Origin of the sequence: Streptomyces sp. NPDC006012 (assembly GCF_042871185.1) — a bacterium.
Classification (GTDB): domain Bacteria; phylum Actinomycetota; class Actinomycetes; order Streptomycetales; family Streptomycetaceae; genus Streptomyces.
Map to the genome: position 1 here is coordinate 1 of NZ_JBIAIE010000024.1, position 57671 is coordinate 57671.

At 70.1% G+C, this 57671-nt stretch carries 51 protein-coding genes and 4 tRNA genes (1 of these 55 running past the window's edge); 30 read left to right on the top strand and 25 right to left on the bottom strand.

The features are described from left to right. Positions 1-285: 285 nt before the first annotated feature. Positions 286-921 carry a uracil phosphoribosyltransferase gene (upp, locus tag ACFYPJ_RS30420; protein ID WP_389024043.1) on the bottom strand — a complete coding sequence of 212 codons (636 nt, stop codon included), beginning with the start codon at positions 919-921 and terminating at the stop codon, positions 286-288. Positions 922-1016: 95 nt separating this feature from the next. On the opposite strand from upp, the gene ACFYPJ_RS30425 reads away from it, so the two are divergent. From ACFYPJ_RS30425 to ACFYPJ_RS30465, 9 genes are all read left to right on the top strand, one after another. Then, positions 1017-1295, top strand: a complete 279-nt coding sequence (locus tag ACFYPJ_RS30425) for a hypothetical protein (RefSeq protein WP_389024046.1) — start codon at positions 1017-1019, stop codon at positions 1293-1295. A 300-nt stretch (positions 1296-1595) separates the two neighbouring features. After that, positions 1596-2132 (top strand): hypothetical protein, encoded by a 537-nt coding sequence (locus tag ACFYPJ_RS30430; RefSeq protein ID WP_389024049.1) that lies wholly within the window; start codon positions 1596-1598, stop codon positions 2130-2132. 56 nt (positions 2133-2188) lie between these two features. Then, on the top strand, positions 2189-2620 hold the full coding sequence (gene tadA, locus ACFYPJ_RS30435) for a tRNA adenosine(34) deaminase TadA (RefSeq protein WP_389024051.1): 432 nt from the start codon (positions 2189-2191) through the stop codon (positions 2618-2620). A 46-nt stretch (positions 2621-2666) separates the two neighbouring features. Continuing rightward, positions 2667-2751 (top strand) — tRNA-Ser (locus ACFYPJ_RS30440). Positions 2752-2915: 164 nt separating this feature from the next. After that, positions 2916-3095, top strand: coding sequence for a hypothetical protein (locus ACFYPJ_RS30445; protein WP_389024054.1), 180 nt, complete (start codon positions 2916-2918; stop codon positions 3093-3095). A gap of 10 nt (positions 3096-3105) precedes the next feature. Continuing rightward, the gene (locus ACFYPJ_RS30450) at positions 3106-3399 is read left to right on the top strand and encodes a Dabb family protein (RefSeq protein ID WP_389024056.1); all 294 of its coding nucleotides are present in this window, start codon (positions 3106-3108) and stop codon (positions 3397-3399) included. 167 nt (positions 3400-3566) lie between these two features. Beyond that, positions 3567-4406 (top strand): RNA polymerase sigma factor SigF, encoded by an 840-nt coding sequence (locus tag ACFYPJ_RS30455; RefSeq protein ID WP_389024320.1) that lies wholly within the window; start codon positions 3567-3569, stop codon positions 4404-4406. 582 nt (positions 4407-4988) lie between these two features. Then, positions 4989-5891, top strand: coding sequence for an RNA polymerase sigma factor SigF (locus tag ACFYPJ_RS30460; protein WP_389024059.1), 903 nt, complete (start codon positions 4989-4991; stop codon positions 5889-5891). A 437-nt stretch (positions 5892-6328) separates the two neighbouring features. Beyond that, a complete protein-coding gene (locus ACFYPJ_RS30465) occupies positions 6329-6940 on the top strand; it encodes a hypothetical protein (protein WP_389024062.1) in 612 nt (203 codons plus the stop codon). Positions 6941-7012: 72 nt separating this feature from the next. Here ACFYPJ_RS30465 and ACFYPJ_RS30470 read toward each other — a convergent pair whose 3' ends face one another. Then, positions 7013-7207 carry a hypothetical protein gene (locus ACFYPJ_RS30470; protein ID WP_389024064.1) on the bottom strand — a complete coding sequence of 65 codons (195 nt, stop codon included), beginning with the start codon at positions 7205-7207 and terminating at the stop codon, positions 7013-7015. Positions 7208-7503: 296 nt separating this feature from the next. On the opposite strand from ACFYPJ_RS30470, the gene ACFYPJ_RS30475 reads away from it, so the two are divergent. The 4 genes from ACFYPJ_RS30475 (at position 7504) to ACFYPJ_RS30490 (ending at position 12141) form a co-directional block, all read left to right on the top strand. After that, entirely contained in the window at positions 7504-8046 is a 543-nt protein-coding gene (locus tag ACFYPJ_RS30475) for a MarR family winged helix-turn-helix transcriptional regulator (protein WP_389024067.1), read from the top strand. A gap of 51 nt (positions 8047-8097) precedes the next feature. Further along, on the top strand, positions 8098-10650 hold the full coding sequence (locus ACFYPJ_RS30480; RefSeq protein ID WP_389024070.1) for an MFS transporter: 2553 nt from the start codon (positions 8098-8100) through the stop codon (positions 10648-10650). Positions 10651-10790: 140 nt separating this feature from the next. Then, positions 10791-11612 carry a YceI family protein gene (locus ACFYPJ_RS30485; RefSeq protein WP_389024072.1) on the top strand — a complete coding sequence of 274 codons (822 nt, stop codon included), beginning with the start codon at positions 10791-10793 and terminating at the stop codon, positions 11610-11612. Between the two features lie 61 nt (positions 11613-11673). Continuing rightward, the gene (locus ACFYPJ_RS30490; RefSeq protein ID WP_389024075.1) at positions 11674-12141 is read left to right on the top strand and encodes a PPOX class F420-dependent oxidoreductase; all 468 of its coding nucleotides are present in this window, start codon (positions 11674-11676) and stop codon (positions 12139-12141) included. A gap of 146 nt (positions 12142-12287) precedes the next feature. Here the strand turns inward: ACFYPJ_RS30490 and ACFYPJ_RS30495 are convergent, their stop codons facing one another. The 5 genes from ACFYPJ_RS30495 to ACFYPJ_RS30515 all read right to left on the bottom strand — a co-directional run bounded on the left by ACFYPJ_RS30495 (position 12288) and on the right by ACFYPJ_RS30515 (position 17132). Continuing rightward, on the bottom strand, positions 12288-13058 hold the full coding sequence (locus tag ACFYPJ_RS30495) for a TetR/AcrR family transcriptional regulator (RefSeq protein ID WP_389024078.1): 771 nt from the start codon (positions 13056-13058) through the stop codon (positions 12288-12290). A gap of 452 nt (positions 13059-13510) precedes the next feature. Beyond that, the gene (locus ACFYPJ_RS30500) at positions 13511-14251 is read right to left on the bottom strand and encodes a response regulator transcription factor (protein ID WP_389024081.1); all 741 of its coding nucleotides are present in this window, start codon (positions 14249-14251) and stop codon (positions 13511-13513) included. 206 nt (positions 14252-14457) lie between these two features. Beyond that, entirely contained in the window at positions 14458-15288 is an 831-nt protein-coding gene (locus tag ACFYPJ_RS30505) for an amidohydrolase family protein (protein WP_389024083.1), read from the bottom strand. A 378-nt stretch (positions 15289-15666) separates the two neighbouring features. Further along, positions 15667-16557, bottom strand: a complete 891-nt coding sequence (locus ACFYPJ_RS30510) for a DUF2797 domain-containing protein (RefSeq protein WP_389024086.1) — start codon at positions 16555-16557, stop codon at positions 15667-15669. A 203-nt stretch (positions 16558-16760) separates the two neighbouring features. Next, positions 16761-17132: an HGxxPAAW family protein gene (locus tag ACFYPJ_RS30515; protein ID WP_389024089.1), complete on the bottom strand. Its 372-nt coding sequence runs from the start codon at positions 17130-17132 to the stop codon at positions 16761-16763. Between the two features lie 284 nt (positions 17133-17416). Between ACFYPJ_RS30515 and ACFYPJ_RS30520 the strand changes: the two genes are divergently transcribed. Next, a complete protein-coding gene (locus ACFYPJ_RS30520) occupies positions 17417-17929 on the top strand; it encodes a hypothetical protein (protein ID WP_389024092.1) in 513 nt (170 codons plus the stop codon). Between the two features lie 221 nt (positions 17930-18150). Here the strand turns inward: ACFYPJ_RS30520 and ACFYPJ_RS30525 are convergent, their stop codons facing one another. After that, complete coding sequence (locus tag ACFYPJ_RS30525) at positions 18151-18573, bottom strand: hypothetical protein (RefSeq protein WP_389024094.1); 423 nt, start codon at positions 18571-18573, stop codon at positions 18151-18153. A 237-nt stretch (positions 18574-18810) separates the two neighbouring features. Here ACFYPJ_RS30525 and fxsT point away from each other — a divergent pair, with 237 nt between their 5' ends. The 3 genes from fxsT (at position 18811) to ACFYPJ_RS30540 (ending at position 24592) form a co-directional block, all read left to right on the top strand. Further along, positions 18811-22830 (top strand): FxSxx-COOH system tetratricopeptide repeat protein, encoded by a 4020-nt coding sequence (gene fxsT / locus ACFYPJ_RS30530; protein ID WP_389024097.1) that lies wholly within the window; start codon positions 18811-18813, stop codon positions 22828-22830. A 333-nt stretch (positions 22831-23163) separates the two neighbouring features. After that, complete coding sequence (locus ACFYPJ_RS30535) at positions 23164-23526, top strand: hypothetical protein (RefSeq protein ID WP_389024100.1); 363 nt, start codon at positions 23164-23166, stop codon at positions 23524-23526. Between the two features lie 337 nt (positions 23527-23863). Then, a complete protein-coding gene (locus tag ACFYPJ_RS30540) occupies positions 23864-24592 on the top strand; it encodes an LPXTG cell wall anchor domain-containing protein (protein ID WP_389024103.1) in 729 nt (242 codons plus the stop codon). Positions 24593-25077: 485 nt separating this feature from the next. Here ACFYPJ_RS30540 and ACFYPJ_RS30545 read toward each other — a convergent pair whose 3' ends face one another. Beyond that, positions 25078-26604: an FAD-binding oxidoreductase gene (locus tag ACFYPJ_RS30545; protein WP_389024105.1), complete on the bottom strand. Its 1527-nt coding sequence runs from the start codon at positions 26602-26604 to the stop codon at positions 25078-25080. 221 nt (positions 26605-26825) lie between these two features. On the opposite strand from ACFYPJ_RS30545, the gene ACFYPJ_RS30550 reads away from it, so the two are divergent. The 3 genes from ACFYPJ_RS30550 to ACFYPJ_RS30560 all read left to right on the top strand — a co-directional run bounded on the left by ACFYPJ_RS30550 (position 26826) and on the right by ACFYPJ_RS30560 (position 28064). Then, a complete protein-coding gene (locus tag ACFYPJ_RS30550; RefSeq protein ID WP_389024323.1) occupies positions 26826-27086 on the top strand; it encodes a hypothetical protein in 261 nt (86 codons plus the stop codon). A gap of 2 nt (positions 27087-27088) precedes the next feature. Next, positions 27089-27259 carry a pRL2-8 gene (locus ACFYPJ_RS30555; protein WP_389024108.1) on the top strand — a complete coding sequence of 57 codons (171 nt, stop codon included), beginning with the start codon at positions 27089-27091 and terminating at the stop codon, positions 27257-27259. 133 nt (positions 27260-27392) lie between these two features. Next, the gene (locus ACFYPJ_RS30560; protein ID WP_389024110.1) at positions 27393-28064 is read left to right on the top strand and encodes a tyrosine-type recombinase/integrase; all 672 of its coding nucleotides are present in this window, start codon (positions 27393-27395) and stop codon (positions 28062-28064) included. 79 nt (positions 28065-28143) lie between these two features. Here the strand turns inward: ACFYPJ_RS30560 and ACFYPJ_RS30565 are convergent. The 3 genes from ACFYPJ_RS30565 to ACFYPJ_RS30575 all read right to left on the bottom strand — a co-directional run bounded on the left by ACFYPJ_RS30565 (position 28144) and on the right by ACFYPJ_RS30575 (position 29053). Next, a tRNA-Arg gene (locus ACFYPJ_RS30565) sits at positions 28144-28216 on the bottom strand. A gap of 237 nt (positions 28217-28453) precedes the next feature. Next, positions 28454-28606 carry a hypothetical protein gene (locus tag ACFYPJ_RS30570; RefSeq protein ID WP_389024113.1) on the bottom strand — a complete coding sequence of 51 codons (153 nt, stop codon included), beginning with the start codon at positions 28604-28606 and terminating at the stop codon, positions 28454-28456. A 356-nt stretch (positions 28607-28962) separates the two neighbouring features. After that, positions 28963-29053 (bottom strand) — tRNA-Ser (locus ACFYPJ_RS30575). Positions 29054-29224: 171 nt separating this feature from the next. On the opposite strand from ACFYPJ_RS30575, the gene ACFYPJ_RS30580 reads away from it, so the two are divergent. The 3 genes from ACFYPJ_RS30580 to ACFYPJ_RS30590 all read left to right on the top strand — a co-directional run bounded on the left by ACFYPJ_RS30580 (position 29225) and on the right by ACFYPJ_RS30590 (position 36518). Continuing rightward, positions 29225-29797 carry an SSI family serine proteinase inhibitor gene (locus ACFYPJ_RS30580; RefSeq protein ID WP_389024117.1) on the top strand — a complete coding sequence of 191 codons (573 nt, stop codon included), beginning with the start codon at positions 29225-29227 and terminating at the stop codon, positions 29795-29797. A 284-nt stretch (positions 29798-30081) separates the two neighbouring features. Beyond that, positions 30082-34545, top strand: coding sequence for a PAS domain-containing protein (locus ACFYPJ_RS30585; RefSeq protein WP_389024121.1), 4464 nt, complete (start codon positions 30082-30084; stop codon positions 34543-34545). Between the two features lie 542 nt (positions 34546-35087). After that, entirely contained in the window at positions 35088-36518 is a 1431-nt protein-coding gene (locus tag ACFYPJ_RS30590) for a recombinase family protein (RefSeq protein WP_389024124.1), read from the top strand. A 934-nt stretch (positions 36519-37452) separates the two neighbouring features. Here ACFYPJ_RS30590 and ACFYPJ_RS30595 read toward each other — a convergent pair. From ACFYPJ_RS30595 to ACFYPJ_RS30645, 11 genes are all read right to left on the bottom strand, one after another. Next, positions 37453-37656, bottom strand: a complete 204-nt coding sequence (locus tag ACFYPJ_RS30595) for a hypothetical protein (protein ID WP_389024127.1) — start codon at positions 37654-37656, stop codon at positions 37453-37455. Positions 37657-38016: 360 nt separating this feature from the next. Beyond that, entirely contained in the window at positions 38017-38862 is an 846-nt protein-coding gene (locus ACFYPJ_RS30600) for a helix-turn-helix domain-containing protein (protein ID WP_389024326.1), read from the bottom strand. After that, positions 38832-39341, bottom strand: coding sequence for a DUF6879 family protein (locus tag ACFYPJ_RS30605; RefSeq protein ID WP_389024129.1), 510 nt, complete (start codon positions 39339-39341; stop codon positions 38832-38834). The genes ACFYPJ_RS30600 and ACFYPJ_RS30605 overlap by 31 nt, the downstream gene beginning before the upstream one ends. A 454-nt stretch (positions 39342-39795) precedes the next feature. Further along, positions 39796-41472 carry a long-chain fatty acid--CoA ligase gene (locus ACFYPJ_RS30610; protein WP_389024131.1) on the bottom strand — a complete coding sequence of 559 codons (1677 nt, stop codon included), beginning with the start codon at positions 41470-41472 and terminating at the stop codon, positions 39796-39798. 466 nt (positions 41473-41938) lie between these two features. Further along, entirely contained in the window at positions 41939-42532 is a 594-nt protein-coding gene (locus ACFYPJ_RS30615; RefSeq protein WP_389024134.1) for a SigE family RNA polymerase sigma factor, read from the bottom strand. A 145-nt stretch (positions 42533-42677) separates the two neighbouring features. Next, on the bottom strand, positions 42678-43844 hold the full coding sequence (locus tag ACFYPJ_RS30620; protein ID WP_389024135.1) for a lipid-transfer protein: 1167 nt from the start codon (positions 43842-43844) through the stop codon (positions 42678-42680). Beyond that, on the bottom strand, positions 43844-44236 hold the full coding sequence (locus tag ACFYPJ_RS30625; protein WP_389024329.1) for a MaoC/PaaZ C-terminal domain-containing protein: 393 nt from the start codon (positions 44234-44236) through the stop codon (positions 43844-43846). The genes ACFYPJ_RS30620 and ACFYPJ_RS30625 overlap by 1 nt, the downstream gene beginning before the upstream one ends. 30 nt (positions 44237-44266) lie before the next feature. After that, entirely contained in the window at positions 44267-45343 is a 1077-nt protein-coding gene (locus ACFYPJ_RS30630) for an acyl-CoA dehydrogenase family protein (protein ID WP_389024137.1), read from the bottom strand. A gap of 1 nt (position 45344) precedes the next feature. Beyond that, positions 45345-46409, bottom strand: a complete 1065-nt coding sequence (locus tag ACFYPJ_RS30635) for a bifunctional MaoC family dehydratase N-terminal/OB-fold nucleic acid binding domain-containing protein (protein WP_389024332.1) — start codon at positions 46407-46409, stop codon at positions 45345-45347. A 119-nt stretch (positions 46410-46528) separates the two neighbouring features. Then, positions 46529-47692, bottom strand: coding sequence for an acyl-CoA dehydrogenase family protein (locus tag ACFYPJ_RS30640; RefSeq protein ID WP_389024140.1), 1164 nt, complete (start codon positions 47690-47692; stop codon positions 46529-46531). Positions 47693-48121: 429 nt separating this feature from the next. Continuing rightward, a complete protein-coding gene (locus ACFYPJ_RS30645) occupies positions 48122-48445 on the bottom strand; it encodes a hypothetical protein (protein ID WP_389024143.1) in 324 nt (107 codons plus the stop codon). 376 nt (positions 48446-48821) lie between these two features. Between ACFYPJ_RS30645 and ACFYPJ_RS30650 the strand changes: the two genes are divergently transcribed. From ACFYPJ_RS30650 to ACFYPJ_RS30670, 5 genes are all read left to right on the top strand, one after another. Beyond that, complete coding sequence (locus ACFYPJ_RS30650) at positions 48822-49757, top strand: bifunctional DNA primase/polymerase (RefSeq protein WP_389024146.1); 936 nt, start codon at positions 48822-48824, stop codon at positions 49755-49757. Between the two features lie 301 nt (positions 49758-50058). Beyond that, a complete protein-coding gene (locus ACFYPJ_RS30655; protein WP_389024149.1) occupies positions 50059-50652 on the top strand; it encodes a 1,4-alpha-glucan branching protein in 594 nt (197 codons plus the stop codon). A gap of 489 nt (positions 50653-51141) precedes the next feature. Next, on the top strand, positions 51142-51978 hold the full coding sequence (locus ACFYPJ_RS30660) for a tat (twin-arginine translocation) pathway signal sequence (RefSeq protein ID WP_389024152.1): 837 nt from the start codon (positions 51142-51144) through the stop codon (positions 51976-51978). A gap of 246 nt (positions 51979-52224) precedes the next feature. Then, positions 52225-53277 carry a MerR family transcriptional regulator gene (locus ACFYPJ_RS30665; protein ID WP_389024155.1) on the top strand — a complete coding sequence of 351 codons (1053 nt, stop codon included), beginning with the start codon at positions 52225-52227 and terminating at the stop codon, positions 53275-53277. Between the two features lie 24 nt (positions 53278-53301). Further along, entirely contained in the window at positions 53302-53811 is a 510-nt protein-coding gene (locus tag ACFYPJ_RS30670) for a hypothetical protein (protein ID WP_389024157.1), read from the top strand. 361 nt (positions 53812-54172) lie between these two features. On the opposite strand, the gene ACFYPJ_RS30675 is transcribed toward ACFYPJ_RS30670, so the two are convergent. Beyond that, positions 54173-54259: transfer RNA gene (locus ACFYPJ_RS30675), tRNA-Ser, on the bottom strand. Positions 54260-54317: 58 nt separating this feature from the next. Continuing rightward, positions 54318-55808: a S1C family serine protease gene (locus ACFYPJ_RS30680; protein ID WP_389024160.1), complete on the bottom strand. Its 1491-nt coding sequence runs from the start codon at positions 55806-55808 to the stop codon at positions 54318-54320. 289 nt (positions 55809-56097) lie between these two features. Between ACFYPJ_RS30680 and ACFYPJ_RS30685 the strand changes: the two genes are divergently transcribed. Together ACFYPJ_RS30685 and ACFYPJ_RS30690 are read left to right on the top strand one after the other, a co-directional pair. Continuing rightward, entirely contained in the window at positions 56098-56925 is an 828-nt protein-coding gene (locus ACFYPJ_RS30685; protein ID WP_389024163.1) for a glycerophosphodiester phosphodiesterase, read from the top strand. A gap of 188 nt (positions 56926-57113) precedes the next feature. Further along, positions 57114-57671, top strand: partial view of an ATP-binding protein gene (locus ACFYPJ_RS30690; RefSeq protein ID WP_389024166.1) — the 5' portion only. Its footprint extends 81 nt past the window's final position; 558 of the gene's 639 nt are visible here — the first part of the coding sequence; it begins with the start codon at positions 57114-57116; its stop codon lies off the right edge, out of view.

Consider the following 57671-nt stretch of genomic DNA (forward strand, 5'->3'; position numbering starts at 1 on the left):
TTGGGGTCGGGGGGGTGGGGGGCGCGCCCCCGGCGCCGGCCACCCGCCCCGGCCCCCACCCCGGCGGGCCCCCCCCCCCGGCGCCGGCCGCCCCCCCCCCCCCCCGCCCCCGACCCACCCACCAAGACCAGGGCGCTACGCAAGCCCCCACCGAACCCGCACAGGCGCCGCAGGCACCCACAGCCCCCACCGAACCCGCAAGGGCACCCCCCGCGCACCCGGCACAGACCCGGCAGACACCCGCACCCGCCACCGAACCCGCACAGGCGCCGCAGGCCCCCGGTGCTACTCGGCAGCGCCGTACAGCCGATCCCCCGCATCCCCCAGCCCGGGGACGATGTAGCCCTGCTCATTGAGGTGATCGTCGACCGCGGCCGTGACGACCGTGACCGGGGCACCCGCGAGTTCGCGCTCCATGAGCTCGACGCCCTCCGGGGCGGCGAGCAGCACCACGGCGGTCACGTCGTCGGCGCCGCGCCTGATCAGCTCCCGGATCGCCGCGACCAGCGTGCCGCCGGTGGCGAGCATCGGGTCCAGGACGTAGAGCTGCCGCCCGGAGAGGTCCTCCGGCATCCGGGTGGCGTACGTGGACGCCTGCAGCGTCTCCTCGTTTCGGATCATGCCGAGGAAACCCACCTCGGCGGTCGGCAGCAGCCGGACCATTCCGTCCAGCATGCCGAGCCCTGCGCGCAGGATCGGCACCACCAGCGGACGCGGGTGGGACAGTTTGACGCCGGTGGTCGTGGCCACCGGCGTGGTGATGTCGACCTGTTCGGTCCGCACGTCCCGGGTGGCTTCGTAGGCCAGCAGGGTGACCAGTTCGTCGGCGAGTCGCCGGAAGGTCGCGGAGTCGGTGCGCCGGTCGCGCAGCGTGGTGAGCTTGTGGGCGACCAGGGGGTGGTCGACGACGTGGAGACGCATGCTCATAACAGTAACCGCGCCCTTGCGCCGCTCGCGCTGGCGTCAAACCACCCGTTCGGGGGAAAGTGGGATGGACTGACCAGGGTGGTGAAACGATGCCTGAGCAGCCTGATCACCAGTCGGACGCGCCCGGCGACCCCGTCGCGCCCGACCGCACAGACGTGCCCGGCGCAACAGCCGGGACCGCGTCCGAACCCGGCCCCGACCCCAAACCCGGACCCGAAGCCGAGACCGACGCCGAGCGCCGTCGCCGCCGGGCCCGGTTCCTGCGTGAGCTGGCGGAGGCGCGCGAACTGCGCGACCGCGTCCAGCCACGCCGCGCCAAAGTGGCCAGACTCAGGCAGACGCTGCGCATGCGCACCTTCCGCTGGTAGGGAAGATCGGCGGTCCCCGGTGCGTTGCGGGTGAGGCCGTGCGTGAGCGCGCCCAAAAGCCGCGTACGATCCGCAGGTGGCGGCAACGAGTGCGCTGGTGATTCCTTGACCGACGTACGGATGCGACTTTGCATTCGCGCCATCAAAACTGCCAGACACAGGGAGCCGAAGACGTCCCCTGAGCGCTTTGTTTCTGCCACGATTCCGAGTGGGCGGGGCTCGGAGCACAGCTCTCTCCGCCCAGAACCTCCGCCGGGGGGACCCCCAACCGGCACGCCTAAGACCAGTGGGAGAGTCACGGTGTACTTCGCCGCACTGCTCGCGCGCACCGAAGACGGGTGGAAAGCGAGCGACACAGAGCTCGACGATGTGGAAACCCTGTCGGATCTGGCCGACCTGGCCCGGGAAGCCTCTCCCGAAGAGGACACGGTGCTCGTCCTGATCGAGCAGGAGGACGCGTGGTTCGGCGTCGTCCGCGTGGACGGCGAGGACGACCCGCGCATCTACGTCTCCGACGCCGTCGCCGCTGCCCGCAGCGCCTACGGAGAGCTCCTGCTCACCGACGAACTGCTCGGCCGCGAGCCCGGCTCGGACGGCCCCGACCTGGATGCCCTGGACCTCGACGGCACGGAGGACGGTGAGTCCGAGGCCGAGGACGAGGACGACGAGGACGGCCCGTCCGCCGACGCGGTGGGCCACGGCCCGGTGGGCGACAGCGAGATCCTCGACGACCTGGGCGTCAGCGAGAAGGAACTGCGCGCCCTGGACGCGGAGGACGCCCTGGGCTCGATCGCCGAGGCCCTGGGCGCCTCGGAGGTGCTGGAGACCGTCCGCTGACCGGATCACCCGCGCAACGGATCCCGGATCCGGTACGCGACCGCTGGCGGGCCGCGATGCGGCTCGCCCTGGAGGAGGCCGGGCAAGCCGTCCGGGGCGGGGACGTCCCGGTCGGCGCCGTCGTGCTGGCCCCGGACGGCACGACGGTCCTCGCGAGCGGCCACAACGAGCGCGAGGCCACCGGCGACCCCACGGCCCACGCGGAGGTTCTCGCGCTCCGGCGGGCCGCCGCCGAGCTGGGTGCCTGGCGGCTTCCGGGGTGCACCCTGGTGGTCACGCTGGAGCCCTGCACGATGTGCGCGGGCGCGCTCGTGCAGTCCCGCGTCGACCGCGTCGTCTACGGCGCCCGCGACGAGAAGGCGGGCGCGGCCGGCTCCCTGTGGGACCTGGTACGCGACCGGCGGCTCAACCATCGGCCCGAGGTCGTCGAGGGCGTCCTGGCCGACGACTGCGCCCGGCTGCTCACGGAGTTCTTCCGAGAGCGCTGAAATACCGATTTCGGCCCCTGGCCACCGGTGCTGTAGGGTCTCTCTCGGTAGCGTGTCCGAGCGGCCGAAGGAGCTCGCCTCGAAAGCGAGTGTGGCGCAAGTCACCGAGGGTTCAAATCCCTCCGCTACCGCTGTAGAAGGGCCTCGTCGAGCGACGGGGCCCTTTCGCGTGGGCGGTACGAACCCGGTAAAAGCCCTCGGACGGCGGGCCGTTGGCTCCCGTGGGGAGCGTGAAGGCTACACTCACCGCCGGCAGCAGGCGGCCCGACGACACATCAGTGACAGGGGAGGCGCGGTGGCGGTGAACGCCAAGAAGATCGCCGTATACGTGCTCGTGGTCTTCGTGCTGTACGTGATCATCACGGACCCGGCCAAGGCGGCGGACTACGTCCAGATAGGGTTCGAGGGGATATCGAACGCGGCCAAGGCCATCGGCGACTTCATGACCTGGGCCGTCAATGGAGGAGAGAGCTGAGGGAACGCCCATGATCCGTCACTTGGTCATGTTCAAGCTCAACGAGGGCGTCCAGCGCGAGGACCCGCGGGTCCAGGCGGGCGAGGCGGCGTTGCGACCCCTGGGCGACCACATCGAGGACCTGCGCTTCTGGGAGTGCGGCTGGAACATCTCCAACCGGCCCATCGCCTACGACTTCGCGATCAACTCGGCGGTCGACGACGCCGACGCCCTCAAGCGCTACCTGGAGCACCCGGCGCACCAGGCGGGCGTCGGACTGTGGCGGGAGTTCGCCACCTGGGTGATCGCCGACTACGAGGTCTGAGCCGTACGGTCGAAACCCCGCCCCCGCACCGGAATGGTGCGGGGATTTTTGCGTCTCATGCACCACTTCATCACTCAACACGTCGTTATGCGGTGCTTGAACACAGTGCACATGTCTTGTGATGCTATGACCGCTTTTGACGGAGGTGTCCGATAGAAGAGGTGGCGTTGACCTTGTCGGCCAGTACTGCGCCGCCCCAGGACGGGACTCCCGCTCCGGCCCCGGAACCGGTGCCCGAGAAGCGGCGCGGTGCCGACACCCGCGCCCTCACCCAGGTCCTCTTCGCCCAGCTGAAGGACCTGCAGCCGGGCACCTCCGAGCACAACCGGGTGCGCGGGGCGCTCATCGAGGCGAACCTCCCGCTCGTGCGCTACGCGGCCGCCCGCTTCCGCTCCCGCAACGAGCCCATGGAGGACGTGGTCCAGGTGGGCACCATCGGCCTCATCAACGCCATCGACCGCTTCGACCCGGACCGGGGCGTGCAGTTCCCGACCTTCGCGATGCCGACCGTCGTCGGCGAGATCAAACGGTACTTCCGGGACAACGTCCGCACCGTCCACGTACCGCGCCGGCTGCACGAACTGTGGGTGCAGGTCAACAGCGCGACCGAGGACCTGACGACGGCGTTCGGACGCTCCCCGTCCACCGCCGAGATCGCGGAGCGGCTGCGCATCAGCGAGGACGAGGTGCTGTCCTGCATCGAAGCGGGCCGCTCGTACCACGCAACCTCCCTGGAGGCCGCGCAGGAGGGCGACGGGCTGCCCGGGCTGCTGGACCGCATCGGCTACGAGGACCCGGCCCTGGACGGCGTCGAGCACCGCGATCTGGTCCGTCACCTGCTGGTCCAACTCCCGGAACGAGAGCAGAGAATCCTTTTGCTGCGCTACTACAGCAACCTCACCCAGTCGCAGATCAGCGCGGAACTCGGCGTCTCCCAGATGCACGTCTCCCGGCTGCTCGCGCGCAGCTTCCAGCGGCTGCGGTCGGCGAACCGGATCGACGCGTAGGCGCTCCGCCGGCCGGGTGGGCCGTACTGCGCCGTCGGGGTGCGAGTCGCCACGCAACCGCCGCCCAAGGCCACCACACAGCAGCCGCCGCAAGGCGCCCACAACGCCACGCCGCAGAGCAGCCGCCACAAAAGCCACCACGGAGCAGCCACCACAGCCACCACGGAGCTGCCACCACGAGGCCACCGCAGAGCCGCCGCAAAGCCCCCGGCGGGCCGCCGCCCCAATGGCACCGGAGAGCCCCGCCACACCGCGGCCGTCACAAGACCGTCGGCGGGGGCCGCCGCGAGACCGCCTCCGTACGCTCCGGCGCACAACCGAATGCGAGAACGATCGATCACCGGGCCGAGCGATTCGCCCACCGGGGAAGATTCCGACATCCGCGGGCCCGCGAGCCACCGGACCCCCTCCTGGCTGGGCTGATTCAGAACTTTCATGTCGACATGTCACTACAGCGTGTTGCCGACATGTGACATTCTGCGGAAAGCGCGTTTGCCGTGGCTCCCGCTCCGGTATTCAGGTGAAGGTTGCGTTCCTCTCAGGGGGCGCACCACGACCGTCCCGCGACCCAAAGGGGGTGGCATGTCCGCAGACCAGGGCAGCTCGAAGGTGCTTACGCCCACGAGCAGCGAGGCAGCGCCCAAGGAGCTCGACGCTCTCGACGTGCTCGACGACGTCACGGCCCTTGAGGCCACGCCCAAGGCCGGCTCGGCCGGCTCGGAGGCCATCGACACCCGCACCCTGTCCCGCTCCCTGTTCCTGCGGCTCGCCGCACTCGACGAGAACAGCCCCGAGCGTGCCTACGTCCGGGACACTCTCATCGAACTCAACCTCCCGCTCGTGCGGTACGCGGCGGCCCGCTTCCGCTCCCGCAACGAGCCGATGGAGGACATCGTCCAGGTCGGCACCATCGGTCTGATCAAGGCCATCGACCGCTTCGACTGCGAACGCGGGGTCGAGTTCCCGACGTTCGCGATGCCGACGGTCGTGGGCGAGATCAAGCGCTTCTTCCGCGACACCTCCTGGTCGGTGCGGGTCCCGCGGCGGCTCCAGGAGCTGCGGCTGGCGCTCACGAAGGCCAGCGACGAGCTGTCACAGAAGCTGGACCGTTCCCCGACCGTCCCCGAACTCGCCGCGGTCCTGGGCGTGTCGGAGGAGGACGTGGTCGACGGGCTGGCCGTGGGCAACGCCTACACGGCCTCGTCCCTGGACTCCCCGGCCCCCGAGGACGACGGCGGCGAGGGCTCCCTGGCCGACCGCCTCGGCTACGAGGACAGCGCCCTGGAGGGCGTCGAGTACCGGGAGTCCCTGAAGCCGCTGCTGGCCAAACTGCCGCCCCGCGAACGGCGGATCATCATGCTCCGTTTCTTCGCCAACATGACCCAGTCCCAGATCGGCGAGGAGGTCGGCATCTCCCAGATGCATGTCTCCCGCCTGCTGACCCGGACCCTGGCGCAGCTGCGCGAGGGCCTCATCTCCGACTGAGACCGGACCCGCCCCTTCTCCCGCCCGCCCCTTCTCCCGCCCGGCCCTTTTCCGCCCGCGCCCCTGTTTCCGCCCGCCCCTACTCCCTCCCGGCCCTTCCTTCCTGACGGTACGTCAGCCAAACTGTCCCGATGCGCGGCACTGGGACAGGAACGGGAGCCGGGACAGGGACCGGATCGGACACAGGGAACACACGGACCGGAACAGGGCCGGGAACAGAACCGGGAACAAGACCGGACGCGGAGCTCCGGACCGGAACGGTCCGCCGGCCCTGGACGGGCCTCACCCAGGGCCGCCGAGGCGCCGTCACAGCGGCGTCGGCGGCGGCCGTCTGCCTGGGCGCGGTGCTGGCCTCGTGCGGGGGCGGCGGCGGGAGCGACGGCTACGTGGCCGTCGGGGCGCCCGGGGGCTTCCCGCAGTCGACATCGGGTAAGCCGTTGAAGCCGAGCGCCCCGGTGACGCTCGTACCGCTCGACCAATCGCCCGGCGCGGACGGCACGTCGTCCACCACCGGGCCGGCTTCAAAGGCGCGGCCGGACCGCCCGGATCCCGACGGAAGCGGCAACGGCGACGGAACCGACAGCCGCAGCGGCAGCAGGACCGGTTCCGGCGACGGCGGCGAGGGATCCGTGGCCGGCGGCGGAACGGGAACCGGCGCACCGGCCGCTCCCGGAGGCACCGCGTCGACCGGTACGGGTACCGGGTCCCCGGCACCACCCGGTACCCCCGCCACACCACCCACCCCCGCCGCCCTCACCTGGGACGACCCGGCCCGCGAGAGCACCGACAAACGCTGGTGCGAGAAGGTGACGGTGACCTTCCACAACACCGGGGGAACAGCGGTCCGTTCGGGAACGGTGACCTTCGGGACGCATGTCATCGGCGCGCTCGGCATCGACTGGGCGACGGTGAAGTCCACGGTCGACCTCCCGGCACCGCTCGGCCCGAAGGCCGACAAGGACCACACCTGGACGGTGTGCGTCGACTCCTGGCGGGTACCGCTGGGGATGCACATCGAGACGCAGGACGTGTCCGTCACCTGGAAATGACCGGACCGCGCGGCCGGCGCTCACCGCGGGCCGCGCAGCCCCTCGACGAGCCGGCGCCGGTCAGGCCCGGCCCTACTTCAGCGCCAGCCAGGCCACCACCGCCACGATCACCACGGCCACGACGACGCCGACGATCACGCCGACCCGGGGGCCGGCCGGGGCGGCCGCCTGCTGCCGGGCCTGCGGGGCCTCGTCGACGAACGCGCGGAACATCTGGGTGCTGCCTGCGGGGTCCTGGTTGCCCTGGGGGCCCTGGGTGTTAGCCATGGGCCGAGACACTAGCGAAGAGGGGCGGGGCCGCCCAAGCGGGGGCGCCGAAGAAGACCGGCGGACCGGTCGTCCGAACCGCCGCGCGGGACCCGTGCCGCCCCCGGACCCGAGCACTCACCGCGCACTCACGGCGCACTCCGCGCTCGCCTCCGCCCGCCCTCCGGACCCAGCTGCATATTTACGCTTGTAATACTTGCCTTTGCCAAGTTTTTATACCCGGCGCCCCCCTTTTGTTTGCCTGTAGCAACCAAGCAAGCTTAATGTTGCCTGAAGCAACGAACACGGGAGGTGTGATGGCCGAGCAGACGCAGTTCGAGGAGCTGGGGCGCCAGTTCAGCGCCGTGGGGGCCGTGCACCGGGACCTGCGGCGGGTGCTCCCGCACGACTGCCCGAGCGGTTCCGCCGCCGTACTGACCCTGCTCGGGCGTTACGGAGACATGCGCATGAGCAAGCTCGCCGAGCTGCTCTCCGTGGACATGTCCGTCACCAGCCGGTCCGTCGCCCACGTCGTCGACCGGGGCTGGATCGAACGATCCCCGGACCCCGCCGACAAGCGCTCGCGCATCCTGCGCCTCACACCCGCCGGCCAGGCCATGGTGGACGACCTGGCGCGGCGCACCACCGACCTGCTCGCCGAGCGGCTCGGCGACTGGACCGACGACGAGGTCGCCCAGCTGATCCGGCTCATGGCTCGGCTCAAGGACAGTTTCGGCGACTGCCGGCCCCCGCACGCCAGGCCCCCTCACCCGTCGCAGTCCGCAACCGCGGCCGCAGCCGCGCCCGCGCCCACGTCCGCACCCGTCCTCGAAGCGACGGCCACCCGTACATCCGCATAAGCACGCGAACCGTAGAAACGTAGAAACGCAGAAACGTAGATAAGGAAGCCCATGGCAACGACCACACCAGCCGGTGTGCGGGCTCACGCCAAGCACGGGGGAGGCTCCGAACTCGCTCCCATGACGCACCGGCAGATCATGGAAGCGCTCTCCGGGCTGCTGCTCGGCATGTTCGTGGCGATCCTGTCGTCCACGATCGTCTCCAACGCCCTGCCCCGCATCATCGGCGACCTCGGCGGCGGCCAGTCCGCCTACACCTGGGTGGTCACGGCCGCCCTGCTGTCGATGACCGCGACGACTCCCCTGTGGGGCAAGCTCGCAGACTTGTACAGCAAGAAGGCCCTCGTCCAGATAGCCCTGGTCATATACGTCCTGGGCTCGGTCGTCGCCGGCCTCTCGCACAACCCCGGCATGCTGATCGCCTGCCGCGTCGTCCAGGGCATCGGCGTCGGCGGTCTGTCCGCCCTGGCGCAGATCGTCATGGCGGCGATGATCTCCCCGCGTGAGCGCGGCCGTTACTCCGGTTACCTCGGCGCCACCTTCGCCGTCGCCACCGTCGGCGGCCCGCTGCTCGGCGGTGTCATCACCGACACCTCGTGGCTCGGCTGGCGCTGGTGCTTCTACGTCGGCGTGCCCTTCGCGATCATCGCGCTGATCGTGCTCCAGCGGACCCTGAACCTGCCCGTGGTGAAGCGGGACGTGAAGGTCGACGGAGGCGGCGCGTTCTTCATAGCCGCCTCGGTCTCGGTGCTGCTGATCTGGGTGACCTTCGCGGGTACCAAGTACGCCTGGCTGTCGTGGCAGACGTACGCGCTGGTCGGCGGCGCGATCGTGCTCGGCGTGCTGTTCCTGGTCACCGAGGCCAGGGCGAGCGAGCCGATCATCCCGCTCAGGCTGTTCCGCAACCGCACCATCACGCTGGCGTCGCTCGCCTCGCTGTTCGTCGGTGTCGCGATGTTCACCGGCACGGTGTTCTTCAGCCAGTACTTCCAGCTGGCCCGCGGCGAGAGCCCGACGATGTCGGGTGTCCTCACCATCCCGTTGATCGGCGGCCTGTTCGTCTCCTCCACCGTCTCCGGCCAGTTCATCACCCGCACCGGCCGCTGGAAGGCCTGGCTGGTCGTCGGCGGCGTGCTGGTGACGGCGGGCCTCGGTCTGCTGAGCACCATCCGCTACGACACCGACTACTGGAAGACGGCCGTCTTCATGGCCATGCTGGGCCTCGGCATCGGCATGATGATGCAGAACCTGGTGCTGTGCACGCAGAACCAGGTGGATCCGTCCGACCTCGGTTCGGCCAGCTCCACGGTCACCTTCTTCCGTTCCCTCGGTGGTGCGGTCGGCGTCTCCGCGCTGGGCTCGGTGGTGGCCCACAAGATCACCGACTACGTCAAGGACGGCGTGGCCGACCTGGACCCGAGGTACGCCAAGGCCCTGGCCGGCTCGGACTCCTCGGGCTCCATCCCGGACGTGAAGACCCTGCCGGGCCCGGTGCGCACGCTCATCGAGAGCTCCTACGGCCACGCCATCGCCGATGTGTTCCTGATCGCCGCCTGCCTCGCGGCACTCGCTTTCCTGCTCACCCTGTTCATCAAGGAGGTTCCGTTGCGGACGAAGGGCGCGCTGGCGCAGAGCGCCGACGAGAACACGGCGCAGAACCCGCAGCAGGACGCGGTGGCCGCGGCGCCGGCCGTCGCCGCCCAGGCCGCCGCGCCCGCCACGGAGCACGTGCCCAGCTGGGCCTCCCCGGTGGTGGCGAAGACCGGGGATGGCCTCCAGCCGGCCGCCGAGCGGCAGCTGACCGCCGTCGCCACCCTGCCCGCGCCGGAGCAGTCCGGCTCCGGCGGCACACCGATCCACGGCTTCGTCCGCAGTGCCGACAGCGTCCCGGTGGGCCAGGCCGCGGTCACCCTGATCTCCCTCTCCGGCAGCCAGCTGGGCCGCGCGGTCTCCCAGGCCGACGGTTCCTACGCGCTGAACGCGCCGGGCGCGGGCTCGTACGTCCTGATCGCCTCCGCCGACGGCTTCCAGCCGCAGGCCAGCACGGTCTTGGTGCACGAGGACCCGGTGTCGTACGACGTCCTGCTCAGCGGCACCAGCGGTCTCAGCGGCGTCGTCCGGGCGGCGGGCAGCGCGCTGCCCGTCAAGGACGCGATGGTGATCGTCACCGATGTGCGCGGCGATCTGCTCGCCACCGGAACCACCGGCGACCAGGGGCAGTTCACCTTCGGTGAGCTGGTGCCCGGCGCGGTGACGCTCGCGGTGAACGCCTCCGGCTTCCGGCCGCAGGCCCTGCTGGTCGAGGTCGGTGGGGCCGGGGTCACCCGGGTCGAGGTGGATCTGGAGGCGGGGGCCCGGCTCCAGGGCGTCGTCCGGGCGCCGTCCGGTCCGCTGGGCGACGCCAGGGTGACGCTGGTGGACGCGGCCGGCAACGTGGTCAGCACGTCCACCACCGGGGCGGACGGGGCGTACGCCTTCACCGACCTGGACTCCGGTGACTACACCGTCATCGCGACCGGCTACCCGCCGGTGGCGACGGCCCTGACGGTGCAGGGCACCGGGGCCGACGGACACGACATCGAACTCGCGCACCCCGGCGAGTAGCGCACTACTCCGGCCCGTGGGGGGTACGCCCTGAGCGGCGGCCAGCCCCCCGCGGGCCGAACACTTTACGACCAATTTGTACAGATATTCGAAGCCACCATGGAAATGTTCGATCCATGGCTTCTGAGGGAGAAAACGGGATGGGACTGACCGCGAGGATCCGCACCCGGGACGGATGGGCCGTGTCGCACGCGGTCGTCACGGTGACCGACATGACAGGCACGCAGGTACTGCGGGCCGAGGCGGACGCGGAAGGCGCCGTGCGGGACACCACCCCGCTCGCGCCCGGGGCGTACACGGTGATCGTCACGGCCATCGGGTACGCGCCCGTCGCCTCCAGCGCGATCGTCACCGCGAGCGGACGGGCCGAAGCAGGTACCGTGACGCTGTCCCGGCAGGGCGACGTCGAACTGCCCCCGCCGGGACCGTGGACGATCGACCCGGCGCACACGTCCGTGGCCGCCGTCGCCCAGCACCTGGGCATCTCCAGCGTGCGCGGCCGGTTCACCGAATTCGCCGGTTCGATCGAGATCGCGCCCGACGACATCGGGAAGTCCCGCGTCCAGGCGGTGATCCGGGCATCCTCCATCGACACCGGCAACGGCATGCGCGACAACCACCTCAGGTCCGCCGACTTCCTGGACGCCGAGCAGCACCCCGAGATCACCTACCGCTCCACCGGGCTGTCACCGGCCGGCCCGGACCGCTGGACGGTCCACGGCGAGCTGGCCATGCGCGGTATCGTCCGCCCGGTCGACCTCGACCTGGCCTACCTCGGCACCGGCCCCGACTCGTGGGGCGGCATCCGGAGCGCCTTCCGCGCGTCGACGGAACTACAGCGCTCGGACTTCGCCATCACCTACAACCAGATCGTCCAGGCAGGCATCGTGGCCATCGGCACCACCCTGAAGATCGAACTGGACATCCAGGCGGTGCAGGGCGAGACGCTGCCGCAGATGTAGGCGTGTACGCAGGCACAGCAGGGTCACCCAGAGCGGGGGCACCGCCCCTTAGGCTTCCCCCATGGCACCGAACATCGCGACGAACACCGCCGTCTCCCTCGACGAACTGCTGGACTTCGTACGGCCTCGGCACCGCGCCATCCTGCTCACCCGGCGGGCCGACGGCGGCCCCCAGGCATCGCCGCTGACCTGCGGGGTCGACGACGCCGGCCGGATCGTGGTCTCCACGTACCCGGAGCGTGCCAAGACCCGCAACGCCAAGCGGGACACGCGGGTCAGCCTGATCGTGCTGAGCGACGACTGGAACGGGCCGTGGGTCCAGGTCGACGGGACGGCGGAGGTCATCGACAGCCCCGACTCCGTGGAACCGCTGGTCGAGTACTACCGGAACATCGCGGGTGAACACCCGAACTGGGACGAGTACCGGGAGGCGATGGTCAAGCAGGGCAAGTCGATCATCCGGGTCACGCCGACGCGGTGGGGGCCGGTTGCCACCGGCGGGTTCCCTGCGCGGTTGGTTGAGCAGTGATTGCGCAGTTCCCCGCGCCCCTGTGAGCGCCGTGGCCCGCGAAGGCCGTCGGTCCCGTGCGGGCACCTCAGGACCGGTCGCGCAGTTCCCCGCGCCCCTGAGGGGCGCGGGGGTGGCGGGGGTGGGTGTCTTGCGGAGTCGTGTGTCTAACCGGGCTTGGATTTTTGGACCATGGCTTCGATGCCTGCGATCAGGAGGTCCAGGGCGAAGGTGAAGTCGCGTTCCAGCATTTCTTCGACCGTCGCGCCGCCGCGGGCCGCCCTGATGTCCGTGGACTCACTGATGACCTCGGCGGTCTCCAGGGCCGCGGTGACCACGGTCATGGCCGCACGGTGGTACTCGTCCGGGGTCATGCCGGCGGCCTCGACCCGGGCGGCGAAGTGGCTCACGATCGTGCCGTAGCCGTACACGAACTGGAAGACGGCCGAGATGGCGCCGGTGATCCCGTGGGCGGGCAGCCCGGAACGGCGTACCACCTGCTGCACCCGGCCCGAGAAGGCCAGTGAGTTGGGGCCGATGTTGAGGTAGCGGCCGGCCAGCGGGGACAGCCATGGATGGCGCACCAGCAAGGCCCGGTACTCGCGGGCCAGCGAGCGCAGTTGGTCCCGCCAGTCCTCGCCGGTCTCCCTGGCCTCGGGCAGCCGCAGCTCGCCGAAGGCCGCGTCCAGGGCGAGTTCGAGCAGGTCGTCCTTGGTGTCGACGTACCAGTACACGGACATCGCGGTGACGTTCAGTTCGGCGGCCAGCCGCCGCATGGAGAACCTGGCCAGTCCCTCCGCGTCCAGCAGCCGTACCGTCGCCCCGGTGATCCGCGCCCGGTCCAGGCCGGACGGCTGCCCGCCGCCGCGCCCGCCCCGGGGCGCCTTCTGCTCCAGCCAGACGCTGGACCGCGGCGTCCGCTCCGCCTGCTGCGCCATCGCCGCACCTTCCTGGATCTCCGACCACTTCCAACGATGCTAGGCCCGTCATGGGTGTAAGGGGCACCGCCGGTCTCCCGTGCCGCCACAGTCGCAGCGCGGGTGTCGTACGTGGACCGGTGCACAAGAGGGCGTGGCCGAGGGCGAGTTGGAGGTCTTGAGCGAGCGGCAACAGCGCCTCGCCGCTGCCGAAGACGATCGCGAAGCCCAGCGCGTCGAACGCGCTCCGGATGCCGATCGCCCACCGTGGGCGGGGGGTGGTGATCGTGGTCGCCAACCCCCCGCCCGCTCCGCCGGCGAATCGGTCCTCAGCTCGGCTGCCGTTCGTCACAGTCGCTCGTCGGCTTCGTTCTCAGCTGCCGCTCGTCCTCTGCGTGAGGTCGTAGAAGGTGTCCGAGCCGACCTCTGCCGTAGCACTCGTCTCTGCTGCGGACGCGGCCGTCCGCGTCCGCTCACGACACGGCGGGCTTGATCAGGTAACCGGCGCCGCGCCGGGTGTGGATCATCGGTTCCCGGCCGGCGTCGATCTTCCGGCGCAGATAGGAGATGTACAGCTCGACGACGTTGGCCTGACCGCCGAAGTCGTAGGACCAGACGCGGTCGAGGATCTGCGCCTTGCTGAGCACACGGCGCGGATTGCGCATCAGGAAGCGCAGCAGCTCGAACTCGGTGGCGGTGAGGTGGATGTTCTCGCCGGACCGCGACACCTCGTGGCTGTCCTCGTCGAGGGTCAGGTCGCCGACGACGAGCACGGAGTCGGAGCGCCGGTCCGCGGCGCCGGAGCGCCGGATCAGCCCGCGCAGCCGGGCGACGACCTCCTCCAGGCTGAACGGCTTGGTGACGTAGTCGTCGCCACCGGCGGTCAGCCCGGCGATCCGGTCCTCCACCGCGTCCTTCGCGGTGAGGAAGAGGACCGGCACGTCCGGCAGGTCGCGGCGCAGCCGGCCCAGTACGGACAGCCCGTCCATGTCGGGCAGCATCATGTCCAGGACGACGGCATCGGGCCGGAACTCCCGGGCGGTCCGGACGGCGCCCTGGCCGTCGCCGGCGCTGCGGATCTGCCAGCCCTCGTAACGCAGAGCCATGCGCAGCAGTTCGGTGATCGACAGCTCGTCGTCCACCACAAGCACTCGGACGGGGCTCCCGTCCGGCCTCAGCAGTTCGGTGCGCCCCTGGGGCGAGGTCGTGGTCATGCCGGACACCTTTGCGACGGCCTCTGAGAGCACACTTTCACTTGTCTGTGAATTCTCTGAGAAACCACAGCGGGTCCTCAGCCGAACCCTGGGCGCCCCATGAGGCGCCCAGGGGCAAGCCGCGGGCGCCTCCTGGGCCCCCGTTCCGTCACCGTGCTGGGCTGGGCATCGGGACCACTGGACGGCCGGTCGCCGCCGCCGATGGCTCACAAACCGAACAACCGGGCCCCGTTGTCGTGGCAGACCGCCCGCAGCCAGGCGTCGCCGAGGCCGAGCCGTTCCAGAGCGTGCAACTGGTGAACGTACGAATAGGGGATGTTGGGGAAGTCGGAGCCGAGCAGGACGCGGTCCCCGAGGTCGGCGAGGCGAGGCAGGGCACCCCGCGGGAAGGGCGCGTGGTCCTCGATGAAGTCCGTGAACGCCATCGTCGTGTCGAGCCGCACCTCGGTGAACCGCTCGGCCAGCGCGAGGAAATCCTCGTACTCGGGCATCCCGAGGTGCGCGACGACCAGCCGCAGCCGCGGATGCCGGGCCAGCACCCGCCCGATCGGCCCCGGTCCGGTGTGCTTGCCGGGTGCGGGCCCGGAGCCGCAGTGGATCACCACCGGGACCCCGGCCTCGGCGAGCAGCCCCCAGACCGGGTCGAGCAGGTCGTCCGCCGGATCGTAGGCGCCCACCTGCACGTGCGCCTTGAACACCCGGGCCCCGTCATCGATCGCCTGCCGGACGTAGCCGGTGGCGCCCTCCTCCGCGAAGAGGGTCGCGGTGTGCAGGCAGCCCGGCGTACGGCCGGCGAAGTCGGCGGCCCAGCCGTTGAGCCAGCGGGCCATGCCGGGTTTGTGCGGATACAGCATCGCCGTGAAGGCCCGTACGCCGAACTCGCGCAGCAGCGCGGCCCGTTCGCCCTCACCCGTCCGATAGGCGATCGGCCACTCAAGGCCGCCGGTGAGCGGCCCGAGCGCGTCGAAGTAGGCCCACACCTTGTGCAGCACGCGCTCGGGCATGAAGTGCGTATGCACGTCCACAAGCCCCGGCACCCCGAGCCGAGCCCAGAACCGCCGGACCTCAGATACTTCGGCGGCTTCGGCGGCTTCGGAAGATTCGGGAGATTCGGGAGATTCGGGGGCTTCAGGGGACGCGACGGCACCGGCGACTCCGACGGCCTCGGGGGCTCCAAGGGATCCAGAGGTTTTGGGAGTGTCAGGGGTTCGGGGGATTTCAGGGGTTTCCGCTATATCTGCCCTGGCCGCCCCGGCCGCCGCGAAGGCCGTCCCGTCCACGTCGGCGGAGCCGCCCGTCGGGGCGGCGGACGACCTCCCCGTGCCGGTCACGCGCCCGCTCCACCAGGATGATCGCTCATTCCCCCACGATCGCCCACCGAACCCGTACTGTCCACGTCCGGCCGTCGCACCGGCTCAGAACAGCTCGTCCTGAATTCCCGCCTCCTCCTTGAACTTCCGTACCGGTACGGCGATACCGCCGCGCCCGTCGGCCCCGGGCAGGGCCGGGACCAGTTCCCATCCGGTCATCAGCCGGGTGTCCAGGACGACCGTCCCGCGCTCAGCGGCAAGGTGCAGATCGGGCCCCGCGACGGCGACCAGCTCACCGCTCACGCTCCCGCCCGCGATCAGCTCGGTCACCTCGCCGAACGCTGCCGCCGGGCCCGCCGCCAGCCCGAACACCTCCGCGTGGTCGACCGCCAGGAACGGCTCACGGACGAGCGCCTCGGGCCAGTTGTCGAGCGCCACGGCGCGCGCGTGCAGCGCCTCGATCTCCGCGGCCCGCTCCGCCGGCGACCCGGGCAGCGCCGCCCGCACCGCCCGCTTCACGCCGTACGGGATCCGGTCGGGCACCCGCAGCGCGGCCCGCAGCAGTTCCTCGATGCGCCGCGCGGCCATCAGCGGACCGACCGCGAGCCAGCTGAAGCAGACGGCACCCTGTTCGAGAAGCCTCGCGGCCCCCCGTTCTTCGGCGGTGATCCCGACCTTGACCAGTCCGGGCCCGAACCACGCCAGATACACGTGATATGGCCGCGGGTCGTCCGCGACGGTGTCCGCGGCCACGGAGTGCGCCCGGTCCAGCCGCGCGCACTCCTCGCACCGCGCGCCGGTGCTCCGCCCCGACACCACCGCCCGCACCGGGCAGGGATGCCCACGCGCCCCCACACATCTGCGCACACCCCCGTCCACGACCCCGAAGGCCACCCGTTTCCCCCGGGGCAGCGCGCTCCTGCGCCCCCCGTCCCACACCAGCAGGGGACCGCCCTCGGCCCACCGCAGCCCCGCGCATCTCCATGCCTGTGCCATCACCCCCGAGCGTAGGCGCCACCACTGACAACGCCCCCGCCCTTCGGATCGGGAACGGGGCGGTCGTTCGGGAACCCGCGGAGCCGTCGGCGACCGTCCTCACCGACCGTCCCCGCCGGCCTTCTCCGCCGGCGTTCCGCACCGACCGGCCCCACTGACCCGCCTCGACGACCCGCCCCACCGACCCGCCTCACTGACCGGCCTCACTGACCGGCCTCGGCCACCGCGGACCCCGCCTCCCCGTTGCCCGCCCCGGCCACCGCCACCGCCGTACGCCGCCCGCGCCCCGCCAGCCGGCATGCCACGCACCCCGCGTGTCCGTCCCGCGCTCCGGCGTCCCGGACCCGCATGCCCCACGTCTCCCGGGGCCGCGGCCCGGGCGGCTTGCCCCAGCCGACGAGGTGCAGCACCCAGGTGACCAGGACGGCGACGGCGCTGATCCCGGCCCCGCCGCCCACCACCGCGGCGGAGGCCATGACCACGCCCAGGCCCACCACCGTGGACCCGACGGTCGCGATGAGGGCACCGGTCCAACCGGCGACCGTGTGTCCTTCGTCGTGCAGATGTCCGCTCACGTTCCCGCCTCCGTTCGTCGGCAGGGCAAGTCAGCCCCCTTGGCGTGAGGGCCTGAACTCCCCCACCACGTAAGGAAATTACTCCCACATCCCGCACCGGCTGAGGTGTTTGAGGAGCATGGGCGTCAAGCCGGACACCGCCGCCACCCCGGCGCAGGCGCGGGTCGGCGACGGACCACCTGATCGCCACCGCGCCACAGTTCGGCCAGGACGGCCCCAGTACGGCCAAGCCCGCCCCGCAGTACAGCGGGGGCAGCCCCCGCGTTACGGCTAAGGTCACTTCCATGGGTGCCGCCACAGCCGCCATGGTCACTGCCGTCGTCGGAGTTCTCGGCACCCTGTTCGCGCCGCTGATCACCAGTTGGACGGCCAAGCGCCGACGGGCGGAGGACCACCGGGCCGAGGAGGCGAAACAGCGCTTCGAGGAGCGGCGTGCCGCCTACACCGCGATGAACCGGACCTCCCGCCACTTCCACACCATGCTCAAGGACGCCCTGCACCGTCTGCGGGACGGGGTCTACACCGACGACGACCGCACCCAGGTCGAAGAGGCCCGGCGGGACTACCGCGACCGCTACGCCGAGGCACAGATGATCGTCCCCGAGGCGGTGCTCAGTTCGTCCCGCGAGGTGAACACCGTCCTGGCCGCGGTCGACGCCACCGCCAAACGCATCGACCGGGGCCGCGCGCGCGAGGGAGAGAGCGCGGAGCAGGCACTCCAGACGCTGAAGACCGTGGAACCCAGGCTCACCGCCATGCGCCGCGTCATGCGCGAGGACCTGGGCCTGCCGGACTGACCCAGACGGCCCGCCCCCTCGGGCACGGAGCACGACGGCCGCCGTCGTCGACGGTCCTGCCTGCGCACCGCCGCCAACCACCGCGGCCCCGACGGCCCTCGTACGACCACCCTGGCCCGACCGCCCTCGTTACGGCCATCCCGGCCCGCCACCCGCCGCCATGAACCGTCCCGGCCCGCGCCCCGCCGTCCCCCGTTACCCGTACGGGGAATCCCCGCAGGTCAAGGTCGTTCCGTATGGACATCGCCGGTGATCGCGACCCCGATGTCGCCGCCCGCCGCCACCGACCGCTCCCCGGATGCCGTGACCGACACCCCGCCGCTGCCGACGGGCAGCAGAGCGGTCAGCTCACGCAGCAACTCCGCGTCGTCCCGCAGGGCCCGCTTGATCTGCTGGCGCAGGGCAGCCGCCGCGTCCGCGTCGTCCGGTTCCGCGGCCGCGTCCCCGACCGCGGCCTCCAGTTCGGTACGGCCCTGCGCGTCACGACACCGCCATACGGCCTGCAACAGGCGGCGGCCGGCATTCGCCGTCGCGTCCACCGCCGAACTCTCGGCACGGGTCAACACCCCTGCCCCATAGGCGCCCAGAGCGGCCGTCAGATACGGCCCGGCCTGCCCCAGAAACTGAACGATCTCCGCACTCACGCTCTACCCCTCATCTCTGATCGCTTGCCCCCGACCCACGACCCACGGCTCTCGGCCCCCGACATCAGGCATCAGGCATCAGCCCATACCCCCGAGCGTCCACGCAGCTCATGATCAAACCTTTCGGATCCAGGGGCAGATGCTGCAACTCTCGGCATCGTCGGCAGTGTTGCGCCAAGCTCTACGCGTTGCGGATGCTGTGGAACACGGCCGGAGCGCACCCGGAGGAGAAGCACTGTGGACGAGCGACCTCCCGGCGACGACCACGCGCTGTCCGGGGACCTGCTGCCCCCGGACGACACGGTGGGCGCCGTGTCCGTGAGCCTAGGCCTGCGGCCCGTCGCGGATGACGTGCTGGGAGAGCGCCGTGACCTGGCCCTGGCGCTCCGCAGGTGCTTCGAGGTGCTCGACATCTCCGTACGCAGGTACGCCGTCACGCACCGCTACCACCCGAGCAGCGTCAGCCGCTATCTCAGCGGGGACACGGTCGCGCCGGACAGCTTCATCGCCACGCTGATGGACGACGTCGGCAGGAAACTCGGCCGCCCGATGGCCCAGGAAGCACGGCTTCGCGTGACGGGGCTGCAACGCGCGGCCCTGAAGGCGACCAGCAGCCGTGCCTGGAAGGTGCAGTACCTGGAGGACCAGTTGGTCACCGCCCTCCACGAGAAGGACGTGGCCAGGACCCAGGCCGACGCGGTGGCCACGGCCCTGCAGCAGTCGCAGGAGCACGCGGCGAGACTGGAGGCGGAGCGGGAGGAACTCACCCGCAGGGCGTCGGACGTCCAGCTCATCGGCGTCGAGCTGGACCTGTTGCGCGCGGAGCAACACCGGGAGCGGACCGAGCGGGACGCGCTGCATCAGCGGGTGGCGGACCTGGAAAAGGCGCTCGAAGCGGCGGAACGACGTGTTGCGCGGGCCGAGCAACGCTGCGTCGATCTGGAGCACCAGTTGCTCGCCGCCGATGCCGCGGCAGCCGACGAGGAGCACCGGGACCGGCAGCGGGCCGAGGAGAACAGGGAGCGGGAGCAGGCCGAACTCGACGCGTTGCGCGAAGAGGTGGCGCGGCTGCGGGCAGCCACGCCGGGGACCAGGACTCCAGAAGGCACCACGACGCAGGAGGGAACGGCAACGACGACGGATCCGGCGACGGGGGTGATGGCAGGGACGGACCCGGCCCCGGAGCCGGCGGCCCGGCGCGCGCCGGCCCCCCGCGGGGATCTCGTGGCGACGGCGGCGGCCGGCTCGACCGGCTCTCCCCGCGCGGTCCGCCGGGACTTCATGGCCGCTCCGTCGAGCGTCACGATCGTCTTCTCCGGCGCCAACCGGCCCTGGGCGGCGTGGATCGCACAGTGCCTGGAGCGCCACGGCCACCGGATCACGCTCCAGCACTGGGATCCCGCGCACGACGTCGCCCTGGAGGATTCGCTGGACGACCTGCTCCGGTCCAGCGTGCGCGTGCTGCTCGTCCTCAACGACGTGTTCTTCGACATCGGCCGGCGGCCCGCGGGCGAGTGGGACGCGGTGCTGCGCGGTTTCGTCGCGGCCCACTCCGACCGCTTCGCGGCCGTCAACCTGACCAACCGGGTGCTGCCGCCGGCGACCGCGGTGCTGGAACCGGCCGGCCTGTGGGGGCTGAGCGAGGAGGAGGCCGAGGACCGCCTGCTGAGCAGGCTCGGTCTGGAACGCGCCCGCACCCAGCGGGCCCTGACCCGCTACCCGGAGACGAACTGCGAGGTCTGGGGCGAGGTCCCGCGCCGCAACCCGCGCTTCACCGGCCGCGACGACCTGCTGACCCACATCCACCAGCGGCTGGCCGACGCCGAGCGCGGCGCTGCCGCGTGCACGCTGCTCGGCATGTCCGGCGTCGGCAAGACGCAGCTCGCCGCCGAGTACGCGCACCGTTTCAACACCGTCTACGACCTGGTGTGGTGGGTCGACTCCGACGACCGCACCATCCTGCGCAGCCGCCTCGGCGAACTCGCCGTCAAGCTCGGGCTGCCCGTCGGCGGCGAAACCGGGGAGCGGGTCCGCGCCGTCCGGGACGCCCTGCGCCGCGGCCACCCGTACGCCAACTGGCTGGTGGTCTTCGACGGCTGGGACGACACCGAGGGCGTCGACACGCTGCTCCCGGAGGGATCCGGGCACATCCTCGTCACCTCACGGAACCGGACGTGGGGCGACCACATGGACGTCGTGGAAATCCCCGCGTTCCTGCGCGCGGAGTCCACCGCCTACCTGATGCGGCGGGCCCCGCACCTCACGCCGGTCGAGGCGGACGAGGTCGCCGCCGAGTTCGGCGACGTACCGCTGCCCCTGGTGCAGGCCGCCGCCTGGCTCGGCGAATCCGGCATGGACGCGTCCGGATACCTGCGGATGGTCCGCGAACGCAGGCTCTCCACCGTGGACGAGCCCGGCACCGGCGACGGCTTCCCGCAGTCCTCCATGACCTCCTGGTCGATCCTGCTCAAGCGGCTCCGCCACGACCGGCCCCAGGCCCTGGACGTCCTCGGCATGTGCACGGCGTTCGCGCCCGGACCCATTCCGCTCGGCCTCGTCCAGGCCTGCCCGGGGACCGACCTGTCCGAGGAACTGCGCTGGATGACCGACGACCTGCCCGCCTGGAACCACGCCCTGGACATCCTGGTCAACTACTCGGTGCTCACCCGCAGCCGCCCCGGCGATCCGGCCGGTGCCGAGACGGACCCGCCCGGGGAGACCGTGCACATGCACCGCCTCGTCCACGACATCGTCTCCAGGCTGATCCACGACGGCGCCGACGCCGACGGCCGCCCCGATTACCGCAGGGCCGTCCGCACCGTGCTCGCGGCGGCCGACCCCGGCGATCCGGAGGACAGCAGGTACTGGCCCAGGTACGCCGATCTGCTGCCGCACCTGGAGCCCTCCGGAGCGCTGGGCAGCGGCCGGGACCCGGTCCGGCGGACGGTCCTGAACTGCCTGCGCTACTCCCTCCTCAGCGGGAACCACCGGGCCGGGCTGGCCCTGGCCGGACGGGTCCGCACCCTCTGGTCCGCGGCCCTGGGCCCGCTGGCCGAGCCGATGCTCGACCTCACCGACCAGGAGAGCGCCCTGCTGCGGGCCGACGGCCGGTTCCGCGAGGCGTACGAACTGGCCCAAGGCGTCCTCGAACGGCTGGAGGCCGCCGGGCAGCGCAACCCGCTCGACGAGCTGACCGCCAGGAGCACCGTGGCCGGCGGCCTGTGCCACTTCGGGCGGTACCAGGAGGCGTACGAGTCGCAGCGCGAAGTCCTCCAGGACGCCCTCGGCCTGCTCGGCCCTGAGGACTCCACCACCCTGGCCGCCCAGCACGACCTCGGTGTCAGCCTGCGGCTCCTCGGCCGGTACGAGGAGGCGTGCGAACTCGCCATGGAGACCCTCGCACGGCGGGAACACACCCTCGGCCGCCGCCACATCAGCACGCTGGACTCGGGCAACGCCGTCAACCACGGCCTGCGGCTCCTGGGCCGCTACCAGGCCGCGTTCAACGGCCAGGAGCACGTCGTACGGCTGCACACGCAGATGCTCGGCGAGCAGCATCCGCAGACCCTTGAGGCACGGTTCCAACTGGCCCTGTGCCTCCGCCACGACGACGCCCGCGGCCGGGACGTCGCAGCCACGCTGGCCGAACTCCTGACACAGCTGGAACAGGCGTACGGCCGCGAACACCACCGCACGCTGTCCTGCCTCACCGCCTACGGCAACTTCCTGCGGGAGTCCGGCGAAACGAGCCAGGCGCGTGACCTGGTCGTGGAGGCGGAGTCCGGCTACCGCTCCCTGCTCGGCCCCGCCCACCCCGTCACCACCGGCATGCTCTCCAACACCGGACTTGTCATGCTCGCCATGGGCGAACGCGCCGAGGCACTGGCGCTGTTCGAGTCCGCACTGGCCGGTCTCACCACCTCCCTGGGCGCCGACCACCCCACCACCCTGGGCTGCGCCCTGAACACAGCGAACGCACGCAACGCCAACGACCGCCTGGCGCAGGCCCACCAGTTGAGCGCGGACACCCGCAACCGGGCGGCGAACGCCCTGGGCAGCGAGCACCCGCTCACGCTGCTGTGCCAGGTGGCCTTCGCCGCCGACCTGCGGGCCACGGGCGAGCGGAAGCACGCCGAAGATCTGGAGGAGCATGCCCTGACGGCCCTGACCCGCACCCTGGGCACCCAGCACCCGCACACCCTCGCAGCCCGCCGACGGACTCGTCCCTACTGGGACTACGAGGCGTACGCAGGCTGATCGCCGGCCGGTCGGAGCCCGCCCCTTCCTGGCCCAGCCGCCCCCCTGCCGGCCCGGCCGCCCCCTCCTGGCTCGGCCGGCTCGACCTGCTCGGCGCAAGGTGACGATTCCCCAAGGCAGGACTAAACTGTCTCGAAGCCGTGAAACAGGGACGCCCCGGTCCGTCGAAGTTCCGAGTCGATTCGAGGAACTCCGGCCGTTGTGTCGCCCACGTGTACCGCGTGGGCCGACCTGGCGGCAGCGGTGCTGTGACGTTGCTTTTCAGATCCGAGCGGTGAAACCGACCCGCCCCGCACTTGCTCTTCGCGACGACGGCCGGAGGCGCGCCGTCAGGTGCGCGAGACGATGAAAGGAAAGGCGGGCGTTCCCATGCGAGCGCAACGCACGAGGAATCTCCTCGCGATATCCGCTGCCGGGATTCTGATCGCCGGCGGCACCGCAATCGGCACAGCGGGCACCGCTTCGGCGACCCCAACCCCCACAAACTCTTCGTATTCGCGCCACTACAACGAGTATTACGGCAACTGCTACTTCACCCCCTACTACGGCTATGTCTGCTACGGCCCCGGCTACGGCGGTTATGGCGGCTACGGAGGTTATGGCGGCGGCTACGGCCATGGTGGCTACGGCCACGGCGGCTATGGAGGCGGCTACGGCCACGGCGGTCACGGAGGCCACGGCGGTCACGGCCGCTGACCGGACACGGCCGACGCCCCACAACCCGATCCGAAAGGCCCCGGCAATGACCGGGGCCTCTTCCCTGCGCACTCGACAGGATTGGGCCTTGCGGCGAACCAGGCTGCGGGCAGTCAGGTACCGGCGCTTACGCATCGTTGGAACCTCAGCTTGGGGAGCGGGGAACGCCGTCGTCTTCATACCTGGCAGGACGCCCGTGGGCCCGGAGCGGGCTTCCACCTCGGTGGTAGGTCCGTTCGTTGTCTGTTCGTGCTTGACCCGTCGTCAAGTCGCGCTGAATGCTGAGCCGCCCCCTCCACGTCTTCCCGTTCGTACCACGATGATGGGCCTGCCTCTCATGCGTACTCTCATCCGCGCCGGCGCGCTGACCGCCGGCGCTTCGGCGGTGCTGCTCCTCGCACCGACCGCGCACGCCACCGCTCCCGGTGACAACGGCACTGTGAAGATCCACGACGCCAGGACGGGCGAGGAACTGCGCCGCAACGAGCCTCACGTCTGCACGTTCTACCTCGACGCCTTCGGCTTCGACGCGGTCCAGCAGGTTGACTGGCACATCGAAGCCTGGGCCCCGACCGCCGCCACCAAGGGCGAGACCGTGAAGTCCGGGGCCATCACCCTGAATACCGAGGGCCACGGCCGTACGGCAGACCTGTCCCTGCCCGACGGGCACTACAAGCTGTTCTGGAACTGGGACGGCGAGAAGGGCGCCGCCAAGCACAAGGTGTTCTGGACCGACTGCAAGGGCTCCGAGGGCGGTGGTGGCGGTACGACGCCGTCCGCCTCCGTGTCGCCCTCGTCGTCTGCGTCGCCCTCGTCTTCGAGCCCGGCGGGTGCGACGGCCTCGCCTTCGAGCCCCGCGAGTGCGACGGCCTCGCCGAGTACGTCGTCCGGCGAGGGAGGTGCCGCCCCGTCGGCCACCGCATCCCCGTCCGCGCAGGGCGGCAGCGGCGAAATGGCCGAGACCGGTAGCAGCGCCCCGGTGGGCCTGCTGTCGGGCGTCGCGGCGGCGCTGGTCGCCGCGGGCGGTTACCTGGTTGTGCGGCGTCGTAGGGCCTCCCGGATCTGACGTCTGCGGGGCATGACAGGTGCCCCCGTACTCGTCCGAGTGACGAGTACGGGGGCACTCGCACATGAGGAGGGCGGCGCCGGCCGGTACGGATCTCGCGCTTCGTTCCCATGCTCAGCTTCCCGCTCCGGGCCACGCTGCGGGGCAACTCGTCCTCACACCGCCCGGCGCCTCCGCGCGACCGCGTGTGGCTGAAAGGCTGCTCCTCCCGCGGTGAAAGGGGCAGATAAGGGCAGCATCCCATCCCTGCTACCAGCACCATCACAACCGGAGCCGTGGAACCCGGCGCCCACCCGGCACGACAGCCGGACCATCAGCCCTGCCCGCAAGCAGAAATCCTCACTCTGAACGAGCAAAGGGATCGTCAGCAAGCTGACGATCCCTCATGCAAGATCGAGGCTAACGACACCCCTTCGACTGCGTCGGGCCCTTCTGCGTGAAAGGCCGAGCCTGACCGGGGCGGGGCCCCGACGGCGAACTGTCGATCAGCGTGACGCGGGCGGGATGCTCTGCTCGTACTGGAAGACGTTGCAGGGGTCGTACTTCGCCTTGATCTCGCGCAGCCGCTCGAAGTGGCGTCTCCCCCAGTAGGCGGTCTCCCACTCCTGCATGCCGACGTTCGGCACGTTGACGTAGGCGCCGTCCACGAAGCTGCGCATCGCCTGGCTGAATTCGGCGGTCCAGGCCTGGCACGTCGAGGTGAGCGGGTCGCAGACGCCTGGTGTCGTTGAAGGAGTTCCCCAGGCTGCGCCGATCTCGCCGTAGAAGATCGCGTCGCGGTGCACGAACGCGGTGCCGCCGCGGGGCTCCTTCTTGATCGCCCCGCCGAAGGCATCGACGAAGTAGTTGCTGTCGTCCGTGGGAGCGTTTCGCATGTAGTAGCCGATGACGTCGATCGCCTTCTTCGGGAACAGCTTCTTGGCGAACTGTGAGAAGAACTTGACGTTGGCGGGCTCCTGCGAGCGCGGGACCTGGGCTCCGGCAAAGATGGGGCCCCAGTTACCGACCTGCACCTTCACATCGGGCGTGCCGATCGACAGGATCGGGGCCAGCAACTTTCTGGCCTCTTCCGCCGTGCCCTCCGCGAGCCACGCGAACAGCAGGATCTGGGACTTGTGGATCTCGACTTCGGATCCGAGGCGGTTGTCGGCGAACGGTACCGTACGCTGCCATGCATCGAAGATCCCATGCAGGTCCGTAAGGCCGTCCCAGGTCGCCTGCACATAGGCGATGCGCTTGAGCGGGTGCACCTTGTAGGTGAGTTGCGTGACGATTCCGAAGTTGCCGTTTCCTGCCCCACGGAGCGCCCAGAGCAGGTCTGAGTGGTCCTTCAGGTCGGCATGGATCACCTCGGCGCAGTCGCGACCCGACGGGACGACGACCTCGGTCCCGATCAGGCTGTCACAGGCCATGCCGAGCCAGCGGTTGAGGGGGCCAAGGCCGCCGCCGACCGTCGCACCGACCAAGCCGACGCTGCCCTCGCTTCCGGTCGTGACCGCGAGGTCCTGCTTGGCGAGCGTCGTCACCGCTTCCAACTGGGTCAGGCCGGCGCCGACCGTCGCGATACGAGCGTCGGTGTCGATGTGGACCGACTTGAGCTGGCTGACGTCGATCACGATGCCGTTGTCGATGTTCGACCAGCCCTCCAGGGCGTGGCGGCCGCTGCGTACCCGCAGTGCGACGTTGTGCTGCCGCGCCCAGGTGAGGGCGTTCACCACGTCCTGGGTCTCCTGGGCGAAGACGATGACCAGCGGGTAGTGAGAGAACAACTGGTCGTAGTCGATGCGATCATCCGTGTACGAGGCGTCACCGGGGCGGACGACGCGACCGGTCAGCTTCGCCGACGGACATCTCGACGACCCTTTAGTCGGGTCGCCCGCGGCCAGAAGGCCCGAGGTGCTCGCGGCCGCAACGTCCGGCGCGCCTGCGGCCATAAGGCCCGGGACGACGACCGCCCCGGCGCCGGCGGCCGCTGACGCCCTGAGCAGATAGCGGCGGGAAAAATCGCTCAAGGTCCAGATCCTCTCGATCGGGCTACGCCGCTACGCGGCTGAGCGAGCCCTTACCCGCCAGCCGCCGGGCAGTCCTTTGTGGTCGACCCCCGCACGGTAACGGGGCGACCATGCGGTGTTTCCCGACACGCCAATTGAGGACGATGACGACAGCCTGAAGGCGTAACTCAGCGGGATCCCGTCATAACCGAGGTCACGGCGGGCGCGGACGCGGCACTGAGCTGGAAGCCGTCCAGAACCGCGAGATGTGGCCGCTGGACGGCCGCGAACGCCGCGCCGTGCTCGGTGCACTGGCCTCCGGGTCGTACCGGATCACCCGGGGCGACAGCCCGGCCCGCGCCGAGCGCAAGATCGAGACTGCCTGGCAGTCCGCTGAGACCCGGCTGATCGCGGAGATCGTCGCGCTGCAGGCCGAGCGGCAGCGGATCGTGCACGAGGCCGCCACCGCCAACGCGTCGAAGAAGTCGTCGGGGTGGTGGTGAGCATGACCGCGCAGGACACGCCTCCTGGTCAGTACCCGCAGTGCTGGCAGCACGCCCACGACCGGAATGCACACCGCCACCTCGGTCCCCGCGAGGACTGTCCGCAGTGCGTCGACCACATGATCAACGGCCACCCGCACATCGTGCCCAAGCCGAAGTCGCGCTGGTGGTGAGGACGGACCGCCGCTGATCCTGCGCAACCCCCGCCCGTGCCGGTGCCGGGCGGGGCCTTCCCCTCTCAACTTCCCGCCCCCGTGGGGGCTGTCAGGAGTCGTTCCGTCATGAGAGACACCGAAGCTGACGGAGTTGCAGGAGAAGACCCGCCACGGCATTCCCGCCGCCGAGTCGACCATGGCGTTCGGCGACTACCTGACCTACTGGCTCGCCACCATCGCTCCGCAGCGGCTCAAGCCGTCCACGCTGAACAGCTACGAGGGTCTGACCCGCCAGTACATCCGCCCCGCCCTCGGCAAGAAGCGGCTGAACCGGTTGTCGCCGGCGGACGTGCGCCGGTTCCTGGCGGAGTTCAGGGACTCCTGCCTCTGCTGCCTGCGCGGTGCGGACCAAGAGCGCCCAGAGGGCAAGCGCGCCTGCTGCGCCGTGGGCCGCTGCTGCAAGCGTCGCCCGTCCGCCCGCACCGTCCAGTACATCCACGCCGTCCTCCGGTCCTCGCTTCAGCAGGCGATCCGGGAGGAGCTGATCGCGCGGAACGTCGCACGGATCGTGGAAACCCCCACCGTCGCCCGCAAGGAGGTGCGTCCGCTGGACGCCGCCGAGGCCCGCCTCATGCTCAAGACCGCCCGCTCTCACCGCCTCTACGCCCTGTGGCTGCTGCTCGTGTCCACGGGCCTGCAGCGGGGCGAAGCGCTCGCCAGTACGACGCTCAGGGCCGCCGCCGATCGGATGGATGACGCCCTCGGACTGGACGAGTCGGAGGAGGAATCCAGCGGCGAGCAGGGGCCGGACACCGAGGAGTGATCGGCACTTTGAGCCGCGTTGATGTCAGCGGTTCATGTCAAAAGCCCCCCAGAATGATCCCGGGGGGCTTTGACCTGTGTGCACTCGGCAGGATTCGAACCTGCAACCTTCTGATCCGTAGTCAGATGCTCTATCCGTTAAGCTACGAGTGCTTGTGTTGTTTTGTTTTGCTTTTCTCGCCGCTTCGCTGCCCTCTGGGTTGCTCCTCGGCGACAGGAAGAACATTACATGACTGCCGCTGCCATGTGAAATCCGTTCCACTCACCCCTTGTGACCTGGGAAAACAGCCAGATGGCAGGCTCGGACAGGGCCAAGACGGTCGGGCTGGCCTGCCCCCCGGCGGGGCCGCCGGGGGAGGGGCCGGTGGTGATGTCGGCCCCGTGTACGGCTCAAGAGGGGAACAGGTCGTTCAACTGGACGCCGTCGAGCGATCTGGCCAACTCCTCGTACGTGCCCGAGTCCAGCGGTTCCCGCGTTGTCGTGCCCTTCTTGGCCGTCTCGTCCGGGTCCCTGCCGTAGCCGCCCTCGGCGTACGCGATCACCGGCACGTCCCACGGCGGCGACGATCAACGCGGCGCTGCCCGTGTCATGTCCCAGGCGTCGGGCAGCGCGAGGACGGACTCCGGGCCGAGCGCGCGCGGCCGCTGGGGACCCGAGGCCGCTGGGCCGCAGCCGCTGGGCCGTCCCGTTTCGCGGGGCGCTGCGCAATGCCCGCTCGGCCGTCGCCGAGGAAGAAGGGACCAGCAAAGAGACCGGCAAAAGGAACGAGTAAGCGCGAGTAAAGGGAAGGAGCGCCTACGAAGGACCAGGAAAGAGGGGCGGGAAAGCGGCTTGGAAACGTTTTGAACGCGACTCAGGGAGTTCAGCCGACATCGGCTGAACTCCCTGAGTGAGAGAGCGGAGGCGGAGGGATTTGAACCCTCGATGGGCTTTAAGGCCCAAACCGCATTAGCAGTGCGGCGCCATAGACCGGACTAGGCGACGCCTCCAGCGCTACCCCCCACGCGAGCGCGCGAGTGGTGCGTGCAGATGATGACACAGTCGAGCGTGCTGTCACCAATCGGCTCCCACGGTACTAGGCACTCAGGCCGCAGAGCAAAGCCCTCGCCCGTCGCGGCCCGGCCCCGCAACGTCCGGCGGTCTGCCGCGTTGATCAGGTCATGTTGCTGGTCATCTCGCGCACCGTCGGCTCCGTCGCCGGCCTCGCCGCCGCCTCCGTCACGGCGCTCACCACGCTCACCGCACTGTCCGCCGCGCCTGCTGTCGCCGCCGCGCCCCACACCACCGCGCCCGCCGTCGCCGCCGTCCCCGCGTCGGCCGCCACGCCCGCCTCTGTCGCTGCGCCGCCGCCCGTCCGGCACGAGGACCGGGCCGGCGGGTTCGGGTCCAGGTCCGGGCTCGGGTCCGGCGACCGGTTGACCGTCACCGTCGAGCACGCGGGCCAGGGGCACGACGGGACGTACGAACTGGCCTGTCACCCCGCCGCCGGCAGCCTCCCGGACCCGCAGGGCGCCTGCGCCGCCGTCGACAAGAACACCCACTGGGGCAGCGAGCCGTTCGCGCCCGTGCCGGAGGGCAGCGTCTGCACCATGCTGTACGGCGGACCGGCGACCGCCCGTGTCACCGGCACCTGGGCCGGACGCCCGGTGGACGCCACGTACAACCGCAGCAACGGCTGCGAGACCGCGCGGTGGAACCGGATGGTGCCGCTCCTGCCGGGCCTGGGCTCCTGAGCTTCCGCACCGATCGGGTGACCGGGCGGTAGCGGGTGAGGTGACCGGGGGTGCACAGACGATTCGTGGCGGAATCCCCCGGTCCCGTAAACGTCCAGCAAAGGTCTCGCGAAGCGGAGGCATGCGGTCACACGTTCCCCGTCACTTCGTCGTGCGACCTCCCTCTCATCCGGCATCGCTGGCGCAATCGGTGCCTTTAGACTCCCTCGCGTGACACGCTGCGGGCCGGTTGGCAAGATGGCACGAGCGGTCGGCAAGGTGCGGTAACAGGGAGGAAGCGTCTCGTGAGCAGCAGGCCATCCCGAGGCGCTGCTCGCCTCGCAGCCATACTCGACGCGCTGCCCGACGCGTTGGTGCTGGTCAACGCCAATGGCACCGTCGTCAACGCAAACACGATCGCCCTGGAGGCGTTCGAGGCCCCGGGCACCGCCCTGGTGGGGCGCGGGCTGCTCGATCTGCTCCCCCAGTTCGACTCCCGGCTGATCCCGGGCTCCATGCGGCGCCCCGGCCACGTCGACACCCGCGGGCGCACCAAGCCCACGCGGATGGTCGCCCGGCGCACCGACGGCAGCGAGTTCCCCGTCGAGGTCACCAGCGCCAACCTGGAGAACGGCCAGCAGGCGTACGACGGTTACGGCTACACGCACGACGAGCTGCTGATGCTCGTCGTACGCGACCTGTCCGGGACCGTGGACACCGAGGCCGAGCTGGCGCGCTCGCAGCGGCAGACCGAGATGATCCTGCGGGCCGCCGCGGAAGGCGTGGTGGGCACCGACACCGACGGGCGGATCGTCCTCGTCAACCCGGCCGCCGCCCAGATCCTCGGCTACCGCGCCGGTGAACTCGGCGGCAAGGAGCTGCACACCCTCGTCCTGCACTCCCGGCCCGACGGCGCCCCGTTCCCGTACGAGGAGTCGCCGCTCGCCGACACCCTGCGGTCCGGGCGCAAGCACCGGGTGCGCGGGCAGGTGCTGTGGTCCAAGGGCGACAAGAAGGTGCCGGTCGACCTGACGACCGCGCCGGTGCGCGACGGCGACCAGCTCGTCGGCGCCGTGATGACCTTCACCGACCGGCGGCCCTACGACGCCCTGGCCGACGAGAAGGTCGCCTCGGACAAGCAGCACGCGCAGCAGCTCGAACGGCTCTCCGAGGAGCACGCCTCCGATCTCACCGCGCTGCGCCAGCGGCACGTGGCCGAACTGGAGGAGCTGCGCGAGCGGCACACGGAGGAGCTGGCGTCCGGCGAGGAGCGGTACGCCGCCCTCGGCGAACGGGAGAAGGACCGTTACGAGGCCCTGTCCGGCCGGCACGAACAGCTGCTCACCCTGCTCTCCGGCTCCCTGCGCGGCCCCCTCGACGAGTTGCGCCGCGACCTGGCGGCCCTCGCCGCCGACGACGCCGGCCAGCTGTGGCCGGAGGCCAACCAGGTGCTCCACCACCTGTCCGCGGGCTACTCGCGCATCACCCAGCTGATCGACAACGTCCTCGGCTACCAACGGCTCGACGCGGGCACGGACAACATCGTCCGGACGAAGGTGATGCTCGACTCGGTCGTCGCCGCCGGTGTCGACGGGGCCGTCGAACTGATCGGGCCCGGCCGGGTGCAGTTCGCCGTGCACGCGCCGCCCATCGAGGCCGAGGTCGACCCGCAGCGGCTCGCGGCCGCGCTCGCCCACCTCGTCGCGGACGTCGCCGGGGTCGACGCGACGGGCAACGTGCCCGTGTCGGCCGGGGGTTACCTGGACAACACCGTGGTGGTGGCCGCCGCGCAGCGCGGCGAGGTGGTACGGATCGAGGTGCGCGGCCCGTACTCCGGAGGCGATCCGGTGCACGAGCCGATCGTGCGCGGGATCGTCCGGGCCCACGGCGGCGTGCTGCAGACGCACGAGGTGCCGGGCATGAGCGGCAACGCGTACGTGCTCGAAGTGCCGCTCGGCGGCGGGGCGGGCGCCGTCCAGGCTCCGGCCCTGCCGGCGGTCGCCGCCGACGGCCCGGCACCGGCCGAGCAGACCTCGGGCGGCGGACGGCGGCGGGCCCGGCGGTCCTCCGTGGACGCCTTTCTGGACAGCGAGGTCCCCGGCGAGTCCGGCGGCGATGCGGACGCGCCCGCCCCGACCGGGCGGCGCAGACGGCGGGCGGCCGGGGACACCAAGTCGGTTCCCGCGGGCCCGGCGGACGGCGCGGACGTCGCCTCCTCCGGCTCCTCCGGCACGGGCCGGCGGCGTGCACGCCCCGCCGACGGCGCCGGGGACGGGAACGGAGACGGGGACGAGGGGGTGTCCGAGGGCGCCGTCATGACGGCGGCCGAGCATGCGGCGGGGACTGCTGCGGTGGGCAGTGGCCTCGGCGGGACCGTGCCGCCGCAGGGCGTGCCCGCGCCCCCCGGACTGCCCGCCCGGAACGAGACCGGCGAACCGCCCGCCGCGCTGCCGCCCGCGCTGCCTGCCGCGGGCACCCGGAACGCGCCGGAGGCCGGGACCGGGCCGGCCGCACTGGCGGCCGCGGGCTCCGCATCGGCCGAGGACGGGCAGCCGACCGGGCGGCGGCGGCGTGCGCTGGCCGCGGCGGCGGAGCGCGCCGCGGCGCAGGAGGCGGGCGCGCGTCCGGTGTTCGCGCTGCCGCCCGCCGACGCGGACCGTTCACCCGAGCCCCGCACCGGGAACGGCCCTGGGCACGGCCCCGGTACCGGGAACGGCCCTGGGAACTTCCATGGGAACGGGCCAGGTCCAGAGAATGTGGAAAGGGCCGGGGACGGAACCGGGCAGGGGGTGGCCGAGGGCCGGGGAGCGTCAGCGGGCCAGGTGCCCGGCGCCGGTCCTGTGCCCGGGCAGCTGCCGGTACCGGCTCAGGGACAGTTGCCGATGCCGGCGCAGGGACAGTCGGCGGTGTCGGTTCAAGGGCAACTGCCGGTGTCGGCTCAAGGGCAACTGCCGGTGCCTGCTCAAGGACAGTTGCCGGCCGCCGGTCAGGCGCCGGTGCCCGGTGCGGGCGTAGCCGGTGACCACGGCCGGCACGACGCCGTACCGCACGACCAGGACGAGGACCACACCCCGCCCCAGCCGCACCCCACCTCCGCGCCGACCGGCCGCCGGCGGCGGGCCGTGGCCCAGCCGGGGGAGGTTCCGGCGGCGCCGGGCACGCCCGCGCAGGGCATGCCGGTCCAGCCGGCCGGGACGGCGCAGGCGGCTCAGCCGCTCGCCCCCGTGCCGTCGGGTGCCGCGGTTCCGCCGCCCGCGACGGCCCTGCCCGGCGCCGCGCCCCGGCCCGAGCCCGGTCCGAACGCCGTGCCCGGGCAGCAGGGCCTGCCGGGTGGCCAGGGACAGCCGGGCCACCAGGGACACCAGGGGCAACAGGGACAACCGGGTCGGCAGGGACAGCCAGGGCTGCTGCCGGCCGCCCAGCCGCTGCCCGCGGAGGCGGCCCCCGCAGCGCTCCCGGCCGTGGCCGACTCCGCGGGCACCCCGGCGACGGACACTCCACCGTCCGGTACCCCCGCGTCCGGTACTCCCGCGTCCGGTGCGCCGTCGTCCGCCACCCCGGCGTCCGGCACACCGCTGCCTCCGGAACACGCCGACGCCCAGCCGCGCGCGGCCCAGCCGCTGCCCGCCGAGGCCACCGGCGCTCCGGTGGACCCGAACTCGACGCAGGGCCGGGCGATCAGTGTGCGCACGCTGGGGCAGGGCGTGCCGTTCAGCAGGCAGGCGGCCCAGGTGCAGCAGCCGGCGGCCACACCTCCCCCGCACGGCCCGAACGCCTCCGGCCGCCGCCGCAAACTGGGCACCCGGCCGGATCCGGCCGCGGACCCTGAGCAGCGCACCGAGCAGGGGAGCCGTGCGCACCCGCCGGCCGAGCAGCCGTCGCCCGCCGGGCCGTCCCGGCTCGCCCCCGGCACCGAGGGCGCGGGACGCTCGTACGCCATCGGCGCCCCGGACGAGAACGCCGCCGAGGGCCCCGAACCGCTCGACGGTCCCGGCGGTGCGATCGAGGTCGCGGACCCGCCGCGGCCGCAGCCGATGGACGACGAACTGCCGCCCGAACCGCTGGACAACCCGCGTCGGCTGCTGGTGTGGCCCGCGCCGGACGTCACGACCCAGCAGGCGCTGAGCGACCGCGGCTACCGTCCGGTGATCGTGCACTCCCGTGAGGAGGTCGACGCGCAGATCGCCGCCTTCCCGGCCGCGCTGTTCGTGGACCCGCTGACCGGGCCGATCACCCGGACCGCGCTCCAGTCGCTGCGCCAGGCCGCGGTGGCGGCGGAGGTGCCGGTCCTGGTCACGGCCGGGCTCGGGCAGGCGACCCGCGAGGCCGCGTACGGCGCCGACCCCGCCGTTCTGCTGAAGGCCCTCGCGCCCCGGGACAGCGAACAGCATCCGCCGCGGGTACTGCTCATCGAGGAGCACGTGGAGATCGCGCTGGCGCTGACCTCGACGCTGGAGCGGCGCGGGATGCAGGTGGCCAGGGCCGCGAGCGACGCCGACGCGGTGACCCTGGCCGGGCAGCTACGGCCGAACCTGGTCGTGATGGATCTGCTCCAGGTGCACCGTCGCCAGGCCGGGATCATCGACTGGCTGCGCGCGAACGGCCGGCTCAACCGCACCCCGCTCGTCGTCTACACCGCCGCCGTCGACCAGGCCGACCTGCCGCGGCTGGCCTCCGGCGAAACGGTGCTGTTCCTCGCGGAACGCTCCACCAGCGCCGAGGTGCAGGCCCGCATCGTCGATCTGCTGGCCCGCATCGGCACCAACTAGCCGCTCCATGCTCCACGGGAGGCGGCGGCTGCGGTGGTGGCCACGGCCACGGGTGGTGGCGGCAGCGGGCCATGGCCACGGGTAGCGGTTGCTGGCCGCGGTGGTAGGGGTGGATAACCACGGCGGTAGCGGTGGATGACCGCGACAGCAGTGGTGAGTGGCCACGGCAGCAGTAGTGGGAGGCCACGGCCGCAGGGGTCGATGGCAGCGGTGGATGGCGGCCTCGGCAACGGTGGTGAGGCGGTAGGCAGGTTCCCCCGTTCGTCGTCCGCTGCCGCCGCGTCGGCGTCGGCAGCGGTGTGGCCGGATGCGGGGTGTTCCTCGCCTCGCGCTGTTCCTCGCCCCTCTCCGGGGCGCTGCCCGGACCGGTCAGAGGCGGGTGACTTCCAACTGGCCGTCCGCGTAGCGCCTGCGCAGCACCTTCTTCAAGAACCTTCACCGAACACACTGGTTCTGCGGTAGCCTCATGATCCGCAATCAGTGCAGGTCAGGCACGGAGCCTGCCACATGTACGGCGCCCTGCGGGGCGGGGAGGGGTAACCGTGGTTGTGCGGCTCGGGGGGTACGCCCGGATCAGCCTCGACAAGGACGGCGAAGAACTAGGCGTAGAGCGCCAGCGGCGCGACTACCGGCAGGTTGCCGGAGTCCGTCCCGGTTGGGAGGTTGCTCGCGACTACATCGACAACGACGTAAGCGCCTTCAAGCGCAACGTAGTTCGTCCCGAGTTCGAGCGGCTTCTAGTGGATCTTCAGTCGGGCGTCATAGACGGTGTGATCGCTTACGACCTTGACCGATTGGCTCGACAGCCGAGAGACCTTGAACGCCTTATCGACGTTTTCGAAGAGCGGCCGGAATTGGTTTTCTGCACGATCACCAATGACATTGACCTCTCCACTTCGGACGGGCGCACCATGGCGCGCGTGATGGTGGCCTTCGCAAACAAGGCCAGTGCCGACACCGGTAGGCGAGTCGCCCGTAAACATCGAGAGCTTGCGGATGCGGGTAAGAACGGTGGCGGATTCCCTCCGTTCGGCTGGAAGGCCGACCGGATCACTGTCGACCCCGAACAGGCCGAACTGATCACCAAAGCCCATGAGGCACTTCTAGCGGGAACGCGACTTTCCACGATCACGGCCGAGTGGCAAGAAAAGGGAATTCAGTCTTCCCGCAACACTGGGAAGCCGATTACCCGAGTTGCCCTCAAGGGGATTCTCAGGAATCCTCGCCTCGCCGGTTTCCGTGCCGTAAAGGGAGAGAAGCACATCGGAGCGGACGGTAAGCCCGTCATGGGGTTGTGGGAGCCTATCTGCACCCCGGAGCGGCTTGACGCCGTAGTGGCAGTCCTCGAAGGCGTTAAGTCGCAGTACCGAAACAACAACCTAAGCAACAACCACAAGTACCTGCTTAGCGGAATTCTCCGCTGCTCCGAGTGCAGCACGCGTATGGTGGCGAACATGCGATCTTCATGGAAAGAAGGCAGTAAGGGGAGTCGCTTCACCTATCGTTGCCCCGCCGCGAAAGACGGCGGCTGTGGCAAGGTTTCTCGGGCGGGTGAGCCCCTAGACCTGCACATCATCAACCTGATTCACGATGCCGAGGCAAGGCTGAAGGCGCCCGCGCCTGAGTCTGCCGAGTGGGCCGGGGCGGCCCGCCGGGCTGAGGTTGAGCAGGAAATCGGCGCGCTGGTTGCCGCGATGAACGCCAAGAAGATTTCCGCCGCTACCGTTATCGCCATGCTTGAACCACTGGAGAAAGAACGCGACGATTTGGCCTATGAGCACAGCCGCCACGCTGTCGAGCAGATGAAGGTATCGGCGGCATCAGTCGACCTGTCCGAAGAGTTCGAACGCCTTCCCATCGAGCGGCAGCGCGCCGTGGTCCTGAAGCACATAAAGGCCATCATGGTGCAGCCTGCGGGCCGAGGCGCCCGCAAGTTCAATCCGGATCTACTGGACGTTGTGTGGGCGGCCTAGTACGCCCCTGAAACACAAAAGGCCCTTGTCGAATGACAGGGGCCTTTTGTGTTCTACTGCTTCGAGCTTGGCCTTCGGCCGTAAGTCCGGTACAGCTCTCTCGTCCAATTTTCATCCCTCACGGGGACGGAGGCTAGCTGACGCGCAATCCAGGTACTCATTTCGTCGGTGCGCTTATCGGCGGGTACATAGCGACTCAACCTCGTCTGACTCCGTTCGTCGGTGTTTAACGATACATACTTTGTGCCGGGCTGCGGCCAGCTAGGCCGACTGCAAGGGAATCCCGCGTGTCCATTTGGGCACGGGGGACTCTTTCTGTTTGCGCGCGATGGCATGGGGAAGCCCCGCCCATCTGCCACGGGGGAACGGCAGACGGACGGGGCCGATAAGAGGGGTCCCGCTTCAGTGCTGGCGTGGCCGGACCGGATTATGGGTGGCCGTGTTGCGCCACCACCACAAGGCCGCACCGTGAGGCTGAAGAATGTCCTGCACCGCGTGTACCCCTTTGAAGGGCGTGGGGGAAGGACTCTGCTTGGGCCTGTACGTCGTCGTCCAGCTGAATCACGGCCGTGCAGCGATAGGTCACCGCAGTCCTTTCGTAGCGGCTTGAGTAAGCAACCAGCCGCAGAACGCGTACACGGTGGTCGCCCAGGCGATCCAGCCGTACCGGCAGGGGTGCCGACGCTTTCGGTTCACCATCTCCTACCTTCGATCATTCCCCCCGCGCATTCAGGACACCGGACCGTTAACTGATATCTGCATGTTGTGCAGCCCCTGAAGCCGCAGCAGTCCGGGCACCAAATTTCCCGGTGACCGAAGCATGTTCCGCAGACATCTGCGATTCGCTGCCACATCTCGCCAAAGGTGAGGGGGCCGGGGTCGACCGGTCGTCTTCCTGCCCGAGGCTTGTTCCTTGGCCCTTCAGGAGCCACGGTCACGGCCTGGCCCCGTGGGAGCACTGCCGCATGTTCCGGGCTGCCTCAAATCGCGCGTTCGCGTCGCCGCTCTTCACGGCCTCGTCGAGCTTCTTCTTCTCGTCCGCGCACTGCGCGCAACCGGGCTTGGGTCGAGCTTCGTACAGCCAACTGTCTAGGGGAAAGTCGACCGCTTCGCCGGGGTATTTCTGCGGCGTGGTCATACGGCCACTCCCCATACCGACACCATGGGAAGACTTCGCCCCTGCCCTACGGCACTGTGGGGGTGATTTCCGATTTCCCGATTAGCCGTCGCCACGGCCTCAGGCACGCCCGCTTCACGGGCCACTTCGCGGGACACGGAGAGAGCGGCGCATGTCATGCACCCCTCGATGCCCACCGGTTCTAATCCGGGAGGGTTCCTCACGGCCGGACGGGCCTCACTGTCGTGCGCGCGAGTCGCGTACTCCGACTTGGCCGCGTTCGTGTCCGCCTGGGTCTGGCTCACCATCGTCGCCGTCTCCTCGTCTCGGTACGAGAGAGATCGTCGCGCCAGATTGAGGGTAGCCCTAGGTTCTTTCCTGTTAAGGCAAGAACCCGTCTCGGATGCTTTCGACCAGGGCTCTCATTTCATCGCCGTAAATAGCTGCTGTGGCGAACCTCTCGAAGGTGTCAACGTACGTGTGTACGTCCTTTGGATCACGCGTGGTGACCTCTGAGTGGAAGGTCTCCGCAATGACTAGCCGATCGTCATGGAGGCTGAAGCACGTCATTGGGAAGTCCGGCATCGGGGCGTCAAGCGGAAGAACTCCGATGCTGACGTTCGGGAGCCGAGACAGGGACACAATGCGGTCGAGTTGCAGCGCGAGCACTACCGGAGACGGAACGCGCCACCGAAGGACGTGCTCGCAGATGAGGAACCGAAACGATCGGTCCGGATCGTGCAAAGTCTCTTGCCGTTCAATCCTCGCGGCCACGGTCCGCGCCCTGGTCTCGACGGGCAACGCTGGGGGCACGCTGAATACGGCCGAGGCATACTCCGGGGTCTGCAGTAGGCCCGGCACCAACTGCCCCTGAAACAGCCTGAGGGTCCGTGTGCTGGCCTCAATGGCCTTGATGGTGTTCTGGTGCTTCCATGGGCCAATACGGCGGAGCAGGCGCCATGCCATGGCTTCCGTGGCCTCGGCGCGGGCCGTGCTCAGGAACTGGTCCTTCACCGCCTGAGACACCCCGAGAGCTGACAGGATCAGGTCGACGTCTTGGACCGTCGGCCGAACCCTCCCATTCTCAATCTTGGAGAGCTTCCCGGCAGACATGGAGGCCCTACGGGCCACTACGTCACCGGTAAGTCCCGATGTTTCTCGCAGTGCCCGCAGGGCTGTCCCGAGTGAGTCGCCGGTCAGTGGTGCCCCTCCCAGTAGGCAGCGAATGGCGTCGCGACGGTTAGGGCGCGATCGCGGTAACCCTGATACTCCATGAGCCTGCTCGGGGGCAGAAGTTCTGCCCCTGTGAACTTGCCCTGCGGGGTGTAGTGCATGCGGTAGACGTCACGATCGTCCATCATCCAAAAGTCATGATCGGGAAGGCCGCTGACGTCCTGCTCAGACAGGTCGATGATTCCGATGGATTCTCCGGCCTTGATGTTGCCGGGGTACGCCGCTAGCTCGTACCGCAGGTATTCAGTCAGCGGAGACCGTAGGACGTGCACACGCGACACCTGCTTGCCCTTGTCGGTCATGGAGCGCACCCAAGGGTTGTCGCCCCAGTCCGGGCCCATGTCCTCACCCGCGAGGAACCGCGCGATATCCTCGCGTTCCTCGTCCACGTCGTACTCGTCCAGCGTCTCCAGACGGAACGCCGTCCGCTCGAAAGTCTTGAAGAGATGGCTGAAATCCTCACCGCTGAGCACGGAAATACTCCTCAAGCACTGCGGTCGGAACCATGACGGCCGTCTCGCCCTCGGGCAGGTCGAGTTGTGCCAGCCGCTCTGAATCGGTGATCACGTAGCCTTGCACAACGTAATTCCCGTCGTCCGTACCCCACAAAGTCGGGCACGTTCCGTTCTTACAGTCCGGGTCACCCGACAGCTTCCGCAGTGGTGCGCCCACGGCTTCCCCCTCACGTCAACAGTCCATGTCGTGCTCGATGCTTCCGGCCAGCCTTGATCAAGGTCAAGGCTCCTGACTTTCCAGAACGGGAAAGGCGCACACTCGGCGGTTTCGGTGCTGCGTGCTTCGGGCCCACCCCGAAGGTGGGCCTACGTGGTGCCGCGCGGGCTGTGGCTGCCACCTTGCAGCGGAAGACCCTCCGGCGGCCTCCTAGACAGCGCTCCGGCCAGGCCCCGAACTGGGTTGCTGGTTGGGTCAGTCGACCCGTGTCACATCGAGCCGACCCAACCTATGTGCTTCGCGAATCTTCTTCTTGTCGAACTTGCCCACGCTCGTCTTGGGCACCACCTCGACGACCGTCCAGCGCTCCGGGAGCTGCCATTTGGCGATCTTGCCCTCCTGGGCGAGGAAGGTACGCAGGGCCTCGAAGTCGACGGCGGCGCCGTCTCTGAGGACCACCGTGGCCAGCGGGCGCTCGCCCCATTTGTCGTCCGGTACGGCGACCACGGCGGCCTCCGTGACATCCGGGTGCGACATCAGGGCGTTCTCCAGGTCGACCGAGGAGATCCACTCACCGCCGGACTTGATGACGTCCTTGGCACGGTCGGTGAGGGTGAGGAAGCCGTCCGGGCTGATGGTGCCGACGTCGCCGGTCTTCAGCCAGCCGTCCTCGCTGAACTTGTCGGCGGGACGCAGCGGCTCGGCATCGGGGCCGTTGTAGTAGGCGGCCGCGATCCACGGGCCGCGCACCTCCAGTTCGCCCGCCGACGCGCCGTCCCAGGGAAGGCGTTCGCCGCCGGGTCCGGTGAGCCGGGCGGAGACACCGGCCGGGAAGCGGCCCTGTGTAAGGCGGTAGGCGAACTCCTCCTCCGTGCCCATCGCGTGGGCCGGCGGCCGGGCCACCGTGCCCAGCGGTGAGGTCTCCGTCATCCCCCAGGCGTGGCAGACCCGCATGCCGAGCCGGTCGAAGGACGTCATCAGCGAGGGCGGGCAGGCCGAGCCGCCGATGGTGACCTGAGTGAGCGAGGCGACGTCCCGGGGCCGTGCGGTCAGCTCGTCGAGCAGGCCCTGCCAGATGGTCGGCACGGCGGCCGCGTGGGTCGGGCGCTCGGACTCGATCATCTGCGCGAGCGGCGCGGGCTGCAGGAAGCGGTCCGGCATCAGCATGTTCACGCCGGTCATCAACGTGGCGTGCGGCAGGCCCCAGGCGTTCACATGGAACTGCGGGACCACGATCAGCGAGGTGTCCTGGTCGGTCAGGCCCATCGACTGGGCCATGTTGACCTGCATGGAGTGCAGGTAGATCGAACGGTGGCTGTAGACCACGCCCTTGGGGTCGCCGGTCGTGCCGGAGGTGTAGCACATGGCGGCGGCCTGGCGTTCGTCCAGCTCGGGCCAGTCGTAGATGGTCGGCTTGCCGGCGATCAGTTCCTCGTACTCGTGCACCTGGGCCCGGCCGGTGGCCAGCGGGGCGCGGTCGCCGGGGCCGGAGACGACGATGTGCTCGACCGCGGTGAGCCGGGGCAGCAGCGGGGCGAGCAACGGGATCAGCGACCCGTTGACGATGATCACGCGGTCGGCCGCGTGGTTGACGATCCAGGTCAGCTGCTCGGCGGGCAGCCGCAGGTTGAGCGTGTGCAGCACCGCACCCATGGCCGGAATCGCGAAGTACGCCTCGACGTGCTCGGCGTTGTTCCACATGAGGGTGGCCAGTACATCCGGCCCACGGACTCCGAGGTCGTCGCGGAGTGCGTGCGCCAGCTGGGCCGCCCGGTCGCCGATCTCGGCGAAGCTACGGCGCTGGGGGGCGGTCTCCCCGTTCTCCCCGGTCTGTCCGGTCCAGGTGGTCACCTGGGACGCACCATGGACCCGTCGGCCGTGTTCCAGAATCCGCGAGATCGTCAGCGGGACGTCTTGCATCGTGCTGTACACCGGGGCCTCCCCATCGAGTTACGCGGTGGAACTACTGGCCGCGATTCTCGGCGCATACCCGGCGGTATGTCACTACCTCCGGCCCGCTCGGTCTGCTCAACGCCGGAATCCCCTGATCGGCACCGACGACCGACCTGCCCGGAACGGCGCCTGCCGACGGAGAGCTCGTGGGGGGCCGCGCTGATCGACGGACGCTTCCTTGGGCCGCGCTCGTCAACGGACACTTCCCTGTCCGCGCCGCTGCCCGGGTCCTCGTGATTGGCCTGGAAGTCGGGTTCAGATTTCCCCCCTCACCACCCCACCACTGAAGTCAACCGGTTGGTCTCGGCTCGGTACGGACCGTGCCGTGGTGCCACTCCGGCGCAGGCTTCCCCGGTCCCCTTCGGCACGCCCACGAACGCGCCCGCACTAGGCCCGAAATGAGCGCTGAATACGCGGCCAAGCCCCGTGCCGTCCGGCAGGAACGCTATCGGACGAGCCCCAGTTCAGGATCCTCACGCAGCTTGCCGAGCGCGCGCGACACCGCTGACTTCACGGTGCCCACCGACACCCCGAGCACCTCGGCCGTCTGGGCCTCGCTCAGATCCTCGTAGTACCGGAGGACGACCATCGCCCGCTGCCGCGCCGGCAGCTTCGTGATCGCCCGCCACATCGCGTCGTGCAGGGCCTGGCGCTCGGCCGGGTCGTCGCCACCGGGGACGGGCTCCGGCTCGGGCAGTTCGTCGCACACGAACTCGTCGACCTTGCGCTTGCGCCACTGCGACGTCCGGGTGTTCAGCAGCGCCCGGCGCACGTAGCCGTCGAGGGCCCGGTGGTCCTCGATCCGCTCCCACGCCACGTATGTCTTGGTGAGCGCGGTCTGCAGCAGGTCCTCGGCGTCGTTGGGGTTGGCGGTCAGCGAACGGGCGGCACGCAGCAGTACCGACTGCCGGTCTCTCACGTACGACGAGAACGACGGATACACGGAAGTACCTCCACCTGGCCGAAGCCGGGGGTGGGGCGGGGTCTGCCTCGCCGCCGGGGCGGCGTCCGAAGCGCTGGTGCAGACGGGTGTGGTCATGGCTCCACGCTATGAGTGACCCGAGTCGGGCGGATCGGCCGCAGGTCCCGAAGCAAAGTCCCCCTCAGGTTGTAGGGGTGGGGGTGGCTACACCTCCTGAAGGTGGAGTGGGGGACGAGAGCTGCTCCGGGATGACCCCTGGGGGTCATCCGTCCGCCGCCAGCACCAGCCCCGACGTCGGCACTCCGGTACCGGCCGTCACCAGGATCCGGGCGGCTCCCGGTATCTGGTTGGCGGCCGTGCCCCGCAGCTGGCGCACCCCCTCCGCGATGCCGTTCATCCCATGGAGATATGCCTCCCCGAGCTGCCCCCCGTGCGTATTGACCGGCAGCCGCTCCTCGGCCATGAAACCCGCCGCCTCCCCCGGTGCGCAGAACCCGAACTCCTCCAACTGCATCAGGACGAAAGGGGTGAAATGGTCATACAGGATCCCCACATCGATGTCGGCCGGAGCCAGCCCGGAGGTGCGCCACAGTTGTCGTGCCACCACGCCCATCTCCGGGAGGCCGGTCAGGTCGTCACGGTAGAAACTGGTCATCTGCTCCTGGGCCCGGCCGGCGCCCTGGGCGGCCGCCGCGATCACCGCCGGCGCCCGCGGCAGATCGCGGGCACGCTCCACGGAGGTGACCACCAGCGCCTGCCCGCCGTCCGTCTCCTGGCAGCAGTCCAGCAGTCTGAGCGGCTCCACGATCCAGCGCGAGGCCGCATGGTCGGCGAGCGTGATCGGACGGCCGTGGAAGTACGCCGCGGGGTTGGTCGCCGCGTATGCGCGGTCCACCACGGCCACGTGCCCGAACGCCTCGGGGGTCAGACCGTACGTGTGCAGATAGCGCTGTGCCGCCATCGCCACCCAGGAGGCCGGGGTGAGCAGCCCGAACGGCAGCGCCCAGCCCAGCGCCACGCCCTCCGCCGACGGCTCCCGGTGCTGCACGCCCGAGCCGAATCTCCGCCCCGACCGCTCGTTGAACGCGCGGTAGCAGACCACCACCTCGGCCACGCCCGTCGCCACCGCGAGCACCGCCTGCTGGACGGTGGCGCAGGCCGCCCCGCCGCCGTAGTGGATCCGCGAGAAGAAGGACAGCTCGCCCATCCCGCATGCCTGCGCCACGGTGATCTCCGGGCTGGTGTCCATCGTGAAGGTGACCAGCCCGTCCACGTCTCCCGGGGTCAGGCCCGCGTCGTCCAGCGCGGCACGCACCGCCTCCACCGCCAGCCGCAGCTCGCTGCGCCCGGAGTTCTTGGAGAACTCGGTGGCGCCGATACCGACGACAGCGGCTCGGCCGCCGAGCCGGTCACGGGTGCGTACGCCCATCACGCACCTCCCGCCGGGACCGTGACCGTCACGGTCCCGGTCACATGTCTGCCGATGGCGTTGGATCCGACCACACGTACGGTCGCGGTGTCGCCGTCCATCGCCTCGACCGTGCCCGAGAGCGCCAGGGTGTCCCCGGGATAGTTCGGCGCCCCCAGTCGGATGGCGACCTTGCGGAGGACGGCCGTCGGGCCGAAGTGGTCCGTGATGTACCGGCCGACCAGGCCGTTCGTCGTCAGGATGTTCATGAAGATGTCCGGGGAGCCCTTCTGCCGGGCCAGTTCCGCGTCATGGTGTACGTCCTGGTAGTCCCGCGACGCGATGGCACCGGACACGATCAGAGTGCGGGTGACCGGGATCTCCAACGGCGCCAGTTCCGCGCCCGCCGTCATCGCCGGCTTTCCTGCCGTCACCGCCATGCCTCACTCCCCACTTGCGATCAACTCCCCCAATTCCTGGAGCGCTTCGCTTCCGCATCCCAGGTAGGCGTCCAGCTGCCGGCCCCACAGGAAGTACCGGTGCACCGGATGATCGAGGTCGGCTCCGGTGCCGCCGTGCAGATGCTGACCTGTGTGGACGACGCGCTGTCCCGCTTCGGACGCCCACCAGGCAGCGGTCAGCGCATGGGTGGCGTACGGCAGCCCGGCATCGCGCCGCCAGGCCGCCTCGTACGCCGTCACCCGTATCGCCTCGGTGTCCAGGTGCGCGTCGGCGGCCTTGAGCTGGACGGCCTGCCGGGTGGCCAGCGGGCGGCCGAACTGCTCCCGGGTGTTCGCATGCGTCACCGCCCGCGCGAGCGACCCGGTGCAGACACCGGCCTGGAGCCCGGCGAAGGCGGTACGGGCGGTGGCGAGGATGTCGTCGTAGGCGCCGGTGTCCTGGGGTGACTCGGCGGTACCCAGGCGCTCCGCGGCAGCGTGGTCCAGGGTGAGACGGCCGGCCGACCAGGGTGCGGTCAGGTCGACCGGCGTGACCGTAGCCCCGGCGGCGAGAGGGGTCAGCCACAGCCGCCGCCGATGGTCGGCGACGAGGACGTGTGTGGCGTCGCGCAGCCAGGGGACGACGGGCACGGTGCCGGTCAGCTCGGCCGTGGCCGGTCCGCGCTCGGCCTCCGGTTCGCCCGGTGCCGAGGCTCGCACGCCCGACTGCGCCGGGAACGCCCCGACGGCCACCAGCGACCCGTCCCTGAGCCCTGGCAGCAGCCGTTCCCGCTGATCCCGTGTGCCGTGGGCGGCCACCGCCAGGATCCCGAAGACACAGCTCGCGGCGTAGGGCGTCTGGGCGGTCGTACGCCCCTGTTCCTCCAGGAGCAGCACCAGGCCGAGCAGTCCCAGCTCCTCCACGGCGCCCACCAGGCCCGCACCGGTGAGTGCCTTCCACAGTTCCGGGTCGCTGCCGGTGCCGCCGGCCGTCAGCCGTTCGTGCTTGGCCAGGTCGGTGAAGATCCGCGCGGCCAGGTCACGGGCCGCGGTCTGTTCCTCCGTGGGCGTGAAGTCCATGTCAGACCCCGCCCTCGGTGACCCGGAAGACCGGCAGGACCAGGGGGTCCGTGTCGCCGCCCGGCTCCTCGTACCGCCGGAATTCCACGCGCACCGGCAGCCCGACGCGCACCTTGTCGTAGGGCACCCCCACCACGTTGCTCACCATCCGCACGCCTTCGGCCAGTTCGATCAGGCCGACCGCGTAGGGAGGGTCGAACGCGGGGAACGGCGGGTGATGCATCACGACGTACGAGTACACGGTCCCCTCGCCGCTCGCCTCGACCGTGTCCCAGTCCAGGCAGCCGCAGGCGTTGCAGCCCGGCAGCCAGGGGTGGCGCAGGGTGCCACAGCCGGTGCAGCGCTGAATGAGGAGCCGCTGCCCCGCCACCCCCTCCCAGAAGCCGGCGTTGTCCCGGTTGACGACCGGGCGCGGGCGCGGGGGCCTGGGTTTCCGGCGCGCGGGGGCATATTTGAGGATGCGGAAGCGGTGCGTGCCCGCGAGGTCGGCGCCCACTCGGACGTCCATGCGGGTCGTGACGAAGTACCCCGTACCGAGCTTGGTCGTCTTGCGCTGCGACACCGATTCGATCACCGCGTCGAAGGTGACCTCGTCGCCGGGCCGCAGGGGTCGCAGATACTCCTGTTCGCAGTCGGTGGCGACCACCGAGGTGCAGCCCGCCTCGTCGAGCAGGGTGAGCAGCTCGTCGTACGCGTCCGTGCGCCCGTCGTACCCGGAGAGTCCGCCCATCGTCCACACCTGGAGCATGGTCGGCGGGGCCACGGCGTCCGGGCCCGTGTACACCGGGTTGGTGTCGCCCATCGCCTCGCACCAGTGCCGGATCATCGGCGCGTTGACCGGGTCCTTGCCCGCGCAGGCGACGGCTGCGGCCTGCCCCTCGTACGCCTTGAGCCGGGCCCACAGATCATCCGGCGCACCCGGTTCCTTCAGCGCGCGCGGCTCATCCGACGGGCGCGGATCGTCTGATGGGCGCGGATCGTCTGATGGGCGCGGATCGTCCGACAGGCGCCGTTCGTCCGGCGTGGCCGCGGCTGCCGTTGCCCCCGTACTCACGCCCGTACGCATGCCCGTACGCGCACCCGCTCCTGTCTCCGCGCCCTCGCCCACCGCGGCTTTCCTCGCCGCTTCCGAGCCGGGCCCGGCCGTCCCCTCCGCGCCGGTCACCGCGCTCCTTTCCTCGCCCGTCACCGCCGCCCCCTCGTCATCCCGAGCCGCATCGTCGCGACGATCTCCCGCTGCACCTCGCTCACCCCGCCCCCGAACGTGTTGATCTGCGCCGCCCTGTTCAGCCGCTCCAGCTCGCCGTCCGCGAAGGCACCCGGCGAACCCGACCGCACCATCCCTGCCAGCCCGTCCGTCCCGATCGCGTGCTGACATATTCGGTACACCGCCACCGCCGATTCGGTTCCCGCCACTTTCACGCCGCTGGCGTCTCCCGGCGCGAGCCTGCCCGCTCCCACGTCCCCCACCAAACGCCAGTTCAGCAGGCGTGTCGCCGCCAGTCGCGCATGCGCCTCGGCCAGCTGCGCACGCACCCAGGGCTCGTCAATCCGTCGTTCGCCGGTCACCGGATCGGGGGTACGGGCTGCGGCGACCGCGGCCGCGTAGAAGTCCTCGGCCTGCATGCCGACGGCCGCGAGGGCGACCCGCTCGTGGTTGAGCTGGTTGGTGATGAGCGACCAGCCCTCGTTCTCGGCCCCGACGAGGTTCCCGGCCGGGACGCCGACCCCGTCGTAGTAAGTGGCCGTGGTGGTCTGCCCGCCGACCGTCTCGATCGGCGTCCACGAGAACCCCTGCGCGTCAGTGGGAACGAGAAGAATCGAGATGCCCCGGTGCTTTGGTGCCTCGGGATCGGTGCGGCAGGCGAGCCAGATCCAGTCCGCGTGCTGGGCACCCGAGGTGAACGTCTTCTGCCCGTCGATCCGCCAGCCGTCGCCCGCCCGCACGGCTCGCGTCCGCAGCGAGGCCAGGTCGGTGCCGGCCGACGGCTCGCTGTAGCCGATCGCAAAGGTCAGCTCCCCGCTGAGGATGCGCGGCAGGAGCCGGGCCTTCTGCTCCTCGCTGCCGTACTTCATGAGTGTGGGCCCGACTGTGTTCAGAGTGACCATCGAGACCGGGGCGCCGGCCCGGTACGCCTCGTCGAAGAACACGAACTGTTCGTCCGCGCCCCGGCCCTGGCCGCCGTACTCGACCGGCCAGCCGAGGCCGAGCCAGCCGTCGTCGCCGATCCGGCGCAGCAGCGCCCGCCGCTCCTGCGGCTCGACGGGGCCGGTCGGCAGCACGGCCCGGAAATAGGCGCGGAGTTCGGCGCGCAGCCGCTGCTGGCGCTCGGTGGGGGCGAGGTGCACGGCGGTGGAACCTCCCGGCCCGGTGACGGACTCGTACGGACCGGGTCCGGGCCCGCACGATCGACGATCTCTGACTGTACGACGGTTTCTGACTGTCCGTCAGATGCTGTCGGGTGTCAAGGTCGGCGGGAGACCGGGAAACCGGGAGACCAGGAGATCGGAAGACCGTGGCGCCGGGGGCCTGATCGGCGGGATCGGAGAGATCAGAGAGATCGGCGGGATCTGGATCACCGGGAGACGGGGGAGGGGAAGGCACGGGGGACAGCGCCAGAGAACAAGGAACAAAGGGCAAAGGGCAAAGAGACAAGAGACAAGAGACAAGAAATTGAAGAAAAGAGAGAAAAACGCCTGCGCGGCGGTACCGAAGTACCGCCGCGCAGACGTGCTACGACCCCGAAAGCACACCCCACACAGGACGTCAGTCCCGGCTTACCACAGGTGGTCGAAGCTGACGGAGACGTTCTCGTTCCCCTGCTGGACGGACGTGAACGCGGAGCCGTTGACCTGGGCCGTGTTGCTCTGGTTAGAGGCACCGGAGCCGATCGCGTTCTGTGCCGTGGTGGACGAGTTGCCGTTGTTTTCGCCACCGACCCCGCTGCCGATGACGCTCGCCACGCCGGTCGCCGCGGCGGCGTTCGATCCGTCAGCCGCGATGGCCCCGTTGTCCGCGGACGCGACGCCGGCAAAGAGAGCGGCGGCGAGCGGGAGCGCGGAGACGGCGGCGAGAACGCGAGCGGTACGGATGCTTGCCATTTTGTTCCTCCAGGACAATACCCATTGGCCGGATGGCCGGGAGCACGGGAAATTCGTGAAGTACGGCTTTTTGCCAGGGAAGTTGGCCGACCTCCCGGACGGTTCTGCACGACGTCGCGAATCCAGAGTTGCCCATGGAATCCCCGGCGAACCACCTCACAGGCCCTGATTCGCACTCAAGCGTGATGACATGTCGATAAACCCCTTTCGCCATCTTTGGTGATCTCATGGGCCAGCAGTACCTAGTACGGACTTCTCGGACCCAAGCGGCACAAGCGATGAATCGTTCCGCCGCACTTTCGGCCAGCTCGCCCGCACCGGCGCGTCACTCCGACCCCCTCTTCCCTTTCTCGAACACTTGTACGACCATCGACGTATGGCCACCCCCGACCGGCAGGCCACGACGCTGGCCCTCGCGCACGCCCTGTCAGCCGCCGAACGCGGACTGGCTGTCATCCCCCTGTCCCGGACGAAACTCCCGGCCCTGCGATCTCCTCACCGCGACCACGCCACCTCCGCCGCACCCACCACAACGACAACACCTGCCACACCAGCAACACCCGCATCCGCACCTGCACCCCCACCCGTGACGTGCCACGGCGAATGCGGCCGCTTCGGACACGGCGTGTACGACGCCTCGACCGAGCCGGCACGCATCCGCGAACTGTTCGCCGCCGCGCCCTGGGCGACCGGCTACGGCATCGCCTGCGGCCTGTCCCCGCACCACCTGATCGGCGTCGACCTCGACACCAAGTCCGGCACGGACTCCTCGGCCGCCCTGCGCGAACTCGCCCTGCGCCACCTGTTCACCATCCCCGAGACCGTCGTGGTGCTCACGCCGAGCGGGGGCCGGCACGTCTGGCTGGCCGGCCCGCCGGACGTCGTGGTCCCCAACTCGGCCAGCCGGCTCGCCCCCGGAATCGACATACGGGGCGCCGGTGGCTATCTCGTCGGCCCCGGCTCGCGCACCGAGCACGGTGTCTACGCCACCGCCCCCGGCACCGCCCACCTGACTCCCGCCCCTTGCCCGCCCGCCCTGCTGCGCCTGCTCCTCCCGCCGCCCCGCGCACCCCATCCGGCGCCCCCGCCGGCCGGGGACCACGGAAAAGGGCTGGTCCAGTTCGTCCTCGCGGCACACGAGGGCCAGCGCAACACCCGTCTGTTCTGGGCCGCCTGCCGCGCTTACGAGAACGGCATCGGCCCCGCCCTCGTAGCCCCGTTGATCGAGGCGGCCCGCAACACCGGGCTCTCGGAGCGCGAGGCGCGGGCGACGATCGCGTCGGCGGCCCGGATGACGCGGCACCGGCCATGACGTCCGACCGGGTCGTCCCTGAGAACCTGTCGGGGCGGTCCTGGGACCTGTCAGGGCGAACCTGAGACCTGTCAGGGCGGTCCTGAGACCTGGTACGGCTGTATGACGTGCTGAGCGACCGGTCGACCGGCGGCGACTTCGTGAGACCGTCGGTCAGCCTGGTCGGCCGGTCAGCCGGTCGCAGCGGAGATCTTGGCCGCTTCACACCGCTCAGGAAGCGGGACCGTCTCCTATAGGTTCGGTTAGGTTCGGCCCCACCCGACGCAGGCCGGACCCGGACCCACTCACGAGGGGGACTCTCATGGCCTTCATCCACCGGACCACCATGAAGCCGACCAAGCTGGAACTGCTCACGGAATGGCTGCCGAAGCAGAGTTGGTACGTGGGCGACGCGGAGACACCGGAACTGCTCAAGGCCGGCGGCTTCCGTCTGGACGACCCTGAGGGCTCGGTCGGGATCGAGTTCATGGTCGTGGTGGACGCCACCGCACCCGAGCAGGGGCGGGAACCGGTGGCGTACTTGGTGCCGATGGCCTACCGCGGCGCGGCGCTCGGCGGTGTGCCCGCGGAGGCTCTGATCGGCACCTCCGAGCACGGGGTGCTCGGCACCCGCTGGATCTACGACGGCGTCCACGACCCGGTGGTGATGGCGCGGTTGAGCGCACTCCTGCGCGGCGAGGCGATACCTCAGCACCAGAGCGAGAGCGACACCCCCGACCCGAGCGTCGTCATGCACGGAACCGCCCCTGGTGACGGGCTCGATGTTCACGTGAACCGCGTCCTGCGGCCGGCGGATGAGGCGCCGACGCCGTACGGGCATCTCGTCGCCGGATGGACCTGGCCGAACGGAGCGGCCGGTCAGGGTGTAGTGGCGACGGTGGCGCCGCGACCGTAGGGGCCGTCGGCGGGAGCCGGTACGGAGAACGGCGAAGGGCGGCAGCGGAACGACGCATGCAGAGTCGCCGACCAGCCGGACCGGGTTCCGGTAGCCGTGGCTATGACCGGTCCGGGTTGCCGTGTCGGCGGGCGGCAGCCCAGGTCCGGGAGGGGTCCGGAGCCGGCCGACGGTGCGCCGGTCTGGGGGTGGGGTGGGGTGTACGGGCGATGAGTCACGATTCGCTTGCACGGCGCATGAGAAGTCGTACCCGGTGAAGTCGGCGCCCCGGACGAACCTGGTTCGCTTCTGGCGGGCGCCGCCTGCGGGGCCGGCGAGGACCACGAACAACGGCGACCGGATTCTCCTCAGGTGGGGCTAGCCCCACCTCATAGTCGGAGGCCGGCTCCAGGGACCGGGCGGGCGCCCGCCGATAGCTTTCCGTTCTGGGTGCTCAGGCCCCGATACGCCCGGAGAGACGGTGCGTCCCACGAGATCCGAAAGCCGTACATGAAAAGCTTCGCCGTCCTGTCCCGCCCCCTGTCCATGGACCCGCGGCGCCGGATCAGCTTCCTGACCGCCCTGGCCGGGGCACTCCTCGTCGCCTTCTTCATCGCGCCCAACGCGCTGGCGCGGAGTTCCGTCAACACGGCGAACGTCGGCGATTCCTTTCGCCATGGATTCGCGGCCTATTGGGCTTCCGGCAGCGAGGATTTCCCGGCGTTGCTGGGCACCACGGTGAACTACTGGTTCCGCTTCCATCTCGTCAAGGCCGGCGTTTCCGCGCTGCTTCTGGCGGTGACGGTGGCGCTCGGCGTCGTACTGTGGCGGCACGGTCGGCAACGGACCGGACGACGGTACGGCCGGCTCCCCCTCACGTGGGCCGACTTCCTCGTCGGAGTGCTCGGGATCTTCGCCCTCGTCGCGCTGATGGCCAATCTGCAAGGTGCGGCGGCGCCGTTCGCCTCGCTGCTGCCCATGCTGACGACGGGCGGCGCCGACGGCGAACTCACCCGGAGCCTCGCCCAGGCCCGGCAGCAGCTCGCCGTCTACCCCGACGGTCAGCACTCCCCCGCTCTGTCCGTGATGATCAGCGACTTCGCCGTGTACCACGCCGTATTTGCGGTGATGGCCGCTGTGCTCGCGCTCGCGATGGCCGGAGTGACTGTCATGTTGTGGAGGCAACGGAAGAACTCGCCCGAGAGGCGTTCGGGGCGCGCGACGAAGTTCGGCGTCACCGCCTCCGCGGTTCTGACGGCCGCTGCACTCGTGGTCGCCGTCGCGAACACGACGAGCGCGGCGGACTCCCCTCGGGCACTTGCCGGGTTCTTCGCCGGAGGGTGGTGAGACGCCGGTAATCGGAACAGGAAGCGCCGTTCTCATCGCATCGAACCGTCGGCCCGGCCCCCTTTCCGGTAAGCACCATCTCCCTGCCCAGTTCACGCCGCTTGGGTGCCGTAGCCGAATTCCCTCGGACACGTCTTCCCGAGTCCGCTCACTGGCCCGAGCCGTGACGCAGTCGGCACACGTGGGCCGTGTTGACCTTCGAGTTGGTTGAAGCTCGACGATGGAGGGGTGCCACATTCTGAGCTGATGCCGATCGGGGTCTTCGCCCAGCGCACTGGTCTGACCTCCAGCGCCTTGCGGTTCTACGCCGACTCCGGGCTGCTGCCCCCTGCGGAGATCGACCCGGTCTCGGGTTACCGCTACTACACCGCTGACCAGGTGGCACGGGCCATCGAGCTTCGTCGGCTCCGTGAGATTGTCATGCCCCTCGCTGCTGTCGAGACGGTCCTCGACGCCGAACCCGATGAAGCGTCTCGCCTGATCGACGACCACGTCGCGAAGGTTTTGGAGGACGCCAGAGCGACGCAGCAGAAGGCCGCTCTGATCAAGTCGTCGCTCTCCAACGAGCCGAGCCTGCTGATTGCTGTGCTGAAGGGCCCCGTGCTGGCTGACGCGATCGAGCAGGTCCTGACCGCGACCGCACGCGATCCGGGCATGCCTGTACTCGGGGGACTACGCGTCGAGGCGACCCAGGAAGCGGTCACGCTGACCGCGACCGACCGCTACCGGCTCTCGACACGCACCCTCGTTCCTGCTGAGCCAGTAGCCACGGCTTGGGCAGCCACGGTCAGCGGTGACGAACTGCGGGCCGCGGTCGGCGAGATCCGCCGCAGCGTGCTGGTGCGAGTCGAAGCCACGCCGCACGGGATCTGGCTGCGCATGGCGGATCGGGAAGACCAGCACTGCCGGCTGCTGCCAGGGGAGTTCCCCGACCACCGGTTGATGCTCGCGTCACTGTCCGAGGTCGTGACCCGGGTGACGGTCTCGAAGGATCTGCTCCTGCAAGTCCTGGAAGAACACGCAGGTGAGCGGCTCTCTCTGCGCGTGTCCCACCGTGGCCTGAAGGTTCTGGCGGCCGATGACGAGCACCCCGGCTTCCCGCTCCCGGCCGTCGTGACGGGACGCGCCCTCCAGGTCTCGTTCGAGCTGACCACGCTCTTTCCAGCCGTCAGTACCGCCATCGGCCCTGACGTGATGCTCGACCTGCGAGGAGCTGACCAACCCGTCACGATCCGCTCCGCCGACCGCGGCGATCTCACCACTTTGGCCATGCCCGTCAAACACGACCGCCCCGCCTGAGCAGGAAGGACGAGGACCACTCCCATGACCGCTGTTCCCACCGGCCCCGACTCGACCATGGACGCCATCGGCCGGGCCGTCGCCGAAGGACGAGCCGGAGACATCGCCACTGCCCGCCAGAAACTCCTGGACCTCTGGTCCACGATCGGCGTCACCGGCGATCCGCTGCACCGCTGCACCCTCGCGCACCACTTGGCAGACCTCTACGAAGACTCCGCCCAGGCCCTGGCCTGGGACGTCCGGGCCCTGGACGCTGCCGATGCCCTGACCGATCAACGCGTGCAGGAGCATCACGCCGGTCTTCGGATCGCCGGCTTCTATCCGTCCCTGCACCTCAACCTCGCCGACAACTACCGGCGGCTCGGATCCTTCGACGCTGCGGCCGAACACATCAACGCGGCCCAAGAGCATGCCCCGAACCTGCCACAGGATGCTTACGGCGCCTTGCTGCGTACCGCCATCGAGCAGGTGGCCGAAGCCATCACCCAGCGGGACACCGCCAAGCGAGCCTCTGCCCCAGGACAGCCTGCATGACGCACAAGCGCACGCCCCTCACCATCAAGAGGCAGCGGGGTATCGAAGTTCCTGCCGAAGACCGAGATCGATCGACGGCAGAGCAGCATTGATCATCATCTCGGTCGTAGGACCGTGCTCCCGAGCTACGGTGCCGTGGTGAGCCGTTCTGCCGGCACCTCGGACGTCAGATCGTCCCGCCCCGGTTCACGCCACGGTCCCAGGAACGGCAGAAGCAATCGGGACCCAACAGGTTGCGTGCTCCTGCCGAGCCCGATCCTGCGGGAAACCGAGGCGAACCGCGGTCACTCTTGGACGTCACGCAGCAGCACGGCCCCCGACCGAATCACCTGGTCGGGGGCCGTTCTCACTGCTCGGAGTGCGGAGGCGGTGGGATTTGAACCCACGGTGACATCGCTGCCACGACGGTTTTCAAGACCGTTCCCTTCGGCCGCTCGGGCACGCCTCCCCGCGCCGTGCTGTCGTCGGCGCGGGGACAAGACTAACCGGTCGGCAGGTGCGCCGGGTCAGCTGTCGCCGTTGCGGGAGCCGAGGGTCAGCTGCGCGGTGCGCTCCTGGCCGCCTCGCTTGTAGGTGACGGTGACCTTGTCGCCGGGCTTGTGGGTCCAGATCTCGCCGATCAGGGTCGGGCCGCTGTCGATCACCGTTTCGTCGAGCTTGGTGATGACATCGCCGGGCTTGAGGCCCGCCTTGGCCGCGGGACCGTCCGACTCGACCGCCGCGGAGCCGGAGACGCCCTGCTCGGTGATCGTCGCGCCGTTGGTGCTGTCCTCCAGGGAGACGGACGCGCCGATCTTCGCGTAGACCGGCTTGCCGGTCGCGATCAGTTGCTGGGCGACGTACTTGGCCTGGTTGATCGGGATGGCGAAGCCCAGGCCGATCGAGCCGGACTGGCTGGAGCCGCCCAGCCCGCCGCCGCCGGTGGACTGGATCGCGGAGTTGATGCCGATGACCGCGCCGCCGGCGTCCAGCAGCGGGCCGCCGGAGTTGCCCGGGTTGATGGACGCGTCGGTCTGCAGGGCGCTCATGTAGGACGCCGCGCTGCCGGAGCTGCCGTCACTGGAGGCGACCGGGCGGTTCTTGGCACTGATGATGCCGGTCGTCACCGTGTTGGACAGCCCGAAGGGGGCGCCGATCGCGATCGTCTCGTCGCCTACGGCCACCCTGTCGGAGTCGCCGAGGGCAAGCGGCTGGAGGTCGGACGGAGCGTTCTTGAGCTTGATGACGGCGACGTCGTAGCCCTGCGCGTGGCCGACGACCTCGGCGTCGTACTTCTTTCCGCTCGGGAACGTGGCGGTCAGCTTGCCGCCTTCGACGGCGTCCGCCACCACGTGGTTGTTGGTGATGATGTGGCCCTGCTTGTCGAAGACGAACCCGGTGCCGGTGCCGCCCTGGCCGTTGGTCCCCTCCGACTCGATGGTGACCGTGCTGGGCAGCGCCCTGGCCGCGATGCCCGCGATGGTGCCGGGGGAGCGCTTGACCTGCGAGGCGGTGCCGCCGTCGGAGGCCGAGACGGTGGTGGAGCCGCTCTCGTCGTTGTTCTTGGCCAGGGTGTAGCCCAGGCCGCCGCCCAGTCCTCCCGCGACCAGCGCGGCCACCAGGACCGCGGCGACCAGCCCGCCGCGCCCGTTGCCGCGCGGATTGGGGGCGGGCTGCTGGTACGAGGCTCCCCAGGAGCCGGCGCCCGCGCCGCCGTCCGCGTAGCCGCCGTCCGCGTAGGAAGGGGTGACCGGGGGCGGGGCCGGCCAGGAAGCGTCCGGGGCGGGACCGGGGGCCGGGGCGGGGTTGGACGCCGACGTGCCGTCCGACGGGCCCGGGGCGGACGGCGCGGCGGATTCCGGAGCGCCGGGGGTGCCCGGGGGCACCGGCGGGATCGGGGCCGTCGGTTCGCTCTCCTCGGACGAGGCTGCCTGCGGGGAAGCAGCGGGAGATGCCACCGGCACGGGAGGTGCGGACGGGGCCGGAGGTACCGTAGTGCCCTCGTTCTCGGTGCTCACAGCTTCTTCTCCTCGGTCCACGGCTGTTGTTCTCGGTCGCACTCGGTCACGCACGTTCAGGATGGTTCACGGTCCGGCGCGATTCAGCTGTGCATGTGCTTTTGTCTGACGTCAGCTTTTCCCACGGGACGTCAGAGCACCATAAGCGGTCGCTGTGGGTCCGAGGCCAACCTTTATATAGGGCTTTTCTGACAAAACTTCCATTCATGAGCGAAGTCACTTCCGACGTTCGCTTCACGTACGCGCCCGGGCCGCCACGCGTACCTCCACACGATGGCACCATGACGCGGTGACCCACGCACCACAGCACGACGTCCAGGTCGTCGCCCACCGAGGGGCCTCCGAGGACGCCCCCGAGCACACTCTCGCCGCCTACAAGAAGGCGATCGAGGACGGCGCGGACGCCCTTGAATGCGACGTGCGGCTGACCGCGGACGGCCACCTCGTCTGCGTCCACGACCGGCGTGTCAACCGCACGTCCAACGGGCGCGGGGCGGTGTCCGCCCTGGAGCTGGCCGAACTCGCCGCTCTGGACTTCGGCTCCCGGAAGACCCGCGAGACCTGGCGCGGCCGGGACGAGGAGCCCGACTGGGAGTTCCGTCCGGAGGATCGCGCGGACACCTCCGTACTCACCCTGGAGCGGCTGTTGGAGCTGGTCACGGGCGCCGGCCGGCGGGTCGAGCTGGCCATCGAGACGAAGCACCCCACCCGTTGGGCCGGACAGGTGGAGGAGCGGCTGCTGGCGCTCCTGAAGCGGTTCGGACTCGACGCCCCGGCCGGCACCGCGCACCCCCAGGTACGGATCATGAGCTTCTCGGCGCGCTCGCTGCACCGGGTGCGGGCGGCCTCTCCCACGTTGCCGACGGTGTACCTGATGCAGTTCGTCTCGCCCCGGCTGCGGGACGGGCGGCTGCCCGCCGGGGTCCGGATCGCGGGCCCGTCGATCCGGATCGTACGCAACCACCCGGCGTACATCGAGCGGCTGAAGCGGGCCGGTCACCAGGTGCACGTGTGGACCGTCAACGAGCCCGAGGACGTCGACCTCTGCGTCGGACTGGGCGTCGACGCCATCATCACCAACCGTCCCCGCACGGTCCTGCGCCAGCTCGGGCGGTGACACCGGCTTCACAGGCAATGCCCACTGTGATGTAAAGAGCCCAGTAAGACCGGTTCACCCCCCTTGACCCCATCCGCATGCCTGAAGCATGCTCCCTTCTCGGCTAGAGCATTGAAATCAAGCCACGCCCTTACGACTCCGTCACGGGGAGTGCTCCGGCGCGTTCGTTCTGTGTTCGATCGTTGCGAATGCGTCGCTGGACGCGGATTGGCCGGTTTCCGGTACAGGCCAATGGGGCATCCACACCGTGGCGTGGGGCGAAGGAGGTCTCGGGGGTGGCGTTGGTGGTGGCACAGGAGGTGCCCACGTCGTCGAGCATGGCCGTACCCCATGGCCCTGCGGGCGTGGGGAAAGCGAGACATCGGATGCGTGATCAGTTGCGCAACGGTGGCGTATCAGAATCGGTCATCGACGATGCCGTACTGATCCTGTCAGAACTTTTGAGCAATGCCTGCAAGCACGGGCGTCCACTTGGCGACGCCCCGGCCGGTGACGGGGATGTCCGCGCCGCGTGGTCGGTGGACCAGCGCGGCAGGCTCATCGTCGAGGTGACGGACGGAGGCGGTCCGACCCGCCCGGCGCCGGCCACCCCGTCGGTCACCGCGCACGGCGGTCGCGGGCTGAACATCATCACGGCGCTGGCCGACGACTGGGGTGTCCGGGACGACACCGCGGGCGAGGTCACCGTGTGGGTCGTCGTCCACGTGGACGTGCACGATCCGGATGCCGGGCACCGCAGGGACGAC

What these genes read in the sequence shown, in the direction of transcription:
- upp (WP_389024043.1), bottom strand. Translation starts at nt 921, where the DNA reads ATGCGTCTCCACGTCGTCGACCACCCCCTGGTCGCCCACAAGCTCACC.
- ACFYPJ_RS30425 (WP_389024046.1), top strand. Translation starts at nt 1,017, where the DNA reads ATGCCTGAGCAGCCTGATCACCAGTCGGACGCGCCCGGCGACCCCGTC.
- tadA (WP_389024051.1), top strand. Translation starts at nt 2,189, where the DNA reads ATGCGGCTCGCCCTGGAGGAGGCCGGGCAAGCCGTCCGGGGCGGGGAC.
- ACFYPJ_RS30450 (WP_389024056.1), top strand. Translation starts at nt 3,106, where the DNA reads ATGATCCGTCACTTGGTCATGTTCAAGCTCAACGAGGGCGTCCAGCGC.
- ACFYPJ_RS30460 (WP_389024059.1), top strand. Translation starts at nt 4,989, where the DNA reads ATGTCCGCAGACCAGGGCAGCTCGAAGGTGCTTACGCCCACGAGCAGC.
- ACFYPJ_RS30470 (WP_389024064.1), bottom strand. Translation starts at nt 7,207, where the DNA reads ATGGCTAACACCCAGGGCCCCCAGGGCAACCAGGACCCCGCAGGCAGC.
- ACFYPJ_RS30475 (WP_389024067.1), top strand. Translation starts at nt 7,504, where the DNA reads ATGGCCGAGCAGACGCAGTTCGAGGAGCTGGGGCGCCAGTTCAGCGCC.
- ACFYPJ_RS30480 (WP_389024070.1), top strand. Translation starts at nt 8,098, where the DNA reads ATGGCAACGACCACACCAGCCGGTGTGCGGGCTCACGCCAAGCACGGG.
- ACFYPJ_RS30485 (WP_389024072.1), top strand. Translation starts at nt 10,791, where the DNA reads ATGGGACTGACCGCGAGGATCCGCACCCGGGACGGATGGGCCGTGTCG.
- ACFYPJ_RS30490 (WP_389024075.1), top strand. Translation starts at nt 11,674, where the DNA reads ATGGCACCGAACATCGCGACGAACACCGCCGTCTCCCTCGACGAACTG.
- ACFYPJ_RS30495 (WP_389024078.1), bottom strand. Translation starts at nt 13,058, where the DNA reads ATGGCGCAGCAGGCGGAGCGGACGCCGCGGTCCAGCGTCTGGCTGGAG.
- ACFYPJ_RS30500 (WP_389024081.1), bottom strand. Translation starts at nt 14,251, where the DNA reads ATGACCACGACCTCGCCCCAGGGGCGCACCGAACTGCTGAGGCCGGAC.
- ACFYPJ_RS30510 (WP_389024086.1), bottom strand. Translation starts at nt 16,557, where the DNA reads ATGGCACAGGCATGGAGATGCGCGGGGCTGCGGTGGGCCGAGGGCGGT.
- ACFYPJ_RS30520 (WP_389024092.1), top strand. Translation starts at nt 17,417, where the DNA reads ATGGGTGCCGCCACAGCCGCCATGGTCACTGCCGTCGTCGGAGTTCTC.
- ACFYPJ_RS30540 (WP_389024103.1), top strand. Translation starts at nt 23,864, where the DNA reads ATGCGTACTCTCATCCGCGCCGGCGCGCTGACCGCCGGCGCTTCGGCG.
- ACFYPJ_RS30555 (WP_389024108.1), top strand. Translation starts at nt 27,089, where the DNA reads ATGACCGCGCAGGACACGCCTCCTGGTCAGTACCCGCAGTGCTGGCAG.
- ACFYPJ_RS30580 (WP_389024117.1), top strand. Translation starts at nt 29,225, where the DNA reads ATGTTGCTGGTCATCTCGCGCACCGTCGGCTCCGTCGCCGGCCTCGCC.
- ACFYPJ_RS30595 (WP_389024127.1), bottom strand. Translation starts at nt 37,656, where the DNA reads ATGACCACGCCGCAGAAATACCCCGGCGAAGCGGTCGACTTTCCCCTA.
- ACFYPJ_RS30615 (WP_389024134.1), bottom strand. Translation starts at nt 42,532, where the DNA reads ATGACCACACCCGTCTGCACCAGCGCTTCGGACGCCGCCCCGGCGGCG.
- ACFYPJ_RS30620 (WP_389024135.1), bottom strand. Translation starts at nt 43,844, where the DNA reads ATGGGCGTACGCACCCGTGACCGGCTCGGCGGCCGAGCCGCTGTCGTC.
- ACFYPJ_RS30625 (WP_389024329.1), bottom strand. Translation starts at nt 44,236, where the DNA reads ATGACGGCGGGCGCGGAACTGGCGCCGTTGGAGATCCCGGTCACCCGC.
- ACFYPJ_RS30630 (WP_389024137.1), bottom strand. Translation starts at nt 45,343, where the DNA reads ATGGACTTCACGCCCACGGAGGAACAGACCGCGGCCCGTGACCTGGCC.
- ACFYPJ_RS30635 (WP_389024332.1), bottom strand. Translation starts at nt 46,409, where the DNA reads ATGCGTACGGGCGTGAGTACGGGGGCAACGGCAGCCGCGGCCACGCCG.
- ACFYPJ_RS30645 (WP_389024143.1), bottom strand. Translation starts at nt 48,445, where the DNA reads ATGGCAAGCATCCGTACCGCTCGCGTTCTCGCCGCCGTCTCCGCGCTC.
- ACFYPJ_RS30650 (WP_389024146.1), top strand. Translation starts at nt 48,822, where the DNA reads ATGGCCACCCCCGACCGGCAGGCCACGACGCTGGCCCTCGCGCACGCC.
- ACFYPJ_RS30655 (WP_389024149.1), top strand. Translation starts at nt 50,059, where the DNA reads ATGGCCTTCATCCACCGGACCACCATGAAGCCGACCAAGCTGGAACTG.
- ACFYPJ_RS30660 (WP_389024152.1), top strand. Translation starts at nt 51,142, where the DNA reads ATGAAAAGCTTCGCCGTCCTGTCCCGCCCCCTGTCCATGGACCCGCGG.
- ACFYPJ_RS30665 (WP_389024155.1), top strand. Translation starts at nt 52,225, where the DNA reads ATGCCGATCGGGGTCTTCGCCCAGCGCACTGGTCTGACCTCCAGCGCC.
- ACFYPJ_RS30670 (WP_389024157.1), top strand. Translation starts at nt 53,302, where the DNA reads ATGACCGCTGTTCCCACCGGCCCCGACTCGACCATGGACGCCATCGGC.